This window comes from Isobaculum melis, assembly GCF_900111355.1.
GTDB classification, from domain to species: Bacteria; Bacillota; Bacilli; order Lactobacillales; family Carnobacteriaceae; genus Isobaculum; species Isobaculum melis.
Genome location: NZ_FOHA01000003.1, coordinates 57,672 through 115,342 on the forward strand (window position 1 = coordinate 57,672; position 57,671 = coordinate 115,342).

Sequence of the window (57,671 nt, forward strand, 5' to 3'; positions counted from 1 at the left end):
ATTACTATTTAATTGAAATGGATCCAGTTTTTCGTTTATTAACAGATGAAACAGAAATGCTATTGCTAAAAGAAGATGTCTGGCAGGATGTTCGTGAAAATTTATATGGAGCAGAAAATCCTGCTTTTTATCAATTAACAGCTAGCTTTTCTGGTGATAGAAGCGATGAAGGTTTAACCAAACTGATTTTTTCATTATATGATTTTGCACGCGCCAATCCAGACCCAACAGAATGGCTCACTCATTTAAGTGATTTCTACAATATTTCTGAGGATACCTTGATTGGTGACACACGCTTATATCAAGAATTGTTACGACCACAGCTCCAAATGAATCTTGAAGCCATGCTTGAAAAAGCGAAAGAGGCAATGGTTTTATCGGAGCAGGATGAAGCCTTAGCCAAGCAAAAAGTCATCATTGCAAATGAATATGCACAATTACAAGGGATGCTTGAAGCCATTCTAGCCAATCAATTTGACCAGGTTACTGAACAAGTGCAGCAAATGAGCTTTGAACGTTATCCAACCGTTAAAAAGGACACAGATGAAGCCATTAAAGAAGTAAATACGATGATTAAAAGTTATCGGGATGCGTATAAAAAAAGCTTAGAAAAGATGAAAGAACAATACTTCTATACAGCGCCAGCAAAAATGAAAGCGATGATGAATCAAGTGGTTCCATTAATTCATGAGATGGCACAAGTTACCTTACAGTTTTCCGAAGCTTATTGGAAAGAAAAGCAGGAACGAGGGGTTCTTGATTTTAATGATTTAGAGCATTTAACGCTTCAAATTTTAGCCATAAAAGAGGCGAATACTTGGTCACCTACAGAAGCTTCACTCCATTATCGCGCAAAATTTAAAGAAGTTTTGGTCGATGAATACCAGGATATTAACCAATTACAAGAAAATATTGTCAAATGGTTGGCAGCAGATGAGCAAACGGAAGCCGGCAATCTTTTCATGGTAGGGGATGTTAAACAATCAATCTACTCCTTTAGATTAGCTGATCCAAGCTTGTTTCTTGGCAAGTATGAAAGATATGAGCATCATGATGGTGGAGAGCGGATTGTGTTAGCTGAAAACTTCCGTTCAAGAGGAGAAGTCTTATTTTTTACAAACTTAATTTTTGAACAGCTAATGGATACAAGTGTCGGACAAATGGTGTATGAAGATGCAGCAAAATTAATTGATGGCTTTCCTCATTTTCCACAAAGTGACAGGCATCAACCAGAGCTTTTAATCTATGAAACAGGTATGGATGAGAAATACCTTAGTGAAGAGCAAGAGGTTGAAGGTCTTGAGTGGGATATGCAAGTAGATGATAAGACTGATGGTGAGCTGCGGATGGTGGCCTTAAAAATCAAAGAACTCATCACACAGCAGTTTCCTATTTATGATAAAAAAACAGGTCAAACTAGACCTATTCGTTACCAAGATATTGTTTTATTAACACCAACTAAAAAAAATAATCTTGTCTTATTAGATCGTTTTAAACAAATGGAGATTCCATTACAAATCAATGATACACAAAATTATTTTCAAACAACTGAAATTAAAATCATGATGGCATTGCTTCAAATTATTGATAACCCATTTCAAGATATCCCTTTAGCAGCTGTTTTACGTTCGCCAATTGTTGGGTTAGATGAAAATGAAATGGCCTTTATTCGGATTAGCAAAAAAACAGGCAACTATTACCAAGCCTTATTGTATTTCTATGAGAACTATCAAGGAGAAGCCTTAGCTGGTGAATATGCAACAACAGTTTATCAAAAAATTCACTTATTTATGCAAAGGTTATCCCATTGGCGAGAAACTGCAAGAAGAAAAAAAATTGTCGACTTGATTTGGACGATTTATCAAGAAACAGGATTTTTAGATTATGTTGGCGGTATGAGCGCAGGCAAACAGCGTCAAGCTAATTTACATGCCTTATATGACCGCGCAAGCAGCTATGAAAAAACCAGTTTTAGAGGACTTTTTCAATTTGTTCGTTTCATTGAAAAAATGCAAGAAAAAAATAAAGATTTAGCAGAACCCCAATCCCTTGCAGCAGATGAAGATGCAGTCAGAGTGATGACGATTCATGCTAGCAAAGGACTAGAGTTTCCAGTCGTATTCATTTTAGATATGACCAAAGGCTTTAATTTAACAGATGTAAGAGAACGTTATGTTTTTGATGATAAATATGGTGTTGGGCTACCCTATATCGATTTAATCAATCGTTTAACGTATCCTACACTTGTTGAAACGGCCTTAAAAACGATGAAAAAGAATAAATTACTTTCAGAAGAAATGCGAAAACTGTATGTCGCCTTAACTAGAGCTGAAGAAAAATTATTTATTGTTGGTTCTTATAAAAATGCAGAAGCAGCATGGAAAGAATGGTCAGAGCAACAATATCATGAACAGCTTGTTTTACCAGGAGAAGCGAGATTATCTGCTAAGCATATGATGAAGTGGATAGGCATGACCTTGATACGTCATCCGCAGATAGATTCATTTGCACCTGAAGGCTTTACCCAATTACCTGCTTTAAAAAATCATCCAGCTCAATTTTCTATTTCTTTTTATGATACAGAGGCACTAAAAGATTCGTTTGTGACTGCTCAGCCACAGGTACTAGACTTGGAGTGGCTAAAGCAAGTCCAATCCTTAAAGCCGATTGCGATAAAGGAAGAACAGCAGTCGCTCTCAATGGCTGAAGTGACGCGCTTAATGAACTATCAATATACGCATCAAAATGCGACGAGAACCACAAGTTATCAATCTGTTTCAGAAATTAAACGTTTATTTGAAGAGCCAGAAGATACGCGAATGGTTAAAATTGATATCAATGAACCGAGAAATCAAAATCGTTATGTACAAGATACCTTGAATCGACCAAAATTTTTACAAGAAGTTTTACCCCCAACAGGAGCTGAAATTGGTAGTGCAACTCATTTAGTGATGCAAGAAATGGATTTAACACAAGCAATTTCTGTTACTTCTGTTCAAGCCCAAATTGCACAATTGGTGTCCAAAAATATTCTCTTAGAAAATGTTGCAAAACAAATTGATCCTCAGCAAATTGTGGCTTTTTTCCAAACAGAACTTGGTCAATTACTTTGTAAATACCCAACAGCTGTCAAACGTGAAATGCCTTTTTCATTATTAATGGGCGCAGGTGAAATTTTCACAGATATTGGAGAGGATGGGACAGATAAGATTTTAGTCCATGGGATTATTGATGGTTATCTAGCCTTAGAAGATGAGCTCATTCTGTTTGATTTTAAAACTGATTATGTGCCACAAGGAAATGAAGAGGCCAAACAAAAAATTGTGCAAAAATATAAAGGTCAATTACATCTCTATCAACGTGCTCTTTCACAAGCCTTGGATCGGGAAGTGACAGCGAGTTATCTTTATTTATTTGCTTTAAACGAAACAATCTTGATTGAATAATCAATAAAAATCCATCCGTCAAAACGGATGGATTTTTAGATTGCTACTTAACGATAGTTTGTAAACTGTAAATCAATTGGAAGATTCGCTTCTCGTAATAAAGCAATCACTTTTTGCAAATCATCACGATTTTTGCCAGTCACACGAATTTGATCATCTTGATTTTGCATTTTAACTTTAATCCCAGACTTTTTAATCATATCATTAATTGTTTTAGCATGTTCTTTAGAAATGCCACTTACCAAATCAGCATATTGACGGACATTTCCACCAAAAGCATGCTCACTTTCTGAATAATGAAGATTTTTAGTAGGAACCCCACGTTTAATCAACTTGCTTGCTAAAATATCTTTCACTTGACCAATTTTATAATCATCTTCAGAAATTAAAACCAAACGATCATTTTCCATTTTAATATCACTAATTGAACCTTTAAAATCAAACCGATTCACAATTTCTTTTTTAGCGATTTGAATGGCATTTTTTACTTCTTCTTTATTCATTTCTGAGACAATATCAAAACTTGCTTCTTTTGCCAAAAGATCACTCCTTTTCTTTATCAAAAAATGATGCTTGAATATCTCCATTTTAGCATATGTTGGATGGAAAGAACATATTCCTAACATGATTATGTAAGCCTTTTAGGCTGCTGAAAAAATATTTCTTTAAATTCGTATCTTTTGCTTTCATTATTTGAGAAAAGTTGTTATTCTATAGTCTGTGAAGAAAAGTAAAATATGGATCAAAGTCGAACCGAGTTCGATTTGTATCATGACTCTAAGAGTTAAAAACTCTAAGAGGCATGAGAAAAGTAAAATATGGATCAAAGTCGAACCGAGTTCGATTTGTATCATGTCTCTAAGAGTTAAAAACTCTAAGAGGCATAAGAAAAAAATATGGATCAAAGTCGAACCGAGTTCGATTTGTATCATGTCTCTAAGAGTTGAAAACTCTAAGAGGCAAGAGAAAAGTAAAATATGGATCAAAGTCGAACCGAGTTCGATTTGTATCATGCCTCTAAGAGTTAAAAACTCTAAGAGGCAAGAGAAAAGTAAAATATGGATCAAAGTCGAACCGAGTTCGATTTGTATCATGACTCTAAGAGTTAAAAACTCTAAGAGGCATGATAATAAAGGAGGGGAAAAAATGGCACAAATTAAAACGTCTACTTTCTGGGTGGAAATGATAAAGAAGTTACTGGTTGTGTTGATTGCCTCGGTGTTAAACGCACTTGCACTCAATAAATTTTTGATTCCTGCTAATATTTATGCGGCTGGAATAAATGGGATTTCTCAATTGATGTCCTCGATGTTAGGCGATTTTGTGAATATTCATGTGTCAACAGGATTACTCATTCTTTTGTTTAATATACCAATTGCTTTACTTGGCTGGTACAAAATTGGCCGAGATTTTACTTTTTATAGCTTTTTAACTGTAGCAGTTACATCCATGTTTTTAGCAATCGTGCCAATTGGTGCGCTGACAGATGACTTTGTCATGAATGCCGTTGCAGGTGGTGCCTTAACCGGTGCTGCTGTGGGAATTTCAATGAAATATGGTTTTTCTACTGGTGGAATGGATATTGTTTCCTTGGTTCTGTCAAAAACAACAGGGCGCTCAGTAGGGAATTTAATGCTGATGATGAATGCGATTATTATTGGAACAGCTGGTATTGTTTATGGCTGGGAATATGCTTTATATACATTATTATCTTTGTTTGTTACTGCGCGTGTCTTAGATGCGATTCATACCAGTCATCAAAAGGTTACTGCCATGATTGTGACCAGACATTCAACTGATGTGGTGAAATCAATTCATAGTAAATTAATTCGTGGTTTAACAGTCTTACCATCAAAGGGTGGTTACACTGGAGATGATAGTGCTATTTTAATGATTGTGATTACCCGTTATGAAATGTATGATTTGGAGCAAGCGGTAAGAGAATCTGATCCAAATGCATTTGTGAATATTATTGAAACAAGCCGTGTACTAGGCGAGTTTTGGGATGTCGATCAACAGAAAAAAAGTAAATCCTTATAATAAAAAGCATGTGAGCAATTGCCCACATGCTTTTTCATTTAAACTAAAGCTAAATATTCATCTAAGAAGTGGGCTAAGCCATCTTCATGGTTTGGTTTCTCCGTTACTAAATCTGCCACTTTTTTCAATTCAGGAATCGCATTTTGCATAGCTACACCCACACCAGCATATTGAATCATTTCCATATCATTATCCTCATCACCTAGGGAAATAATATCTTTTTGATCAATGTCATAAAATTCTGCTAATTTTTGTACACCTAGGGCTTTTTGCACACCAGGCTGAACCAGTTCAAGACAAGCGACAGCCCCACCCCAAGTACGGGCTTCAAAGGTATTACCACAGCGTTTACTTAATTCATCACGAATTAAAATTAATTCTTCTGGCTCTGCAAAAATACAAATTGACGTTGGATCTTCAGTTAAACTATTTGAAGTTAAGCTAGCAACATCTTTTTTTACTGGGAAAAAGTAAGGGTGATCCATGATTTTATCAGATAAAACATTGTTATGAACCTCAGCACAAACCATCTCAATGTTGATTTCTTTTTTGAGTTTCATTGCTTCAAATGCAATCTCCTTAGAAACGGTTAAATGATATTCTGGCGCCCATTTTTCTTGACCAGGAAAATGGCAAAAAGCACCATTAAAATTTGTAATAGGGGTTTGAATCCCAAGTTCATGATAAATATCCTTACTTAAACGATAAGGTCTACCAGTAGCAATTGAGACAATATGTCCAGCTCGATCAGCATTGCGTAAAGTTTGTTTGGTTTTTTCAGTTAGTTCTGAATTGTTTCCAAGTGTTGTACCATCTAAATCAATTGTAATTAATTTTTTATTCATTAGGATAGGACCTCCAATAGTCATTTTATTTATTTAAACGCCATTTTTATGTTAAAATGAAGTATTGATGCTTCTATACAGTGTAACAGATGAAAGAAGTTTTGTGAATATGAAGAAGGTAGGAGTGAAGAGCAGATGATTTCAATTCAACATGAAGTAGTATCAGGTATTCCAGTATTAAATGTTGCACCAGCAGATAAAATGAATGAAAAACTACCAACAGTGATTTTTTATCATGGCTGGACAAATTATAAAGAAAGTGTACTGGTGAATGGTTATGAGCTAGCCAAACGTGGTTTTCGAGCAATCCTGCCAGAAGCTTATTTACACGGTGAACGAAAAGAGTCTGAGTTAGTTGAAGAAAAATATATGGAGTTTTGGGAAGTTGTCTTAGCCAACATCAAAGAATTGCCTCTTTTACATCAGCATTATCTTGAAAAAGGCTTGTTAGATGCTGAACGTTTTGGGGTAACAGGCTTATCAATGGGAGGCATTACAACTTGTGCGATGCTGACACAGTTTGATTTTATTAAAGCCGCAGTTTGTTTAATGGGAAGTCCAGCACCAATGGAATTTTCTAAATGGCTTTTACAATCTTCTTGGGCAACAGGTACCAAAATTCCAGCAGATACAGTGGAACAGATTGGTCAGTTAGCGCCAATTGATTTAAGTGTGCAACCAGAAAAAATTAATGGACGACCTGTTCATTTTTGGCATGGTACTGCAGATGAATTGGTTCCTTATAAACCAACTAAAGACTTCTATGAGCATATCAAAAATGAACCTTATGCAAAAAATGTTAGCTTTACAACTTCAAAAGGTGTGGGGCATAGAGTCCCATATTTAACCTCAGTCGAGATGGCAGAATTTTTTGAAAAAGTGTTATAATGATAGCTGACTAAGAATTATTCTCATTTACAGAGGAAAGAAAAAAGTGTATGATATTTTTATTAAGTAGTTAGAGGTGAAATACATGTCGGAAGAAACTTGGACACAAGAAGAAATAGATGAAATTAAAGAACGTATTTTAGAAGCATTAGAGCAAGTTATTGATCCAGAATTAGGGATTGATATTGTGAATCTAGGTTTAATTTATGAAGTGGAACTTTTCAATGGTGGACATTGTTTGGTTCAAATGACCTTAACCACAATGGGCTGCCCCTTAGCAGATGTGATTACAGAGCAGATTCATGCTGCCTTAAAAGAAGTCCCAGAAGTGAGTGAAACTGAAGTGAAATTAGTTTGGTATCCAGCTTGGAGTACGGACAGAATGTCACGTTATGCTAGAATTGCTTTAGGGATTAGATAGGTTATTGGGTGATTCACTAGTTGCATGACCTTTAGCCTTGCTACTTTATAAAAAATTGAAACTCTTTTACCAGTAATCAGATTGTTGATGGTAAAAGAGTTTTTTTTAGGTCATAAAGCAATTAGAACGATTCCTTATTCTTATAGAAGCTAGCAGAAAAAAGAATTTAAAAGCTTAAGTATGATTGACTTACTCCTGTAGAAAAGTGATGACAGTGACTGCTTCTTAATTAGGTGTTTTTTTATTCTTTATTTTGCTGTATGATAAATAAAAACAGTTAAGTATCTATTTGGAGGAAATCGCTATGCAACCACAATTAGTCGTTATTGGCTTTATTTTATTGATTATCTTAATCTTAGTTGTCATTGAAATATATGGTCGGATTAAATTAAAGAAACTCGTTCAGGACAAATGGGGAAAGCTCCCTCGTTCACAAAAACTGGATCAAGAAGCTAGCTTAAATGATGCAAGAAATAAAGCTAAAGCCTATCGCACCTACGATAGTGAAATAGATGATATAACTTGGTATGATTTAGATGGAATCGCGGTGTTTGATCAAATCAATGCAACCTATTCAAGTGTTGGTTCTGAAGCGCTGTATCAAAGATTAAGAAATTTTAATTTGACCAATGAAAATCAAGATCGCCTAGAAAGCTTGATTCAATACTATCAAGAAAACCCAACTAGCAGAGAAGAAATCCAATATCAATTTGCTTACTTAGGAAAAAAAGATCACAATCATGTTGAAAGCTATTTAAATGAAACCAAAAATCAAGAGCTTGGCAATACCTCCTTTTTTGTGTTTTTAGGCATCTTACCAATCCTTTTACTGCTCACATTATTTATCCTACCAAAGGCTATAACCGTCTTACTATTGATTGGTTCTATGCTGTTTAATGTGATTTATTATCGGGCAAAAAAAGAGGCATTAGAGCGAGAACTTGCATGCATGAGCTATTTGGTCAGATCAATTGCAACCGCAAAAAAAATCGCCAAAGTAGCCACACCTTTTCAAAGTGAATTAAAAACAAATTTAAAAAAAATCGTTAGCATTACTAAGTTTGGTATTTCCTTTAGAATCAAATCTGATAGTGAAGCAGAGCTCTTTTTTGATTATATTTCAATGATGTTTATGCTGCCTTTTATTTCATATCATGTTGTGCTAGATAAAATTATTCATTATGAGCATGAGGCAAAAGAGGTTTGGCGTTTATTAGGGGAGTTGGAAGTTGCAGCAGCTGTTTTAAACTATCGCATCTATATGCCAGATACCTGCCAACCTATTTTTACAGAGGAGATAGCTGTTGATGGAACAGAAGTTTATCATCCATTACTAGCCACTCCTGTGCCAAATGATGTGGCATGGACTAAAAATACTTTAGTAACGGGCTCAAATGCTTCTGGAAAATCAACCTATGTGAAAAGTATTGCCATTAGTTGTATGCTAGCATCAACAATCAATACAGCATTAGCCTTAACCTTTAGTTTGCCACGTGGTCATATTTTAACCTCAATGGCAGTAGAAGATGATATTTTTGAAGGAGATAGCTATTTTATTGCAGAAATCAAATCAGTTAAACGCATTCTAGATTTAGTAGAAAAAGGGGAACCTTGCTTATGCTTTATCGATGAAATTTTAAAAGGAACCAATACCATTGAACGGATTGCTGCATCTAGTGGGATGATTTCTTGGTTACAGCCCTATCAAGCGTTAGCTTTTGTTGCCACCCATGATATTGAACTAACAGAAATTTTAAAAGAATATTGCACAAATGTTCATTTTGAAGAGCAAGTAACCAAAGAAAAAGGTGTTACCTTTGATTATTTATTAAGGCAAGGACCTTCAACCTCAAGAAATGCGATTCAATTGTTACAGGTCTTAAATTATCCTCATGAAGTGGTAAACAGAGCAAAAGCTGAAGCGCATTATTTTGATGCCCATCGAACCTGGCAAGTCATCAATGGAAAAAATCAACCCGATTAAGTGGTTGATTTTTTTTAATTGTTATTTATTCACTTTTTATGCAAAAAAATGCTATATTAGAAGACGAAGAAAAAGGGGGAGCTTAACATGAATTTTTATACGTATGATAACTTAAACAACCAGACCCATGCGATTAATTTTATTCAAGTAACGATTATCGCAATTTTGGCAATTATTTTACTTGTTTTAATTATTCAGTGGATGCGTAAAAAATTAGATTATAAATACAAAGAAATAGGTCTTTTATTTTTTGTTTTATTTATTTTACTTTGTGGGCTGCAAGTAAATGACTTAATGAATAAGGAAAATACGGAAAATCAGTATCGTCAAATGGTTAATTTAATGGATCGTGTGGCAGATGATTTTAAGATAGATAAGCATTCCTTATTGTCTAATCAAAATGTCTTACAAGGAAATCCTATTTTCAAGATTGAAGATGAATTTTACCGCATTCATATGACAAATGATAATAGCAATCTGAACTATTTAGTTGAAAAAATGGAGATTGTATTTCCTGATAAAATTCAAATCATCAAGTAAAGGGGTAAAAAGATGTTTTCATATATGGATATTGCAATCAAGTTAACATTAGGGTTTATTTGTTTCATTTTATTTATTAATTTTTCAGGAAAAGGGAATCTTGCGCCAATGTCGGCCGCGGATCAAATTCAAAATTATGTATTGGGTGGTATTATTGGTGGGGTGATTTATAATCCAGACATTACCATTCTACAGTTTATGATTGTGCTATTAATTTGGGCGACGCTTGTAACCGTTACAAGAATGCTCAAATTAAGCAGTCCAGAAGTAAAGAAAATGATTGATGGGAATCCAATCGTGATTGTTGAAAGAGGAAAGCTTATTCCTGAAAATTTTAAAAAAGCAAATTTATCAGCACAAGATTTTGCAACCAGATTAAGAATGAATAGTATTACAGATATTGGGATGATTAAAAAGGCAACAATTGAACAAAATGGTCAATTAAGTCTTGTCAAAAAAGGGGATCAAAGCACGGGGCTAATGCTAATTGTGGATGGTCATATTGATGATGATGCGCTGGATGATGCGGGGCAAGATCGTGCTTGGCTAGCAGCAGAAATCAACAAGCAGGGCTATCAAAATCAAGATGAGCTTTTTGTTGCAGAGTATTTTCAAGGCACATTAAAATGTTTTCCTTATGAATAAAAAGTAAGATAGAAGAAACCTCCCAACCCAAGTGGCTGAGAGGTTTTTCATTTATCTAATGATTCATATGACGCTTTGCAAATGCCTGATAAGGAATCCCACGACTTTCACACCATTGAATGATTTCCCCTCCAAAAATCAGATCTGTTGTTGTCAGTTCCTCAGTGGTTCGTTTTCCTAGCAAAGTATAAAGTAGCTTAAGCTCATCTTGCCACTGTAAAATCAGCTCAATTGTAGAATCTAAGCCATGAGACATCAGACTATTTAAAACAGTCCCAGCTATTCCCACACTTTTAGCACCTAAGCTTAATGCTTTCACAATATCAAAAGCATTGCGAATGCCACCAGAGGCGAGTAGCATCAATTGATTTTCCATAGTAGATGCTTCCAACAAGGAAAGCACCGTTGATTGCCCCCAATCCGTTAAAAAGCCTAATTCACGTTTTTTACGACGGGCATTTTCAATTTGTGTAAAGCTGGTGCCACCCTGACCACTCACATCCACAGCTTTGACACCAACTGCACCAAGCTGGGTGATTGTTTCATAACTCATACCAAATCCAACCTCTTTCACAATGACTGGAACAGGGAGCTGATGCACAATCTGTTCAATCTGCTCTAGCCAAGGAGAAAAATCACGATCTCCTTCTGGCATGACTAACTCTTGAGGTCGATTCAAATGAATTTGCAAACCATCAGCTTGAAACAAATCAATGGCTCGTTTGGCATCCTCTATGGATAAGCCGGCCCCAATATTAGCAAAAATAATGCCATTAGGATTTTCTTGACGCATGATTTGATAGGTATCACTTAAGGCTGGATTCTTTAAAGCCGCATTGACAGAGCCTGTTGCCACCATGACACCAGTTTCTCTCGCAATGATCCCAATTTGCTGATTGATTGTTTTAGCGCGTTCACTGCCACCTGTCATGGCATTAATATAGAAAGGCTGTTTGAATGTAAAATCAAAAATTGATGTCGCAATATCTACTTCATTCATCGCTAACTTAGCAAGAGAATGATGGACAAAACGAATCTGATCAAAGTCATTGCTTTTTTCTTTATGAAAAGCTTTAGCTAAGGATAAGTGTTCATCTTTTCGATTCATTTTTATCACTTCCTCCATAAGAATAGACATGTAATGGTAAAGGCGTAATGCCTTGCTTTTTCCAAGCACTCATTAATGGTAAGATTCCTGATTTTTGTCTAAATAAAACAATGCCACAATCGCCCCCACCAGCACCAGAGGATTTAGCAGCACCACCATAAGATTCAGCTAAATCACATAAATGCTTTAAATCTGCTGTTTCGATGGGTACACCAGTCATACTGGTTAAGTGATGCAGCAATTGTCGGTTTTTTCTTAATTCCTGTTGAATCAAAGCGACATCATTCTGTTTAAAGCCTAAAATCATTTTTTCAACACAAGCTTTACTATCGGCTAAAAAAGTTGCATAAGCTTTTTCTTGTTGTTCCTTTGAAGCCTTGACTTGTTCCACTAAATCAGCCGTAGAAGCAGGATGACCTGTCCAACCAATGACCAAACGAAGATTACTCGGAACGGTTAACCGCTCAATTCTTAATTGTGGCCAGTTACTTGCAAGCAGTTCAGTTAAAGATAGGGTGGTTGCTTGTGTTTGAACCCAAGCATGATCAAAGGTGGAAAATGCAATCCAGCCACCATAACAGCTTGCGGCAATATCGCCACAAGAGCCATTGCCTTGTACTTCTAAATGGGCTAAAGCAGCCAACTTAAAAACTTCTTCTTCTGTTAAATCAAGCTGATAAAAAAGATTCAAAGCTTGAACCGTTGCAACCGTTACAGCACCACTTGAGCCAAGTCCATATTTTCGACCATTAGAATTATCGAGTTCGCTCATCACTTTTAAATGGTAAAAAGAAAGCGTCTTTTGCTGCTCCTGTGCATATTTTTCTGTCAAACGAATCGCTGCTAAAAGATAGTGAAAAGGATTCTCACGAATATCTAGTACTAATTCATTATTCCGCCGTGTCCAACGAACAGGAAGACTATGATACTGCTCTGATTGAATACTGCCAACCTTTGTTGCCTTTTCTAATGTAACTGTTATAAACTGATCAATTGCTGTAATAATAGCAGGGTGTCCAGCTTCAACCACTGCATATTCTCCAGCAATAAATAATTTACCAGGTGTTGTGACCTCAATCATCTGACATCAACCTTTCTACTGGAAGAGTGCTTAGCCCTGGTCCAGCATTTGCTGTAATCAATTGGTTTTCTGAAAAATCATTTAGTAGTAAGGCTTTCAATTGCGAGATATTTTTCTTTTCAACTAAGATTTTAACATTGGGGCCAGCATCCATTGTAAAATAGCAAGGCAAGCCTTGTGCACGAATTTGGCGCACGCATGTCATGACTTTTAAACTTTCAGGTGACCAATAGGAAAAAGGAGGGACAGCGCCAAGTGTTGTACCATGCATTCTGAGTCCATTTGCTTCAGTGACTTCGCCTAATGCTTTAAAATCTTTTGCAGCAATCGCTGCTTTAGCTGTTTGTAAGTCAGCTGGGGCAGTTTCTAACCAGCCTTGATAAAAGCTTGAGGTTTGAACTGTTCGCTTCATCCCATCACGGCTAGAAACATCTTTGATACGATCATCAACTAACACAAAAAGCATGGCTAACTCATTCTCCCAATCATCAGAAGGAATTTTCTTAGCAAAAGAAGAGGCATCATCTGCTCCTTTTTCCCATTCTGCAAAGCCGCCAAAAATACTACGACAAGCAGAGCCAGAACCACGTCTCGCTAAACGAGATAAATCCGCATCTGCTAGTCCTAGCTGCAAGGCCTGATTACAAGCACCTGCTAGAGCCGCAAAGCCACTTGCTGAGGAAGCCAGTCCAGCAGCAGTAGGAACAAAATTTGTACTCTCAACCTTTGCAAATAAATCTAATTGATATTGCTGACGAATCATTGTTAAAAAAGCTGCAATTTTAGCAGTTTGTTGAACAGATTGTTCTTCTCCATTTAAGCTAAAATAATCTCTAGTTAAATTTTTATCAAAACAGACACTTGTTTCTGTATAAAAAGCATCTAATGTTAATGAAAGACTACTATTCATTGGTAAAATGCAAGTTTCATCCTTTTTTCCCCAATATTTAATCAAGGCAATATTGGTATATGCACGTGCTTTTCCTAAAAACATTTAATCATTCTCCTCTAACGATTGAATCCATGTTGCGACAGCGCCAGCTTCTTCTAGTGCAGTCGCAATTTTATCCGCTGTTTCTAGCTGATCAGTCAAAGCAATCAGACAGCCACCACGTCCACCACCAGTTAATTTTGCACCAAGTGCTTGCTGGTCATTTGCCACTTGAATCAATTGATCTAATCGCTCATTACTAACCGTCAATGTAGCCAATTCAAGCTGTGCCGCATTCATTAATTTCCCAAGCTCTTTCACACAATTTTCCAAAATAGCTACCTTAGCTTTTCGAGACAATAAGCCTAAATGAGCGATGCTATCAGCTACTTTTGGATCTTGTTTATATAATTGCGCCACATCACCCACAGCTTCTCGGGTCTGCCCCTTCATTCCAGTATCCGCCACAATTAAATAAGCATTTTCCAACTTCATTTCAAAAGCTTCAATGGATTGCCCTTTGATAAAAAATAACGGAGAGTTGCCACTCGTTGCGGCTGCATCAATGCCACTAGGATTTCCATGAGCAATTTTTTCAGCAGTTGCGACTAAATCTAACAGCTCTGTATGAGAGAGAGGGGTATCAAAATAATCGAATAAGCCCCGAACAATAGCAGCTGCAACCGCTGCACTAGAGCCCATTCCTCTTTCAGCAGGAATCGTACTATCAATCTGGATTGAAAAGGTAGCATGTTCCTGTTTTAAAACAAATAACGTCTGCGCAATCACTTCTTGAATACTTTTTAGGGTTTGAGGGGCTTGCGCTAACGCTCCTGTATAATAAGAACATGCCAACGATAACTGTTCAGCAGGTGTAATCGTTGCAGTAACTGCTGTTTTCTGGAAAGGAAAAGCAATAGCAGGTTCACCATAAACCACGGAATGCTCGCCCATTAAAATAATTTTTCCAGTAGCGCGGCCAACACCTAGTTGTTTCTTTTTCATATCTATCCATCCATTCTTTTAATTCAATAGTAAATGTGTTGCTAACCAAGGTGCAGCATAAAGAATCATAAATTGAACGCCATAATTGACGCCCATCTTGTTTAGGGTACCACAGACAATTCCGACAAGCAAAACCCCAAAAATATTGATGAAGCCAGCATCTAAATAAGCAAGTAAAAGAATAAAGCTGATGAACAATCCTAAGATGGCTTCATGAGGAATTCTTTTTAACACAAAAGCCGTCATCTTTCTCGCATATTTCACTGCAATAAAGTAAGTAATGACAGAAGCGATGACTGCCGCAAAAATAATCGCAAAAATAAATTCATTGGTAGACAAGATATGATGTAAATTATGATCAATCGTCAAAACAGGAGGTGCATTAAATAAAGCATTTGCTGGTCCAACTGCCACAGGGGATAAAGGAATACCCAGCGCAATTAAAGGAATAATGATACCAGACAAATAGGTAGCATGGGATAAGGCACTCATAGAAGTGATGGCCATGCTTGCTTTTTTCTCAGGGTCTTTTTCCTTATTAGAAACAGCTTCTCCAAAGAGAATCGTCAAGCCAACTGGACTTAAAAAGAAAAGAAAGTTAGAAAGTAATGAAACAATGCCACTTGTTGCAGCTTCTTTTTTGCTAATCGTCCGAAGCGGATGCCGCAAAGCACCTTTTTCTTCAGTCGTATCTAAAATAATGTCCTTTTGTTCATGTCGTGGTAGCTGATCTCTTGCTTGCTTATTTAACAAGCCCAATAGAGAAACAATTAATGGACCAATGGTAATCCCTAAGAAAAAGGAAGTAGTGACCGATTTATCTTGTGGTACGGCTCCAATTCCCCAATATAGATAGCGTAAACCTTGAAACAGTAAAGCTAAGGGGATAATACTCATTAATGCTAAGATTTTATTTTTTCCAATTAAAGCTAAGAAAATCGCACCAAAAACAAATAATAAGGGCGCATATTCTTTGACAGATTCAGAAAAGGGGGCTAAGACATTTGCTAGTAGCAAGCTAACTGGCACTGCAATAGCAGTCCCAATAATGGAGCCAGTCGCCATTTTTTTGATACTTGTTGCAGCAAGCCCGCGATCTTTTAAGTAAAGTGCATGTTCAATCATGGGGGTAGACATGACCCCACCAGGTAACCCAACTAAAGCTGTTGGAATAGCATTCATTAAATTTAACGTAATAATCGCTGCAATAAAAAAGGTCAGTACAACAATTGGTTGCACACCTGCTAAAACAATTGCTAAGGTAACCGGCATTAAAACAGAGGTTTCATCGGTGCCAGGGACAAAGCCAATAAAAGTATAAAGTACAACTGCACCAATTGTAGCAAGAGTCATTTGTAAGATTAAGGAAGCATCCATTATTTTTCCTCCTCAGTCACAGTACGTTTAGGTTTAATTAAAATCGAACTGAGGATAAAACCAATCACAGCACCTGCTAACCCAAAGAAGAGCTGCTTTGTGGCATCAGTTGAAGGCGCTAAAAAAAAGCCACCCATCGTTGTTACACTGCAAATTGCAATGGCAATGAGTAAATCCTTGAGTGCCACTAGGTCACCCCATATTTCAATTAAATTCTTTTTCATTCTTTCTGATTCCTCCTATATGAAAAGTCTGATCCAGCTGAATGGAGCAGCTTTTGCTTGTGTTGCTAATTGTCAAACTAAAAATTGAGAATGATTCTCAACTTAATCTAGTTTAACCAAAAATATGGAGCAAGTAAAATTATTCAGCCCTATTTTAAGGAAATATTAATATATCAGTGAACCCAATCTAGAATGATTCGGAACTTGTAATTAATAAACACGAACTTTATTGACAGTAATTTGTTTTAATGTTAATATTCTAACATAATACCACTTATATAATAGTCGAATAGGGCGACAAGTTTCTACCTAGCACCGTAAATGCTGGACTATAAGTGAAGAATACAAGGACTCTTTTCAACTAGTTCTTTTTCTTTGCTTTTGTCTAGGCATTGAAAAAGAACTATTTTTTTTGGTATCAAGACATCAAATAAAGGAGCCTGAATAAAGAAATGAAGGAATTGAAAGAAAGAATTTTAATAGATGGTGAGATTTTAGGTGATGATGTCTTAAAAGTTGATCGTTTTTTGAATCATCAAATTGATCCTCAGCTAATGCAAGCCATTGGTAACGAGTTTGCCACACGATTTAAAGCGGAGCCTATTACAAAAATAGTCACAATCGAGTCTTCAGGAATAGCGCCTGCTGTCTTTGCTGGTCTAAAACTGAATGTACCAGTTGTCTTTGCTAGAAAACATAAAAGTGTTACTTTAGGAGACAACCTTTATTGTGCAAGTGTCTATTCTTTTACAAAAGGCGTCACCAATAATATTGTGGTTGCTAAAAATTTTATTGAAGCAAATGATCATATCTTATTAATTGATGATTTTTTAGCAAATGGGGAAGCAGCTATGGGGCTGATGGAGATCTGTTATCAAGCGGGTGCAAGTATTGCAGGAATTGGGATTGTGATTGAAAAATCCTTTCAACCTGGTCGAGAAAAAATTGAAAAAACAGGGATTCAGGTTGAATCTTTGGCAAGAATAAAAGCATTTGAAAATGGAACCGTGACTTTTGTAAATGGGGAGGAAAAATAAAAATGTTATCAAATGGTAAATCAGCAGTTTTAGGGTTACAACATGTTTTAGCAATGTATGCAGGTGCAGTGATTGTGCCTCTTTTAATTGGTGGTGCTCTGGGTTTTGATGAGGCACAAATGACGTATTTGGTCTCAATTGATATCTTTATGTGTGGTGTTGCAACTTTATTACAATTAACGGTTAATAAGTTTTTTGGGATTGGTTTACCAGTTGTATTAGGCTGTGCGATTCAAGCGGTTTCGCCATTAATTTTAATTGGACAAACGCAAGGAATTACTGCCATCTACGGTTCAATTATTGTCGCTGGTATTTTTGTAGTTGTGATTTCTGGTATCTTTTCTAAAGTTAAACGCTTCTTTCCACCAGTTGTAACAGGAACGGTGATTACAGTTATTGGGCTAACGTTAGTTCCTGTAGCCCTTGAAAAAATGGGTGGCGGATTAAAAACAGCTGCTGATTTTGGCGGCACGGATTATTTGATTTTATCCTTCTTAACTGTTGCAATTATTTTAGTGGTTCAAATTTTTGGGATTGGTTTTATGCGCTCAATCGCTGTGTTAATTGGTTTGCTTGCTGGAACTGTGATTGCAGCAATGATGGGCATGGTTGATTTAAGTCCTGTAACACATGCCACTTGGTTCCATATGCCACAACCATTTTACTTTGGCACACCAACTTTTGAATGGTCTTCTATTTTAACCATGATTTTAATTTCGCTTGTCAGTATGGTGGAATCTACTGGTGTTTATTTTGCGCTTGGTGAAATTACAGGGAAGAAAATTGATGAGGATGATTTAAAACGTGGTTACCGAGCTGAAGGGTTAGCAGTTGTGTTAGGCGGTATTTTCAACACCTTCCCTTATACAGGCTTTTCTCAAAATGTGGGCTTGGTTCAATTATCTGGGATTAAAAACCGTAAACCAATTTATTATTCAGCAGGCTTTTTAGTGTTACTTGGTTTGTTACCAAAAGTTGGTGCGATTGCAACGATTATTCCTGAGCCTGTGCTAGGTGGCGCAATGCTTGTGATGTTTGGGATGGTGGCGATTCAAGGAATTCGTATGTTAACCAAAGTTGATTTTAATCAAGAAAGTAACTTATTAGTTGCTGCGATTTCAATTGCTTTGGGATTAGGTGTAACGGTTGTACCTGAGATTTTCCAAAACTTACCTGAAACAGTGCAATTATTTACTGGTAATGGGATTGTTGTTTCTAGTTTAACAGCCATTATTTTAAACATTTTGTTCAATAGTAAAAAAACAGTTGCGCAAGAGCCAGCAGAACATGCAGCTCATGAGGAAGTCATAGAAGCGCATTCTTAATCAATTGATGCCTCATCAATTAAAGTAGCTGAGCTTAAAAAGCTAAACTTGCTACGATTTCACAAATTGATTTGACGTTTTATGCAAAATCCTGTAGAATATACAACATAATTGAATATAAAACCTTACGTTTTTGTGAGGTAGAGGTGCGATATTTAACAGTCTATAGTGGAGCTTGAAGGAGCGATGAAGCATAGAGAAGGAAATATTGCCGAAATGAAGCTTATCCTTTAGTAAGCTTTGTTGGGTCTGTGGTGAATAATTACAGGACTGTCTTGACAGATTCCCAATCTGCCAGGTTGTGCTATCTCGGATGAGAAAACGGGTATTTATAAATGTGAATTTATGCGACCTAAAAGCCAATTTTAGGTCGCTTTTTGTTTTTATAAAATAGCTGAATTAAGTATCTGAGGCAATCAAATGGGAAAGAAAAAAGAAGGAGTGTTTGATGTGAGGAAAAAGATTGGCTATTTATTCAGTATGTTTGCAGTGATTGTCGTCCTAATCTCAGGCTGTGGAGGCGCTGGAGATTCAAAAGATGATACCTTTGTTGTTGGAATGGAGGCCGGTTATGCACCGTTTAACTGGACCCAATCCACAGATGCTAATGGCGCAGTTAAAATTGATGGTTCAGCAGATTATGCTGGAGGCTATGATGTTGCCTTAGCTCAAAAAGTCGCAGATGGCTTAGGAAAGAAATTAGTGATTGTTAAAACAGAATGGGATGGCTTAATTCCTGCTTTAACATCTGGGAAAATTGATGCAGTTATGGCAGGAATGTCACCTACAGATGAGCGCAGACAATCAATTGATTTTTCAGAGAATTATTATAAATCTCATTTAGTACTTGTGGTAAAAAAAGGTGGCGCTTATGATCAAGCAACCTCTCTTCAAGATTTTTCAGGTGCTAAAATTACAGCACAATTAAATACCTTCCATTATTCGGTCATTGATCAAATGCCAGGTGTCGTTAAAGAAACCGCTATGGATAACTTTTCTTCAATGCGGGTTGCGCTACAATCTGGTGTGATTGATGGTTATATTTCAGAATTGCCAGAAGGCATCACAGCAGAAGCAGCAAATAATAGCTTTAAAATGATTGAATTAGAAGATGGCTTTCAAACTGCAGAAGAAGATACAGATACTGCGGTAGGACTTGTTAAAAATAGTGCACTTAAAGCAGATGTAAATCAAATTTTAGCAGAAATCAGTGAGGAAGAACGCGCTGATTTAATGGAAGCAGCGATTAAAAATCAACCTGCTGAAACAGATACAGAGGATGATGCAGACTCAGGAACAGTCATTGATGCCAAAGATAGTAGCTTAAGCTTTGCTTGGATTGTTAAAATTGTTTCTGAAAATGGCCCCATGTTCTTACGTGGTGCTGGTGTAACCTTATTGATTGCCTTAGTTGGAACCATTATTGGGACGTTAATTGGCTTGTTAATTGGTGTGATTCGTACCATTCCAAAGCCAGATTCAAAAGTCAAACGAACTTTACTAAAAATTATCAATAGCTTGCTTTCAATTTATATTGAAATTTTCAGAGGCACACCGATGATTGTGCAAGCCATGGTGATTTATTATGGTTCAGCTTTAGCCTTTGGTGTAGATATGAACCGACTGTTTGCGGCCATCTTTATTGTTTCAATCAATACAGGTGCTTATATGTCTGAAATCGTTCGAGGTGGGATTTTATCTATTGATAAAGGACAATTTGAAGCTGCTCATGCCATTGGAATGAATCATCTTCAAACGATGAAAAATGTTGTGTTACCACAAGTGATGCGAAATATTTTGCCAGCAACTGGTAATGAATTTGTGATTAATATTAAAGATACTTCTGTTTTAAATGTCATTTCAGTGACAGAATTATACTTCCAAACAAAATCAGTCGCAGGAAACAATTTCCGTTACTTTGAATCTTTCTTTGTTGCTTGTGTGATTTACTTCATTATGACTTTCACAGTGACACGAATTCTGCGTGCAATCGAAAAACGTTTAGATGGACCAGAAAATTATGTTGTGATTCAAAATCAAATGCAAGTCCAGGCTGTTGAAAATACTGTGAAACGTGAGGAGGATTAATTCATGGAAAAAATTATTGAAGTGAAGCATTTAAGTAAAAAGTTTGGCACACATGAAGTGTTAAAGGATATTGATTTCACAGTCAATAAAGGAGAAGTCGTCTGTGTGATTGGTTCTTCTGGCTCAGGCAAATCAACGCTCTTAAGATGTGTGAATTTATTAGAAAAATTAACAGGTGGCACGATTTTATATCAAGGCGATGACATTATGAAAGATACCCATAATGTTGAAGAGTACCGCAAACATTTAGGGATGGTCTTTCAGCAGTTTAATTTATTTAATAATCATGATGTGCTAAGTAACTGTATGGTTGGTCAAATAAAAGTCTTAAAGCGTACTAAAGAAGAAGCCGAGCAAACGGCTTTAGAGTATTTAAACTTAGTCGGAATGGCGCAATATATTCATGCAAAACCGAGTCAATTGTCTGGTGGGCAAAAGCAACGGGTTGCGATAGCAAGAGCTTTATCAATGAACCCTGATGTGATGCTCTTTGATGAACCGACTTCTGCCTTAGATCCTGAAATGGTTGGAGAAGTGCTAAAAGTAATGAAGGATTTAGCGAACTTAGGCTTAACCATGCTTGTGGTTACTCATGAAATGGGCTTTGCAAAAGAAGTCGCCAATCGAGTGGTCTTTATGGATCAAGGCGTGATTGTTGAAGAGGGAACACCAGAGGAAATTTTCAATCACCCTAAAGAAGAACGAACAAAAGCGTTTTTAAAACGTACATTAGATTAGAGGAATTGTATCAATGAAAGGCATGGACAACTAACTGTTCCATGCCTTTTTTATCTGTGCTTAGCTCAGTTTTTTAGAGGAGAAACAGGAACTTTTATCTAATGAATAAAAAATTCAAAAAAATACATTAAATTTCTTGAAAGTCACTAAATTGTCACGATCATCTTTTAAGCTAATGATAAGTGAACATGCAAACAAGCTAGAGTTGATTAAAAACATCCTGTGAACGTTTACAACAAAAGGAATAAATTTCTTAAATATTGAAGATTTGATTGACTTTCACATGAGTTTTTAATAGATTTATAATATGAAGTTAATTGCATTGATTGCTTTCATTAACAAAAAATATGAGGAGGTTGAAGATGAATTTTATTAAGCGTGGTTTATTGAGTGTGGTAAGGAAGAAAGGAAAGTCAATCATTTTATTTGCCGTTATTTTTGTATTAGGTAATTTGATTGCAGGGGCTATTTCCATTCAGCAAGCAACAAAATCGGTAGAGAATACAATTAAAACCAAATTAGGTAGTGTTGCAACTGTTGAATTTGATTATGAGTCAGCAGATAAAACTGGTGAATTTGATTTTTCTAATATGACATTCTTATCAGTTGATCAAATTAAAAAAATTGGTGAGCAACCAGCTGTTAAGTACTATGATTACAGTACGACTGCGTATAGCTCTTCCAAAACTGTTAAACGATATGAAGTGGAAGATGCAGCGATTATGGGTGGAATGAATCAATTCCAAGTGAAGGGAATTCATTATGCCCCAGTACTTGATTTTGCAGAAGGAAAAGGAAAAATTGTTGATGGACGTATTTTTAATCAAGAAGAAATTGATAAAGATCAAAATGTAGCTATTATATCAGATAAGTTAGCTGAAAAAAACAATTTACACGTGGGAGACACCATGGTGTTTCAAACAGAAGTATATGCTGCAGAGTTTTCTGAAAATGGTCAATTAGAAGTGACAGATACAAGGGATTTTGTTTTAGAAATTGTAGGGATTTTTGAGCAGACTGCAGCAAAAAAAGAGGATAATAAGGATAATAAAAAAGAAAAAGATGTCCAAAAGATGTTTATGGATACTGAATACCTAAATACAATTTATACATCAGCCGGGGTTGTCAATGCAGAAAATGACTTTTCAAGTGAAGCGTTTTTGAAAGCCAATCCTGAACTTAGTGAAAAGGATGTTCCAAATGATCCTATGTATACGCCAATTTATGTATTAAAATCTCCAGAAGATATTGAGACATTTAAAACGGATATTAAAGACTTAATGCCTAAAAATTATATTGTAAAAACGACTGCTGATGAATATGACAGTATCGCAGCACCTATTAAATCAATGTCAAAACTCTCAAGTTATGTCTTAATTGTTTCAGTAATTGCAGCCGTTTTAATTATTGGATTAGTCGTGTTACTCTTCTTACGTGATCGTAAACATGAGCTTGGTATTTACCTTTCATTAGGAGAACGTAAAGGGAAAGTTTTAGGTCAAGTTATGCTGGAAGTTTTAATCGTAAGTATTGTTGGAATTACCTTATCTGTCTTTAGTGGAAACTATTTAGCAAGAGGTGTTTCTGATACATTACTTCAAAGCCAAACAGAAGAAACATCAACAAATGAGCAAATGTTTAGCTCAATGGGTTCATATGCGTTGCAAACAGATGTAACAACTGAAGATGTAGCGGAAGCTTATCAAGTGAAGTTAGATAGCAATTATGTGTTACTATTCTATGGTATTGGATTGGGCGCGATTTTCTTATCAACTGCCATTCCATTGATTTATATTGTCCGCTTGAATCCTAAAAAAATAATGATGTAGAAAGAGGCGAATAGAATGGCGATTTTAGAAACAAAAAATGTAAATTATTATTACCAGGATGGGGATCAACGTCGCTATATTTTAAAAGATACTAGCGTTTCTTTTGAAAAAGGCAAATTCTATACCATTCTTGGTCAATCAGGATCAGGAAAAACCACTTTCTTATCTTTAATTAGTGCCTTAGATCAACCTAAAGAAGGCGAAATTCTTTATAATAATGAAAATATCAAGCAAATTGGCTATGAAAAATATCGTCGGAATGATATTGGAATTATTTTCCAAAGCTACAATTTAGTTCCTTATTTAACTGCTGTTGAAAATGTATTAGTGCCAATGTCTATTACAGATAATTCATTGCCAACAGATGTAAAAACAGTTGCCTATAATTTACTTGATTACATTGGACTAGGCAAGAGTAAAGCAGATCGCTTAGTTACAATGCTTTCTGGTGGTGAGCAACAAAGAGTTGCCATTGCACGCGCACTTGCAACGAACGTAGAAATTATTCTAGCGGATGAGCCAACTGGAAATTTAGATGAGGAAATGGAGCAAGAAATTGTGACCATTTTTAAAAAGCTAGCCCATGAACATGATAAATGTGTGATTGTTGTTACCCACTCAAATGAAATTGCACAACAATCAGATCAAACTTTTTACCTTTCAAAAGGAAGTTTAGTGCCGCATGAGTGATTTTTTATCAAAATTTAATGGTGAGAACTATCAAGAGTGGGTAGATGAAAAAGATCAAAAAAAAGAACCAAAAAATCCACCTCAGAAAGAAACGGCTACTACGGAGAAAGAAGTAGTAGAGACACCAAAGAAAGAACAAGCTGAACCAAAGAACGAAGCAGCAAAAGCAACTAAAAAGGATGTAGCTAAAAAAACAGCAGATGCGTCTCAAACGACAAAGTCAAAGCAAGAGCAGAAACCTGCAGTGCCTGATACAGCGCCTAAAAAAAATGCATCTGTTCATCCAACAAATAGAGCTCAAGTAAAACAAGAGCAAAAAACAGCCACACCTGTTACTGCAACCAAAAGAGCTAGTACGGAAGAAACTGAAATTGATCCAACCTATCAAAAAAAGAAAAAAAGAAAAAGAATATTAATTGGCGCAGGAACGGCACTCCTATGTATCATTCTTTATGTTATTTATTATAATAGTGTTCATGTTGCGATGCCTGATTTTACAGATAAACCTGTAACGGATGTGACAAAATGGGCAACTAAAAATAAGATAGAATTGGATTTAAAACAAGAATTCAGTACAGAGACAGATGAGAATGTGGTGATTTCTCAAGAAGTTGCTAAAAATAAAAAAGTAAAAAAAGGCAAAACAGTCTCATTTACAGTCAGTAAAGGAGCAGATCCAGAAGAAATTCTCAAGCTTCCCGATTTTTCAAAAATGGATAAAGGCAGTGTTGAGAAATGGATTGACGAAAACAAAGCGAATGGCATGAAAGTTGTGCTTGAATTTAATGATGAAATTGCTAAAAATAAAGTCATTAAATTTGAAATCAAAGACCCTAATATTGTTGCTGCAGAATATAAACGAAAAGATTATGCAACGGTTTATGTTTCAAAAGGCAAAGAAGTCTTTGAAAAAGATATTTCAGTTCCTGATTTTAATGGTAAAACCAAAGCTGAGGTTGAAACCTGGGCCAAAACCAATGACATTAAAATGACTTATGAAGAAGCGGATTCTAATGAAGTAGAAGTGGATAAAATTATCAGTCAAAGTATTGCTGCAAATGAAAAAGTAGCGAAACATGATGAAATGTCCGTCACTGTTTCTTTAGGGAAAGCAATCGTTGTTCCTAATTTTGCTAATTTTACACCTGATGAAGCAGCAAGTGTGCCAAATTTAACGGTACGCGTTCGCAAACAATTTCATGGCAGTGTGCCATTTGGTGGGTTAATTGCACAAACAATTGAGCCTGGTGCAAGACTGACAGGAAAAGATGAAACTGAAGTGATTGTGACTTACTCTGAGGGTGCACCTTTCCTAAAAGATTATAAAGGCCAAGTGGTTGGTGATTTACCGCGCTTATTCTATGAGGATTACCACTCTAAAGGAGCCGATATCAACTATACATTAGCTTATGTAGATTCCTATGAAACAAAAGGAACCGTTGTCAGTATGAGTAATTTTAATGAATATGTGGGGATGTCCTATCTAGTGACGATTTCAATTAGTAAAGGAAATCTTGACCAGCCAGCAGGATATTCTCCAAAAGGAAAAGAGTCACTTGGAGACTTAGAAGAAGAATAAGAACCTGACTTTTGGTCACCGTTTACGGAGGAAATTTATGGGTTTTTAGAAGCAATTTAAGAGGGCGTGATAAAACTGAAAAATTTTATCACGCCCTCTTTTTGGTTATTTAGTTACTTTATTTTCTCTTTTCAAAATGGCGCGATTTAAAAGGAAGAAAGCAAGATAACCAACTAAATAAGTACCAACAAGTAGAAATATACCATTTGTGCTCTTAAGCAGAGCCTGGCCAAAAGGTAATTTTATACAAATACCAATCAAAGCAAAAATAAAAATCATTGGGAGAAAAGGATAAAATTCCTCTTGTCTTTTCAAAAGAACATAGCCAAATACAGCAAGTACAAGTAATCCAATAATGAATAAGTCAAAAGGTGCAGGAATTGTAATAATCAATATTTTAGGTGAGAATAAACCAATTAAAATGAAAGCACCAAGGACGAAACAAGACATCAACCATAAATAAAAATAATTCAGGAAACGCCTCGCTTTAGTTGCTGATTTAGTTGAATAGACTGTTTTATGAATACAAATAAAAACAACATAAACCATGATGATACTCAAGAGACCGTTCAATAAGAAGACAATTGGATTCACTTTAAATTCTGCTGCAGAAAACTCTCCAATCAAACTGAAAAATGAACTAATACCAAAGATATAGCTTGCTAATTTTAATTTTTGTTTCAACTTAGGCTTCTCCAATTTTGAAATTAAAGTATCGGCCATTTCTTTAGGATCTTTTCCTAAATAATCAGCGGCTGTTTCACCGTGTTCCTGTGCTGACACTACATCACTTAATATTCCATACAACAAACTTTCAATTTCAGCTTCATCATAGAAAATACCAACGGTTCGAATATAAAGTAATAATTTTTCATAATAGACTTTGTTCTCATTTGTTAATTGATTTCGCAATAAATTATTTTTTTCAATGCGTTGCTTTATTTCCTGATTTTGTTTATTCATCTGTATTCATCCTTTCTGATACTAGTAAATGATTGACTTTTTTAACGAGGCCATGCCATTGTTTTTCAAATGCTTGCAGATATACCCGGCCTGCTTCCGTTAAGAAAAAATATTTGCGATCAGGTCCATCTTGAGAGGGAAGTATCTTACTTTCTATGTATTGCTGCTTCTCAAGCTTTTGCAAAAGTGGGTATACTGTTCCAGCAACAATCGTAGTGAAACCATAACCTTTTAAAATTTGAACTAGTTCATAGCCGTAAACTTCTCGGTCTGCAATAATTGATAGCACACAACCTTCTAAAACACCTTTTAGTAACTGGGTTTCTTTCAAGCGATATCCTTCCTTTCTAGCTATTAGGTTTTACCTACTAGTTGGTTATAGTATAAAATAAAATCACTAGTATGTAAAGCATAATAGTAGGATTGATAAATAGAAAAAAAGATGCCTAATTTAGGCACCTTTTTTTAATAGTCTGTACTAAAAGTTAATTCCTTCCCCATCTCATAATCAGTTGCTAATGAAGCAATCTTATCATTGGCATACTGATAAGCATCTGTTCCAAGCAATAAACGAAGTGGGTGCTTTAAGGGACTTTCATACATCTGAATGATGGCTTCAGCAGCTAAAGTTGGATTGCCAGGCTGATGACCACTTAACTTTCTAATTCCTTGAATATTTTTTCCAGCAGTTGTACCATATTCAGCAATGACTGTTGTATTTTCCTTAGCAGAACGTCCGGCAAAATCAGTTGTAAAATCACCAGGCTCAATCAATGTTACATGAATACCAAGAGGTAAAACCTCTTGATATAAGCTTTCAGAATAGCCCTCAAGTGCAAATTTTGTCGCATGATAGTAACCAAAACCAGCAAAAGCTTTAATCCCGCCAACTGAGGAAATATTGATGATATGTCCCGTTCTACTGGTTCTCATGAAAGGAAGCACCACATCGATCATATTTTTAACGCCCCAAAAATTGACTTCAAAAAGCTGGCGAACAGCTTGTTCATCAGCCTCTTCAATAGAAGAAAAGTAACCGATTCCTGCATTATTTACTAACACATCAATTTGCCCAAAATGAGCCATTGCCAGTGCAACCGTTTCTTTCACTTGTTCCTTATTTGTGACATCCAAAGGTAAAATCAACACCTCTTCATTTGCTGTCAGATACTGTGTGATATCATCAGGATTTCGAGCCGTTGCAATCACACGATACCCATAAGCAACTAATTTTAAGGTGAGCTCCTTGCCAAAACCACTTGAAGCACCAGTGATCAACCAAACCATTCTTTTATTTCTCATTATCAAAGACCCCTTTCATTAACAACCTTGTCCAGTGCGAATTTGTTCTATTATTTTTGGGGAAATCATGCATTTACGGCAACAAACTTTTCCTTTCCTATCACGATTTATGGTATATTACAACCATAGTATATTGGTTTAGAGTTACTCTCAGTCAAGAACTTTTACTAAAAAAATGAGGTGATGCGTTGTATACAGTCAAAGAAGTAGCTGAAAAAATGTCCATTTCTACTCATACACTAAGATTCTATGAAAACCAAGGCTTCTTTCCATATGTGATACGAGATAAAAATAACGTCCGTCAATTTTCAACAGATGATTTAAACTGGGTCCAAATTGTTCAAGCTTTGCGTACAACAGGAATGCCCTTAGTAGAAGTCAAGCGCTATATTGAGCTTTGTCAAAAAGGAGATATCACTATTCATGAAAGATTTTCAATGATTTTAGCCCAATGCCAAAAAACACAAGAAGACATTGAAAAGCTCAACCAACAAATGTCCATTCTAAAAAGCAAAGCAACTTATTACCAAGAGTTAGTGCTACATAATCAAGTAGATAACAGAAATCCAGAAATTTAAGGATAAACTAAAGGAGCGATTAGTATGACGAAAAAAAATTCTATTTTAATTGAACAATTAGGTTTAAAGCCTCATCCAGAAGGTGGCTGGTATCGAGAAATTTGGCATTCAGATGTCGTTATTCCTCAAACAATTTTAGGTGACAGCTATCAAGGAAATCGCTATGCTGCTTCCTCTATCTATTTTCTCTTACAAGAAGGGGAAGAAAGTGCTTGGCATAAGGTGATGAGTGATGAAATCTGGTTAAGTCATTCAGGCTCCCCAGTAGCAATTACAATCGCACCTACTAAAGAGCAGTTGGCAGAAGGAAAAACATATCTGTTAGGTGCCAATATTGCAAATGGAGAAATGCCCCAAGTTTTGGTTAAAAAAGGTGAATGGCAAATGTCCAAACCAATAGGCTCAGAACCCGCATTAGTTAGTTGTATTGTTTCGCCAGCTTTCACCTTTGATGATTTTGAATTGATTGATGGCCCCTTGTAAAAGCAAAGCAACTTTTTTGACAATTGTGTTGATTTTGGTTACAATAATTTTGTAACTTACAAATAGTAAGTAATGAAGAATGGAGAGAATCAAATGAAAATAGAAATATGGTCAGATTTTGCTTGCCCATTTTGTTATATTGGTAAACATCATTTAGAACAAGCCATTGGTAGTCGAACAGATATTGAGGTTGAATTTAAAAGTTTTGAGCTAGATCCACAAACAGCCATTCACCATGATGAAAATATCCATGAACTGATTGCCAAAAAATATGGGATGTCATATGAGCAAGCTTATGAAAATAATCAACGCATTATCCAAATGGCTGCGGAAGCAGGGTTAACCTTTAACTTTGATCAAATGAAAACAACCAATACATTTAATGCACATCGTCTGACTCAATTTGCTAAAACAAAAGGAAAAGGCAATGAATTTGCAGAAGCAGCTTTACATGAATACTTTTCAAATGGTGCCTTTTTAAATGATGAAACAACTTTATTAAGCATTGCAACCAGTGTTGGTCTAGCTGAACAAGAAGTTTTAGAGGTGATTCGTTCAGAGACTTATGATACAGAAGTAAGAAATGATGAAGAGCAAGCAAGACAACTCGACATTACAAGTGTGCCTTTTTTCTTGATTGATGGAAAATATGCAGTGAGTGGTGCACAACCCGTTACCGCATTCCAAAGTGTTTTAGCACAAGTGGATGAAAAAAATCAAAGGGAAAAACCAATCATTCTAAATACAGATGAATCCGTTCCTCATTGTGATGATGATCACTGTGCGATTCTTTAAAATAAACGAGTAAATAGCTGATTAAATCCGGCTATTTGCTCTTTTTTTATTGTCTAAAAATGTCAATGTATATTGTTTGACTAATTTTGACCAAAGGAGTAAAATAAAAGCATAGTTAGAAAAGGGGGAATTTTGATGGAACTTGAAAAAATGACAACAACGATGCAGCAGGCTTTGGGAGATGCTCAACAAATTGCTGTAACAAGACATCATCAAACAATTGACATTGCCCATTTATGGAAAATATTTATGACGCCAGATCATTTCACTAGAAACCTCTATCAAGACGTAGGACTGGATATAGCTGGATTTGAACAGCTGATTGACCAAGAATTAGAGCAATATCCTGTCATCGAAGGAAGTTCAGTTGCTTATGGCCAAAATCTTAGCCAAAACCTGTTTCAATTACTAACAGAAGCAGATAAAATAAGAGGTCAATTTGAAGATGAATATTTAGCAACAGAAATTGTTGTATTAGCCTTAATGAAATTAAAAAATCACCCATTAACAAAGTATCTTGTTAGCCAAGGTGTAACTGAAAAAGAATTAAAAAAAGCAATAGAAGAGATTCGAGGTGGAGAAAAAGTGACATCCCTTAATCAAGAAGAACAATATAAAGCATTAGAAAAATACGGTACTGATTTAGTTCAAGCCGTTAAAAGTGGCAAACAAGATCCAGTGATTGGACGTGACGAAGAGATTCGTGATGTGATTCGGATTTTATCCAGAAAAACAAAAAATAATCCCGTTTTAATTGGAGAGCCTGGGGTTGGTAAAACAGCCATCGTTGAAGGCTTAGCTCAAAGAATTGTTCGTAAGGACGTACCTGAAAACCTAAAAGACAAAACCATTTTCTCTTTAGATATGGGGGCGTTAATTGCAGGTGCGAAATTCCGTGGCGAATTTGAAGAACGTTTAAAAGCTGTCCTAAAAGAAGTGAAGAAAAGTGATGGACGGATTATTCTATTCATTGATGAAATTCACACCATTGTTGGTGCTGGTAAAACAGAAGGTAGCATGGATGCAGGAAACTTACTCAAACCAATGCTAGCTCGTGGTGAGCTACACTGTATTGGCGCAACAACCTTAGATGAATACCGTCAATACATGGAAACCGATAAAGCCCTAGAACGTCGTTTCCAAAAAGTATTGGTTAATGAACCGACTGTGGAGGATACTATTAGTATTTTACGTGGGTTAAAAGAACGTTTTGAAATCCATCACAGTGTCAATATTCATGACAATGCTTTAGTCGCAGCGGCAACGCTATCAAATCGTTATATTACAGACCGTTTCTTACCTGATAAAGCCATTGATCTAGTGGACGAGGCCTGTGCAACTATTCGTGTAGAAATGAACTCTATGCCTAATGAGTTGGATCAAGTGACGCGTAGATTGATGCAATTAGAGATTGAAGAAGCAGCACTAAAAAAAGAAAAAGATGATGCTAGTAAAAAACGTTTAGAAACCATTCAACAAGAATTGGCTGATTTAAGAGAAAGTGCCAATAACATGAAAATGAAATGGGAGACTGAGAAAGAAGAAGTTTCAAAAGTCAGAGACAAACGTGCAATACTAGAACAATTAAGACGTGAATTAGAAGATGCAGAATCCAATTACAATTTGGAACGTGCAGCAGAATTAAGACATGGTACCATTCCACAAGTTGAAAAAGAATTGCATGTATTAGAACAAGAAAATGAAGAGAAACAAAAAGGTAGCAGTCGTTTGGTTCAAGAATCAGTCACAGAAAATGAAATTGCAGAAGTGATTGCCAGAATGACAGGTATACCAGTGACGCGTTTAGTTGAAGGAGAAAGAGAAAAACTCTTAAAATTAGGCGAAACTCTTCATAAACGTGTAATTGGTCAAGATGAAGCTGTGCAAATGGTGACAGATGCTGTTATTCGTGCCCGTGCTGGCTTACAAGATCCAACAAGACCACTTGGTTCATTTCTATTCTTAGGCCCAACAGGTGTTGGTAAAACCGAACTTGCAAAAGCCTTAGCAGAGAACCTCTTTGATTCTGAAGAGCACATGGTTAGAATTGACATGAGTGAGTATATGGAAAAACACAGTGTCTCAAGATTAGTCGGTGCACCTCCAGGCTATGTGGGCTATGAAGAGGGTGGTCAATTAACCGAAGCTGTACGTAGAAGTCCCTATACCATTGTCTTATTAGATGAAATTGAAAAAGCCCATCCAGATGTTTTTAATATTTTATTACAAGTTTTGGATGATGGCCGTTTAACAGATTCTAAAGGACGTGTCGTAGACTTTAAAAATACTGTGCTGATTATGACCAGTAACATTGGCTCACACTTATTATTAGAGGGATTAGATGTTTTAACAGGAGAGTTGAAACCAGAAGTAGAAGATGGGGTTTACAACCTATTAAAATCCTCATTTAAACCTGAGTTCTTAAACAGAATTGATGATACCGTTTTATTCAAACCACTTACTTTAGACAATGTTAAAGGAATAGTGGAGAAAATGACCGTTTCGCTTACTCAGAGATTAGCTGAGCAAGAAATTACCTTAAGTTTATCTGATGAGGCGCTAGCCTTTGTTGCGGAAAATGCTTATGATCCAGTTTATGGGGCAAGACCTTTAAAACGTTATCTAACCAAAGAGGTAGAAACACCACTGGCAAGAGAGATTATTGCTGGCAAAATTTTACCTAAAACAAAAGTACTTGTGACGGTAAAAGAAGATCAATTAGCTTTTGAGTATTTAAATGAAACCCTATAAATAAGAAAAATCCTAGCTATTGTTAGCTAGGATTTTTTTGACTATTATTGCTCTTCTTTTGGTTCTTTAGGCATGGCTAATGGAATCACTGAAACAATAAATCCAGCGATTAAACTTACAATGGTTGCATCTAAAAAATTATATGGAGCACCGACTAAAGATGCACCGATATAGGCAACTGCTTGTCCAATCAAGAACGCCCAAAAAATAACGACAAGATTTTTCATCACACGCACCTCTTTTCATTCGCATTTATTCTATCACAATTTACTGAATTGTAAAGGGAAAACAACTATTTATGAGTGCTCTCTCATGGAATAAAAGGCTTGACAAAAGCGATGAATCACTTTAAATTAGTAGTAGGTAATAAAAATAGCTACTAAATAGATGACTAAGGTGATGAAACATGACAATAAATGTAGGCATTATAGGTGTTGGAAAGTATGTACCAGAAGAGGTACTGACAAATTTTGACTTAGAAAAAAGAATGGATACAAATGACGAATGGATTAGGACACGCACAGGAATTGAGCGTCGTCATATCGCACCAGATGGTATTGAAACAGCAGATATGGCTTATTTTTCTGCAAAAGAAGCGTTAGCAGATGCACAGCTAGATGCAACTGAAATTGATTTGATTATTGTGGCCACAGTGAGTCAAGCTTTTCATTTTCCATCTGTAGCCAATCAAATCCAAGCACGCTTAGGCGCAACAAAAGCAGCAGCAATGGATATTGGTGCTGCTTGTTCAGGCTTTGTATATGGACTCATTACAGGTGCACAATTTATCCAATCAGGTGCTTATCAAAACATATTGGTTGTAGGTGCTGAAAAATTATCACAAATGATTGATTGGGAAGACCGCGGCACAGCCATTTTATTTGGTGATGGTGCAGGAGCAGCAGTAATTGGACCAGTTCCAGAAAATCAAGGCATTCTCTCCTTTGAATTAGGAAGTGATGGTAGTGGTGCAGGTCACCTTTATGAAAATGAAAAAGGGCATATTGTGATGCAAGGCAATGAAGTCTTTAAATTTGCTGTCAGAAAAATGGGAGATGCGTCAGTGAATGTCCTTGAAAAAGCGGGTATTGCTAAAGAAGAGCTAGATGTTTTGATTCCCCATCAAGCAAATATTCGCATTATGAAATCAGCAGCAAATCGTTTAAGCTTACCAGAAGAAAAAATGGTTTCAGTTGTACATGAATATGGGAATACCAGCTCAGCAAGTATCCCAATTGCTTTATATGATGCAGTTAAAACAGGAAGAATCAAAACCAATGATTCAGTTCTCCTAGTTGGCTTTGGTGCAGGCTTAACCTGGGCTGCATGCGTTATAAAATGGCATCAATAAACTGTAAAGAAAGTAGGAATAATTTGATGAAAACTAGAGTTGTAATTACAGGGTTAGGAACCGTTTCTCCAATTGGTAATACTGTGCCTGAAATGTGGGACAATGCGATTGCAGGAAAAAATGGTGTAGGTCTCATGACAAAAATTGATAATAGCGAGATGCCTGTGAAAGTTGCAGCAGAGCTAAAAGATTTTGATATTTCTCCCTATCTTGAAAAACGTGATGCCCGTAAAATGGCTACCTTTACACACTATGCTATTGCTGCAGCCCAAGAAGCAGTGGATGATGCTGGTTTAGTTATGGAACAAGAAGAGGCTAGTCGTGTGGGAGTTTGGGTTGGATCAGGGATTGGCGGAATGGATGTTATGGAAGATAATATCCGTACCTTTATGGAAAAAGGGTATCGACGTGTGAGCCCCTTCTTTATTCCAATGATGATTCCAGATATGGCAGCAGGACAAATCTCCATTCGTTTTGGGGCTAAAGGACCAAATGGCTGTACGATTACTGCCTGTGCAACAGGAACTAACTGTATTGGTGAAGCGATGAAATTTATTGAACGTGGCGATGCTGATGTGATGATTGCCGGCGGAACCGAAGCACCTATTACAAATATGGGGGTATCAGGATTTATTGCCAATAAGGCGTTAACGACAAATCCGGATCCTGAAACAGCATGTCGTCCTTTTGATACCAATCGTGATGGCTTTGTGATTGGCGAAGGGGCAGGGATTTTAGTCTTAGAATCATTAGAGCATGCCTTAGCTCGTGGTGCAAAGATTTATGCAGAGCTTGTTGGTTATGGCTCATCAGGCGATGCACACCATATTACAGCGCCAGCTCCAGAAGGGGCAGGGGCACAACAAGCAATGACAGCAGCCATTAAAGATGCAGGTTTAGCCCTTGAAGATGTTGGCTATATTAATGCCCATGGAACAAGTACGCCAATGAATGATAAATTTGAAACAATGGCGATTAAAGGTGTCTTTAAAGAACATGCTCAGAATGGTTTATTAGTTAGCTCAACAAAATCAATGACAGGCCATACATTAGGCGCCTCTGGTGGAATTGAAGCGATTTTAACGACTTTAGCGATTTACAATGATGAAGTCCCACCGACGATTCATTTAGAAGAAGCAGATGAAGAATGTGACTTGGATTATGTAGCAAATAAAAGTCGTAAGCAAGCATTAACAGCTGCTTTATCGAATTCATTTGGATTTGGTGGACATAATGCAGTCTTAGCCTTTAAAAAATATACAAAATAAGGAAAAATAAAAATACCACTAAATTTAGAGGAGTAATGCTCTAAATTTAGTGGTATTTTGCCTATTTCATTAAATAATCCATTGCCAATTTTTTAGCATGCAGGGTATTTCCATGCTGTACGACATCATTAAAACAAGCGGTTGCTTCTTCAAAACGTTTTAAATGAAAGAAACAAATTCCTTTTTTCATCTCTTTGTTTACACGAGCTGATTCATTACGAGAAACTGTTTTTTCAAATGCATCTAATGCAGCTTCATAATTTTCATGCATCATATAATGGATCGCAACATATAACTGCTGTAAGTTCTTTTTATCCTTACTAAAGAATAACGGCTTTTGAATATTTTTTAGGAGGTCTTCATAAGCTTGGTTGAATAAGGTTAAATTATTTTCTTCAAGGGCGATGTTGATTCTTAATGTCGGGATTAAAGCCTTACATGATGCTTCATGAGAAGCAAGGAAGGTTTTGGCTTCCTGTAGCTCACCACAAGCCATTAAAGCAATTAAATAATGCGCTTCATAGTAATTGCGTAGATTTTTTTCAAAGCCTTTTGTAATATTCTTCCCATAAGTTACCCCTGTGGCCATATATTGACGAAAAGCAACTGCATCACATTGATCAAGTAATACGAAATCAAATTGCTTCGCTATTTTGTTGTAGCGTTTAAGCATAATTGTCATACTCAGAATGAGTGAAGGGACGATAATGAGTACCGTCTTAGGGATATTAAGCCAGCCTTTAGTTGACGTAGCATAAATAGTGCCTACATTTAGGGAGGTATCAAAAGGGGTACCCCAGAAAAAACTACCAATGAGTACTAATAAGAATACGAATCCTACAAAATAAAAGCCAACTGCTTTGCCCAGTTTATTCGCTTTTTGATAACTTGCTACGATTTTATCTTCCATTCTTTTCATATGTAACTTACTCCTTTAAAGGTTTCTATCTAGTCATTTAACAAAAAATAAATTTGATGAAAATAATGGACTTCAGACAATTGAAAAAGGAGTCGAAAATCGACTCCCTTTAACGCCATTTAATTTTCATCATATGGACGATATTTTTTGCGTAGTTCTACTTGTTGCATTTTGCGTTCTTCAATTTCTGGCTTGAAGTACAAAGTAGCGCCATTTTTTTTGATTTGGTCAATTTTGCCTCTTGTTACAAGTGATTGAAAAGCACGTCTAGATATGCCTAAGATTTCAACCGCTTCCATAGTAGAAACAAACTGATCATTCAACATTTTAATGGCCTTCTTCTTTTGTCGTTGAAATTCTTTAGGTGTGAGTTCTTTAGAAAGCAGATTTGAAGATGAAGTCGTTTTTTTCACCATCATACATACACTCCTTTTCTCATAATTCCTTTTAAATATACTAGAATAGTCCGCAACAAACAACTATTCTTTTGAAAATAATGAAAATTCTTTCCTTTTTTTAACAAAATCCAACAAATTTATGACAGATTTAGTAAAAAAAGAGAGAAATTTGCAAGAAACTAAAAAAAAACGGTATAATATAGATATTATAAAAAAGGACTGGAGAGAAGGATATGTCATTTGTACATTTACAGGTCATTAGCGCCTATAGTTTGCTACAAAGCACGACCTCAATTGAAAAATTAGTAGCAAAAGCTAAAGAAGATGGCTATCAGGCAATTGCTTTAACAGACATCAATGTATTATATGGCATCATAGATTTTTATAAAGCTTGTAAAAAAGCTGATATTAAGCCAATTCTCGGTTTAACCTTAGAGATAGCAGGGCTTATTCAAGAGAATCAAGTCTATCAAATGGTTTTTTTAGCTGAAAATTTAGCTGGCTATCAGCAATTAATGAAACTATCTTCTCTTAAAATGTTAAAAAATTCTCATGAAGTTTTAACGATGGATGACATAAATTCTCATTTAGAAAATCTGATTGTCATTACCCCTGGGGAGCAAGGTGAAATTGAACAAGCTTTACTTGGAGAACAATGGGATAAAGCACAGCAAATTGCTAAAAAATGGTTAACTTATGTAGCAAATAGTCATTTTTATTTAGGGGTACAGGTACAGTCAAATTTGGTACCCATTATAGCGCAATTGCAAACCTTGGCAGCCCAATTACAAATCAAAACAGTGGCTATGACAGATGTGCGTTATTTAGAGCCAAGTGATCATTTTAGTACGAAGGTCTTAAGAGCAATTGATGATGGCGAAAAGTTAGCACTTGAAACAGAAGCCATCACAGGGGCCTATTATTTGCCTAAGCCGGAAACTGTTGTGGCACAATTTGAGCAGTATCAATTGGAAGCTGAGATCAATGAAACACTACAGATTGCGCATCGTATTCAAGTAGAAATCCCTTTAAATCAAGCTTTATTTCCAAAGTATTTATTAGCAGCAGGAGAAACAGCGGCTGATAAATTGCGTAGCTTATGTGAAGCAGGGTTAGCTCGCAGAGTTCCTCAAGCAACAGCTGACTATCAAGAACGTTTAAATCATGAATTACAAGTCATTCACAAAATGGGCTTTGATGATTATTTCTTAATTATTTGGGATGTGATTACATTTGCCCATCAAAATGAGATTGTGACAGGAGCTGGCCGTGGTTCAGCAGCAGGATCCCTTGTTTCTTATACATTAGGCATTACAGATGTAGATCCGATTCAATATCAATTGTTGTTTGAACGTTTCTTAAATGTAGAACGTTTTACCATGCCTGATATTGATTTAGATATTCCAGATAATAAAAGAGAAGCGGTACTCAGCTATGTTCAGCAAAAATATGGTGCAAATCATGTAGCACAAATTGCGACTTTTGGTACCTTAGCCGCAAAAATGGCTTTACGAGATGTTGCCAGAGTTTTTGGCTTGAATCAAAATGAAGCCAATGTTTGGTCAAATGCGATTCCAAAACAATTAGGGATTACATTAAGTCAAGCTTATCAAGACTCAGCTAAGTTAAGACAGCTCGTTCAAGAAACAGAAAAAAATAAATTATTATTTGAAACAGCCCAAAAAATTGAAGGCTTACCTAGACATGTTTCAACTCATGCAGCTGGAGTGGTCATGACAGATCAACCCTTAGATTCCCTTGTGCCCTTACAGCATGGCGGAAATGAGATTTATTTAACGCAATTTGCAATGGGAAATGTTGAAGAAATTGGCTTACTCAAAATGGACTTTTTAGGATTAAAAAACTTATCGATTTTAGCTAATGCGATGCAATTTTTAAAAAAGGATAATCAAGTAGCAATTCAATTAAATGAGCTACCATTAGATGATGAGGCAACCTTACAATTATTCCGTCAAGGAGACACAACGGGTGTTTTTCAATTTGAATCAAGTGGGATTCGCAATGTCTTACGTAAGCTAGGTCCAACCTCAATTGAAGATGTTGCCGCAGTCAATGCGCTATACCGTCCAGGTCCAATGGAAAATATTGATTTATTTATTCGTCGTAAAAAAGGTTTGGAACCCATTGCTTATCCTCATGACAGCTTAAAAGACATTTTAGGTGTCACATATGGTGTCATGGTTTATCAGGAGCAAATTATGCAAATTGCAGCTAAAATGGCTGGCTTTACTTTGGGACAAGCAGATATTTTAAGACGTGCGATTAGTAAAAAGAAAAAAGATGTGCTAGATGAAGAGCGTAAACATTTTATTGATGGAGCACTTTCTCAAGGCTATACAGAGGAAAGCGCAAGCGAAGTATATAACTGGATTGAACGCTTTGCAAACTATGGTTTCAATCGATCCCATGCAGTTGCCTATTCCTTTATTGCTTATCAATTAGCTTATCTTAAAGCCCATTATCCAGCCGCTTTTTTTGCTGCTTTATTAAATGGCATGATTCATAATCCTACAAAAATTAAAGAATATATTTTAGAAGCAAAGAAAAAGAAAGTCGCAATTGCACCACCAGATATTAATCAAAGCTTTTATGGCTTTTCACTCAAAGACCATACCATTCAATTTGGCTTAGGCTCGATTAAAACCCTAAGAAGAGATTTTGTGATGGAAATCATTCAAAATAGAAAAACGCATGGTCCTTATAAAGACTTGATTGATTTTTCTAGAAGAATGGATCCAAAATGGATGAAGGAAGAAAATCTTCGTCCACTTATTTTTGCTGGTGTCTTTGATCATTTAAATGAAAACAGAGGCACACTCATTAGCTCATTAGAGGGGGTTCTTTCCAGTGTGAAATACAGTGGCAACAATATGGACCTTTTGGGGATTTTGGAACCTAAGTATGAGCAAATGCCTGATTTAACCTTAGAAGAAAAGCTTGAAATGGAAGAAACCTATTTAGGTGCCTATGTTTCAGGACATCCAATTGAGCAGTATCAGGATTTAATGAAACTCAAAAAAGCCAGCTTTGTAGCAGAATTGGTTACAGGTAAGAAAGCAACAATTATTGGTTTTATTCGACAAATTAAAAAAATTCGAACCAAAAAAGGCGAACAAATGGCTTTTGTGCAACTCAGTGATTCCTCAGGCGATCTCTCTTTAACGCTGTTTCCTGGAACTTATCGAAGATTTGTCAAGCTCTTAGAAAAAAATAGTATTTTACTCGTTACTGGGAAAGTGGAAGAGAATCAACAAGATGGGATGCAGCTGTTAGTTGATGAAATCGTTGATGCCATGCCATTAAATCAAGTAGTAGAAGGCAATCAATGCTTTATTAAAATTACCAAAGAAAAAGAAAATCCTAAGGTTCTTTCACAATTAAAAGAGGTGTTAACATTAGGAACAGGTGAACTGCCCGTCATTTTATTTTATGAATCAACCAATAAGAAAATTGCCTTAAATCAAGAGGATTGGATTCAGCCACTTGTGGGGGTAAAGGAGCAGCTTCAACAGTTGCTTGGAGCAGAAAATATTGTCATAAAATAATGATTAAAAAGAGAGAGAAAAGAACAGAATAACATGGATACGTTTTCTTCATAATTTTTTTCTCTTTTAAACAGACTTTTCAGTCAATAAATGATAAAATACAGAGAAGCGAGTTTTTACATCTCGTTGATAAAGCAGGAAGAAGTTGCGAAAAATGGAGGCTGAGTACCTTGCTAAATAGTATTTTTTCACAACCTAAAAAAAAGAAATATGTCACAATACCCCATACCAAAACAGAGAAAGACATACCTGATGGCTTGATGATGCGCTGTGACGCATGTCAATCCTCGTTTTTCACAACAGAATGTGAACAGAACATGATGGTTTGTCCAAACTGTGGATTTCATTTTCCAATTGGGGCATGGCAACGCATTAAATGGTTAGTTGATGCGCACTCATTCGAGGAGAGAGCGGAGCAATTAACAACTGTTAATCCATTATCTTTCCCAGATTATGAAGAAAAAATTCGTCAAGATATGGGAAAAACAGGCTTAAAAGAAGCTGTGGTTATGGGAACAGCAAAAATTGAAGATTTACCATGTGTAGTGTCCATCATGGATTGTAACTTTCGAATGGGAAGTATGGGATCTGTTGTTGGAGAAAAAATTACACAAGGCGCTGAACTTGCAAAAGAGCTAAAGATTCCGTATATTGTGTTTACTGCTTCCGGTGGTGCGCGTATGCAAGAAGGAATGCTCAGCTTGATGCAAATGGCCAAAACAGCTGCAGCATTTGAAGCTTTACATGAAGCAGGCATTTTAAGTATGATTGTGATGACCAATCCGACAACTGGAGGTGTTTCTGCGAGCTTTGCAACATTAGGAGATATTCTCATAGCAGAACCAGGTGCATTAATTGGTTTTGCAGGCCGTCGTGTGATTGAGCAAACGGTGAGAGAAGAATTACCAGAAAACTTTCAAACCTCAGAATTTTTAATGGAGCATGGACAACTAGATGCCATTGTGGCAAGAACCTCATTACCGAGATATATCGGTAAAATGTTACGTTTCCATCATCAAGGAGGAGCAGAGCATGTCTGAAACACTAGATAAGATGTTAAAAAGCTTAAGGGATCAATTGGAAGATTTACGTACTTTGCCAAAGGAAAATCGTCCTGAATTGCAAGATGAGGTGGTTCGGATTGAAGAACAACTTGTTCAGCTTGAAAAGACGGTTTACAAATCCTTAGATGCATGGGAGACTTTCCAATTAGCTAGAAAACAAGATCGACCAACGACCCTAGATTATATTCCTTTTATTTTTGATGAATTCACTTTGTTACAAGGGGACCGTCATTACGGGGAAGACAGTGCCATTATTGGTGGCTTGGCTTTCTTTGAAGGTCAACCTGTAACCGTTATTGGACATCAAAGAGGTCGTGATACAAAAGAAAATATTGAACGAAATTTTGGGATGCCGCATCCTGAAGGCTTTAGAAAAGCCCTAAGATTAATGCAGCAAGCTAATAAATTTAAACGTCCAATTATTACTTTTGTAGATACAAAGGGAGCCTATCCAGGAGCGGCTGCTGAAAGGCGCAATCAAAGTGAAGCCATTTCTAAAAATATTTTTGAGATGTTTGGATTTACCGTACCAATTATCACTGTGGTGATTGGTGAAGGTGGAAGTGGTGGTGCATTAGCCCTAAGTGTTGCCAATCGTTTACTAATGCTTGAGCATGCGGTTTATTCTGTGATTTCTCCAGAAGGTGCTGCATCTATTCTTTGGAAAGATGCTGGCAAATCAAAAGAAGCAGCAGAAAGTATGAAAATTACGGCAAAAGATTTATACCAATTGGACATTATTGATGAGGTCATTCCGGAAGTTTTAGGAGGCGCACATCAAGATACAGAGCATCAAGCCATTATGATTAAAAATCATTTATCTCAACAGCTAAAAGAGCTATCCAAGCTATCTTTTGAGGAATTAAAAGAAGATCGTTATAAAAAATATAGACAAATTGGTACTTTTGGGCAATAATAGAGGATGTCAAATGTAGTAGGCAAAGCTTTTTTTTGAAAATGACAAAAGGTTTTCATAATATAGGAGTTCTCCTATATTTAAAAATATAAAACATGCATGAGGTGGTTTAAAAATGAAACGCATCGGTATTTTAACCAGTGGTGGAGATGCACCAGGGATGAACGCAGCGATTCGCGCTGTTGTACGTAAAGCCATTTTTGAGGGAATGGAAGTTTACGGAATTAATTATGGTTATGCAGGATTAGTTGCAGGCGACATTCGCAAGTTATCAGTGAGTGACGTTGGTGATAAAATTCAAAGAGGTGGAACATTCCTTTACTCTGCAAGATACCCTGAATTTGGTAGTGAGGAAGGCCAATTAAAGGGAATCGAACAATTGAAAAAATTCGGGATTGAAGGTCTTGTTGTTGTTGGTGGAGACGGTTCATATATGGGCGCACGTGCTTTAACAAAACATGGCTTCCCAGCAATCGGTTTACCAGGAACAATTGATAATGATATTCCAGGAACAGATTTTACAATTGGCTTTGATACTTCAATTAATACTGTACTTGAATCGATTGATAGAATTCGCGATACAGCAACAAGCCATGAGCGCACTTTCATTATTGAGGTAATGGGAAGAGGCGCAGGCGACATTGCTTTATGGTCAGGTATTGCTGGTGGCGCGGAGCAAGTGATTATTCCAGAAGTTGATTTTAATATGGAAGAAGTTGCTGCTAAAATTCAAGAAGGCCGCGATCGTGGTAAAAAACACAGCCTAATCGTCGTTGCTGAAGGTGTCATGAGCGGAAATGAATTTGCGGATGAATTAGCAAAATATGGTGATTTCCATGCTCGTGTTACAGTTTTAGGACACGTTCAACGTGGTGGTTCGCCAACAGCAAAAGACCGTGTGTTAGCTAGCCGTTTTGGTGTGCGCGCAGTCGAATTGTTGAAAGAAGGCAAGGGTGGCTTATGTATTGGGATTCGTGATAATAAAATTATTGCTTCTGATATTGTAGACACATTGGAAAATGGCAAACACAGAATTGATTTAGATTTATATGATTTATCTAAACAAATTTCATTTTAAGTCGTTTTTAAAATAAGGATTCAAAGGTATAAAAATAGATTGAACTAAAGTTTAGGGAGAGATAATTGGATATGAAAAAAACAAAAATTGTTTGTACCATCGGACCAGCAAGTGAAACAGTTGAAAAACTGGTTAACTTAATTGAAGCAGGAATGAACGTTGCACGCTTAAACTTCTCACATGGAGATTTTGAAGAGCATGGTGCGCGTATTAAAAATATTCGTGAAGCTTCAGCAATCACTGGTAAAATGGTAGCCATTCTTTTAGATACTAAAGGACCTGAAATTCGTACCAACAATATGAAAGATGGTATTGTTGAATTAACAACAGATGATGTTGTACGTATCAGCATGACTGAAGTAGAAGGAACAAAAGAAAAATTCTCTGTCACTTACCCAGATTTAATCAATGATGTTCAACCAGGAACGCACATTTTACTAGATGATGGTTTAATTGACTTAGTTGTAACGGATCTTGACCATGCAAATGGCGAAATCGTTACAGTTGTTAAAAACTCAGGCATCTTGAAAAATAAAAAAGGTGTAAACGTACCAAATGTATCCATTAACTTACCAGGGATTACAGAAAAAGATGCAGCTGATATCCGTTTTGGGATTGAACAAGGTGTTGACTATATTGCGCCAAGCTTTGTCCGTCGTGCAAGCGATGTGTTAGAAGTTACCAAAATTTTAGAAGAAAACAATGCGACTCATATCCAATTGATTCCTAAAATCGAAAACCAAGAAGGCGTTGATAAAATTGACGAAATCTTGAAAGTATCTGACGGTTTAATGGTTGCTCGTGGAGATTTAGGTGTTGAAATTCCAACACAAGATGTTCCGATTGTACAAAAAGCTTTAATCCGTAAATGTAATGCATTAGGTAAACCAGTGATTACTGCAACACAAATGCTTGATTCTATGCAAAAAAATCCTCGTCCAACACGTGCTGAAGCAAGTGACGTAGCGAACGCGATTTTTGATGGAACAGATGCGATTATGCTTTCAGGAGAAACTGCTGCTGGAGATTATCCAGTTGAAGCCGTTCAAACAATGACAAGCATTGCATTACGTACTGAAGAAGCATTAGTTAACCAAGATTCATTCACATTAAAAGCTTATAAAGATACAGATATGACAGAAGCTATTGGTCAATCAGTTGGTCATACAGCCCGTAACTTAGGAATTCAAACAATTGTTGCAGCGACTGAATCTGGTCATACAGCCCGTATGATTTCTAAATATCGTCCTAAATCTCATATTGTCGCTATCACATTTAGTGAACAACAAATGAGAGGGTTAGCATTATCATGGGGGGTTTACCCACAAGTTGCTGAAAAACCAGCATCAACAGATGATATGTTTAACTTAGCAACACGTGTTTCACAAGAATCAGGTTTTGCTAAAGAAGGCGATTTAATCATTATTACTGCTGGTGTTCCAGTTGGTGAGCGTGGTACAACAAACTTAATGAAGATCCAATTAATTGGTTCAAAAGCAGCAAGCGGTCATGGTATTGGCGGAAAATCTGTTGTTGGTAAAGCAGTCATTGCAAACAATGCTTCTGAAGCAAATGCTAAAATGACAGAAGGTAGTATCTTAGTTGTGAAAACAACAGATAAAGACTACTTGCCAGCGATTGAAAAAGCTTCAGCATTAGTAGTTGAAGAAGGTGGCTTAACTTCTCATGCTGCTGTTGTCGGTATTGCAATGGGGATTCCTGTTGTTGTTGGTGTTGACAATGCCACAACTGCTTTGGCTCATGATGAGTTGATTACTGTAGATTCTCGTCGTGGTGTGGTTTATCATGGTGCAACTACTGCCATTTAATTAAAAATAAAAATTGCTCCCACTTTCTATTTTAGAGAGTGGGATTTTTATGAAATGAGGGAGATAAATGGAAAGCTGGTTATTTTTATTACTTATTTTAGCAGTAGGTCTGATTGCTAAAAATACTTCATTAATTATTGCAACAGCTGCAGTGCTAGCGTTAAAGGCAGTGCCACAAGCATCAAAGCTTTTTCCAATGATCCAGTCTAAAGGGATAAATTGGGGTGTAACAATTATTACAGTGGCGATTTTAATTCCAATTGCAACAGAGCAAATTGGTTTTAAAGAGCTATTATCTGCTTTTAAATCACCAGTTGGATGGGTTGCGATTATCTGTGGTGTAGGTGTGTCTTTACTATCTAGTAGAGGTGTTGGGTTGTTAGCAGGTAGTCCAGAAGTGACTGTTGCATTGGTTTTTGGCACAATTTTAGGTGTCGTATTATTAAAGGGAGTAGCAGCAGGACCTGTAATTGCTGCTGGGATGACTTATTGTATCATGGAGCTATTTTCATTTGCGATGAAGTAAGAATAGGACTTCATTAAATATTAAAAGCTACTTAGATATTTCAGCGTAAAATGAATAATTCTTTTCACAAGAATGTTTCTGCGCTATAATGATGGAAGTGAGAAAAAAGCGGAGGTAAGATGATGAACGAGTCTTTAGGACAGGTAATAACAGGTAAAGTAATTGATCAAAATGAGAAATCATTTTTTATACAAAAGGATGGTGTCACTTATCGACTAGATAAAACACCTACAATGTCCACTTATGAAATGGGCGATGAAGTAGAAGGATTTGCGTATGTTGGTATGAATAAAGACTTTATGCTTACACAGGATATTCCAGCTGTTCAAGTTGGCCGCTATTCATGGGGGATTGTGACAGAATCTAGAAAAGATTTAGGGGTATTTGTGAACATTGGTTTACCAAAAGAAATTGTGGTTTCTTTAGATGATTTACCAACTGTGAAGCAATTATGGCCTAAAAAAGGAGATAAGCTCATGGTGGCTATTCGTGTAGATAGCAAAGACCGGATGTGGGGCACCTTAGCGGATGAAGAAATGTTTCATTCACTTGCAAGAAAAGGGGATGAAACCTTAAAAAATCAAAATATTTCTGGGGTTGCTTTTCGTTTAAAATTAATTGGTACCTATATTTTAACAGAAGACTATATGCTAGGCTTTATTCATCCTTCTGAACGCAAAGATGAACCAAGATTAGGAGAATTAGTTAATGGTCGCGTGATTGGTGTCAGACCAGATGGTATCCTCAATGTATCTCTTATGCCAAGAGCATTTGAAGCGATTGATGATGATGCAGCGATGCTTTTAGCAATCTTAGAGCGAACTAGAACTGGGAGTTTTCCTTATACAGATAAAAGTGATCCTGATGAAATTCGTGAACGCTTTGGGATTAGCAAAGGCCAATTTAAGCGCGCTTTAGGGAATTTAATGAAGCAACGGATGATTGTTCAAGAAGATGGAGAAACCAAACTTGTCGTAAAACAAGATGAGGGATAAAAGAACTCCTTGCATTTTTTTAGAGATAGGAATAAACTGAACTTAAGTCAAAGTATCAGATGAGAATAATTTAAAGGAGGATATCAGATGAATGCTACATCTCCTTTAGCAGGTATAAAAGAACAGTTACACACAGCGGGGTATAAATTAACGCCACAACGTGAAGCAACCGTTTTAGTTTTAGTCGAAAATGAAAAAGAACATTTGAGTGCTGAAGAAATTTATATGTGCGTAAAAGAAAAAAGTCCAGAAATTGGCTTAGCAACTGTTTATCGAACATTAGAATTGCTAACAGAATTACATGTTGTCAATAAAATTACCTTTAATGATGGTTTAGCAAGATATGATGTCATTAAAGAAGGCGGCGGACATTTCCATCACCACTTATTATGTACATCTTGTGGGAATATTGAAGAAGTCCAAGAAGATTTATTAGAGGAAGTTGAACAAAAGATCGAAAATCAATTTCAATTTTTAATCCAAGACCATCGCTTAACTTTTCATGGCTTGTGTAAGGATTGTCAAAAAAAAGCAAACTAACAATTTAAAGGAGCTCCCGATACATTGCTATCGTAGTTCCTTTTTATTTTTGAATCAGATGAAAGGGTGTGCAAAAAATGAAGGATGAGATACAAGATTATTTACATTTTTTATCCATTGAACGTGGCTTATCTAAGAATACCATTGAAAGCTATCAGCGTGATTTATTGCACTACCTGGCTTTTTTAGAAGAAAACCAGATTGATCATTGGGACAAGGTGGATCGTTATTTAGTCCTGAACTTTTTGCAACAACTAAAAGAAGAAGGAAAATCAACTGGCACCATTACTAGACATATTTCAAGCTTACGTAAATTACATCAATATTTATGCCAAGAAAGAAAAGCAGCAACTGATCCAATGCAATTTATTGATACACCTAAAAAAGAACAAACACTACCAAAGGTTCTTTCAATGAAAGAGGTTGAAACACTCATTGAATCCTCTAATACAGGGGATGATTTAGGTTTGCGTGACCGTGCGATGATTGAAGTAATGTATGCAACTGGTTTGCGAGTATCTGAAGTGATTAACCTAAAAATGACGGATCTTCATTTGGAATTAGGACTGTTACAAACACTTGGTAAAGGTGATAAAGAACGAATTGTTCCTTTAGGAGATACAGCGATTCATTGGATTGAAAAATATTTAAACTTATCTAGAACCCATCTTGAAAAAAGTGGCAAGCCTTCTCCTTATTTATTTTTAAACCATCATGGTAGAGGCTTAACCAGACAAGGTGTTTGGAAGCTGATTAAAAAAATGGTCAAGGAAGCTGGGATTGAAAAGGAAGTCACACCACATACCTTGCGTCATTCCTTTGCCACGCATTTACTCGAAAACGGTGCAGACTTAAGAATCGTTCAAGAGCTATTAGGACATTCGGATATTAGCACCACACAAATTTATACCCATATTACCAAGCAACGCATGACAACTGTATACAAAACCTATCATCCTAGAGCTTAGAATAGCTTTATTGATGAAAAGTTTATATAATAGAAGTGGACAATAAAAGAGGAGTGGATGAAGATGACATTTAACCGTATACATTTAATCGTGATGGATTCTGTAGGAATTGGTGAAGCAGCAGATGCCGCAAAATTTGGAGATGTTGGGAGCCATACACTAGGTCATATTGCTGAAGAAGTTGGTTTACATGTACCTCATATGGAAGCTCTAGGTTTAGGGGATATTGAACCTTTAAAAGGTGTGAAAGCGATTCAGCCTGAAAAAGGCTATGAAACAAAATTAGAAGAAGTCTCAGTCGGAAAAGATACCATGACAGGTCATTGGGAAATGATGGGCTTAAATATTCAAACCCCATTTAGAGTCTTTCCAAATGGCTTTCCAGATGCACTCCTAGAACAAATAGAAGCATTTTCTGGTCGTAAAATTGTTGGGAATAAACCAGCAAGTGGCACAGGAATTATTGATGAATACGGTGAACATCAAATGGAGACAGGCGATTTGATTATTTATACTTCTGCTGATCCAGTATTACAAATTGCGGCTCATGAGGAAATCATTCCTTTGGAAGAGCTTTATCGTATTTGCCAGTATGTTAGAGATATTACGAAAGATGATCCATATATGATTGGTCGAATTATTGCACGTCCATATTTAGGAACACCAGGTAACTTTACAAGAACAAGTAACCGTCATGATTATGCTTTAGACCCTTTTGGTAAAACCGTTTTAAATCATCTAAAAGATGGTGGAAAAGATGTGATTGCTATTGGTAAAATCAATGATATTTATAATGGTGAAGGCCCAACAGAAGCGATTCGTACGAAGAGCAATATGGATGGTGTTGATCAATTATTAAACGTGATGAAAAAAGATTTTAATGGCTTAAGCTTCTTAAACTTAGTTGATTTTGATGCACTATTTGGTCATCGTCGTGATGTTGCTGGTTATGGAAAGGCAATTGATGATTTTGATGCACGATTACCTGAAATCTTTGCTGCAATGCAGGAAGATGATTTACTACTCATTACAGCTGATCACGGAAATGACCCTACTTTCCCAGGAACAGATCATACAAGAGAATATGTGCCTTTACTTGCTTATTCACCAAAAATGACAGCGGGTGGCAAACTACCTCAAGGTCATTTTGCAGATATTGGTGCAACCATTGCAGATAATTTCAAAGTAGCAGATACAGGATTTGGCCAAAGCTTTTTAAGTTTATTAAAATAAGAACAGTTAAAGGAGAATAACATGACTACGTTACAAGAAAAAATTCAATTAGCGACAACATTTTTGCAAAATAAAGGTGTCAAGGATGTTGAGTTTGGTTTGATTTTAGGCTCAGGACTTGGTGAATTAGGAGATGAAGTGGAGGATGCGATTGCGATTCCTTATGCTGAGATTCCTCATTTCCCTGTGTCAACAGTTGAAGGGCATGCTGGACAATTGGTGTATGGTAAATTATCAGGCCGTCCAGTCTTAGCGATGCAAGGACGCTTTCATTATTATGAAGGCTATTCTTTAGAAGATGTGACTTTTCCAGTGCGAGTGATGAAAGCCATTGGTTGTCATTCAGTCATTGTTACAAATGCTGCCGGTGGTGTGAATGAAGCCTTTACACCAGGGGACTTGATGCTGATTACAGATCAAATCAATTATACTGGTGTTAATCCATTGATTGGACCAAATGATGCAGCTATGGGACCGCGTTTTGCTGATATGAGTCATGCCTATGATCTTGATTATTTAACAACAGCTAGAGAAGTGGCTGTTTCATTAAACCTTGCTTTAAAAGAAGGTGTTTATATGGGCTTTTCAGGACCAACTTATGAGACGCCAGCGGAAATTAAAATGGTGCGTCTAGTTGGTGGCGATGCAGTTGGAATGTCAACTGTACCAGAAGTGATTGTTGCTAATCATGCTGGCTTAAAAGTCTTAGGTATTTCATGTATTACCAACTTAGCAGCTGGCATGCAAGCCAATTTAAATCATGCGGAAGTAGTGGAAACAACGCAACGTGTGAAAGAAACCTTTAAAACTTATTTGAAAGAAACGATTAAAGCTTTGTAAGCGATGAATATTAAAGAAAGGGAACCACTATTTTACTAGAGGTTCTCTTTTTACTTATTAAATGTTAAAATGGGTGCAATATGACATGTATAGGTGGGAGAATGATGTTAAAAAGAATCACTCGGACAACGGTAAATGATTTAGGATGTTTGGCCTCATAATTTATTCCAATTCTATTTAGCTAAATGAGCTTGTTGATTTAGCTTTTAAATCAGGAGGAGTTAAGTTTGAAGAAAAACATCCGTAAAAATAGACCATCTTTATTATTATTGATTGTGCTTGTTGGATTCCCACAAATTAGTGAATCTATGTTTACCCCATCATTGCCAAATATTGGGCATTACTATGAAGTGAGTAGTGGTGCAGCACAATTGACGATGAGTATCTACTTTGTTTCTTTTGCTTTAGGCGTCTTTTTTTGGGGGCTTATTTCAGATTTTATTGGACGAAGAAAGGCTATGCTATATGGCTTAGTTGTTTATAGTCTGGGGAGTTTTATGTGTTTGGTAGCCTTTAATTTTGAGTGGTTACTGGCTGCACGCTTTATTCAAGCTTTTGGTGCGAGCGCTGGCTCGATTATAAGTCAGACAATGATGCGAGAGAGCTTTGAGGGAAGTGAGCGTGCCAAACTATTTAGTAAAATTAGTGCAGTTTTAGCCTTCTCACCTGCGATTGGTCCTTTTATTGGTGGGATTGTGCAGGAATACTCAGAATTTAAAATGGTCTTTATCATTTTACTTTTAATGGGTTTTGCAATTTGGTTTTATGGATTTCTAAAATTGCCAGAAACTTTAGTCGTGAGTGAACGCAAACGACAATCAATGTTAGTTACAACCATTGCATTATTGGAAAATAGAAAAGCGTTGATTTATGGTCTGTTGATAGGTGGCATCAATGGCATGCTATTTAGTTATCATGCTGAAGCGCCTTATCTTTTTATTGAGCATTTCAAAATGAGACCTTCTTATTTTGGCTTACTAGGAATCGTGATTGCACTCTCAAGTATTTTAGGTTCGTTGATTTCTAATCATTTACTTCGCAAAAAATCTCCTGATAGTATTATCCCAATTGGTTTAATTGTCACAATTGTTGGGAGTAGTTTGCTGCTTTTGATTAGTCGTATGACAGGTTTTGATCAGGATACACAGATGTTTTTCTTAGTTTGTTGTATTTTTCTTGTTTTTGTTGGAACAGGCATTACTTTACCTAACTGCTTAAGTCAGGGGCTTGCTGATTTTCAGTCTGTGATTGGGACTGCTGGAGGTATTTTTAGTCTAGGTTATTATTTAGTTGTGAGCTTATTAACTTATGGGATGAGTAGTCTGCATAATGGTAGCTTGTGGATGATGCCACTTTATTTCTTAGGTATTAGCTGTGTGATGTTTATGCTAGATTTCTTATTTGTTCACAGAAAGTAGTCGATTACAAAACAATGAGGCGGCTCATTGTTTTGTTTTTTTTTACTAAAAAAATTGCTCAACATAGTCGATTATGTTACATTTGTAATGACTGATTTTAGATTAGAGGAAGATTGGAGGCATTTTAAATGAATCATGATTTCTTGGTAGGTACAATGAAGATAAATACAGCGCATCATCTTGAAATAGGTGGAATAGATACGGTTACTTTAACCAAAGAATATGGGACACCATTATTTGTTTATGATGTGTTCCAAATAAAACAACAATGTCAAACTTTTATCCAGGCTTTTAAAGAATTGGGGGTCACTGCTCAAGTAGCCTATGCAAGTAAAGCTTTTTCTTGTCTAGCGATTTATCAATTAATGGCCAAAGAAGGGATGTCTTTGGATGTCGTTTCAGGTGGAGAGCTATACACTGCGATTCAGGCTGGATTTCCTAAAGAACGCATTCATTTTCATGGGAATAATAAGACGGAAAAAGAAATTCTTGAAGCCCTAGATTATCAAATTGGTTGTTTTGTGGTAGATAATTTTGATGAATTAGCTTTGCTTAATCGTTTAACGACAGCAAGAAAACAGGTTGTAAATATTTTATTGCGTGTTACACCAGGTGTTGAGGCACATACCCATGACTATATTATAACTGGTCAGACAGATTCAAAATTTGGCTTTGATTTGTTAAATGGTCAAGGAGAGCAAGCTGTAAAATTAGCTATGGAGATGCCTTATATTCGACTAAAAGGTTTACACTCTCATATTGGCTCACAAATTTTTGAAACCGATGGCTTTGTGATGGCCATTGAAAAACTATTGATGCAAGCTGCTGAGTGGCAACAAACATTTGGCTTTTCTTTAGAGATTCTAAATGTTGGTGGTGGTTTTGGGATTCGTTATACAGAGGAAGATCAACCATTACCGCTAGCTCATTATATTCAGCAAATTGTGTCAACAGTCAAAGAAAAAACAAAACAGTTTGCTTTAAAGCTACCAGAAATTTGGATTGAGCCAGGACGTAGTGTGGTTGGAGATGCGGGCATTACCCTTTATGAAGTAGGGTCACAAAAGGAAGTACCTAATATTCGCAACTATCTAGCTGTTGATGGAGGTATGACTGATAATATTCGTCCAGCACTTTATGATGCTAAATATACAGGTGTTTTAGCAAACAGAGCAGATGAGACAGCAGAAGAAACCTATTCGATTGCAGGTAAATGCTGTGAATCAGGAGATATGCTAATCTGGGATTTACCTTTACCAAAAGCGCATTATCAAGATATCTTAGCGGTGTTTGCAACGGGAGCTTATGGCTATGCAATGGCCAATAATTATAATCGTATACCTAGACCAGCTGTTGTATTTGTAGAAAATGGCAAAAAACAGGTCGTTATCCAAAGGGAAAGTTATGAAAATCTGATACAATTAGATCAGCCATTAGCTGATTTCTACTAAAATTGGAGGTTTTAGTATGTTACGTCAATATCGAAGTGACTACGAAAAAATAACGATGGGATTACTTTCACTAATTCCAGATTTAAAAGATATTCACCGCTTACAAGAAGAAATGGATTGGTACCAAAAGGATCCAGCTACAAGACAATTGTTTGTTTGTGAATCAGATGAAGATCAACAAATGATTGGTGTTGTAGGCATCGAAATCAACCAAGATTTTATTTTATTGAGACATATTGCGATTAATCCGTCTTATCGTAATGAAGGACTGAGTCTGAAATTTATTGACTCATTAAATGAACGTTATCCAGATAAAAAAATGATGGGAACTTTAGATACAGCAGGAATTGTTACAAAGTGGGAGCAAGGAAAAAACTAAGAAAGTAGGTGTCATAAATGGCAGAAATTCATTTAAAAATGGACGCTTTTGAAGGTCCATTGGATTTGTTGCTTCATTTGATTCAAAAATTAGAACTAGATATTTATGACATTCCTGTTGCTGAAGTGACAGAGCAGTATATGGCTTATATTCATGCAATGAAGGAGCTACAATTAGATATTGCAAGTGATTATTTAGTCATGGCTGCCACTTTGCTTGCAATTAAAAGTAAAATGTTATTACCTAAACAAGAATTAGCCATTGATGAAGAGGATGAGGGCTATTTTGAAACAGGAGATGACCCAAGAGAAGCATTGGTTGAGCAATTACTAGAGTACCGCAAATACAAATATGCTGCAGATGAATTAAAAGAGAGAGAAGAAACAAGAAGCCAATATTATACGAAGGCTCCTGCTGACTTACATGAATGGCAACAAAATGTTCCTTTAAATCCATTACAATTAACCACATCAGATATTTTTCTAGCTTTCTCACAAATGCTGCATCGCAAAAAGCTAAATCAACCACTGCAAACTAAAATCGCATTACAAGAAGTAACAATTGAAGAAAAAATGGCAGATATTTTAGCGATTATTAGGAAAAAAAATGGTGAAAAGATTGATTTTCAGACATTTTTTGAAGTAGCAACCAAGTCAGAAATGGTCACGACTTTTTTAGCTGTACTTGAATTAATGAAAGCAAAATCCATTTGGATTGAACAGAAAGAAGTATTTGGAGAACTTTGGGTTTATGAAGGGGCCATGCATGTGGTAGAATAGTAGTAATGTCTGATGAGGAGCGTAGAAAGATGAATGAATTAGCAACAATTGAAACCTTGCTTTTTGTTGCAGGTGATGATGGCTTGTCTTTAAAACAAATTTCTAGCGTGTTAGAAATTACAACACAGCATGCTTATCAATTATTAATGACCCTCCAAAAGGAATATGAGTTAGCTCAAGACCGTGGTTTAATGATTATGGAAGTAGGAGATACCTATCAGTTAGCAACAAAAAAAGAATATGCAGAAATCATTAAGAAATTTGCTGTTTCGCCATTAACAACTAGTTTATCTCAAGCCTCATTAGAAACCTTGGCGATTATTGCCTATAAGCAACCCATTACCAGAATGGAAATTGATGAAATTAGAGGGGTTCAAACCACTGGAGCGCTACAAAAGATTTTAATGCGTGGCTTAATAGAAGAAAAAGGACGCGTTGATGGACCCGGACGTGCGATTTTATATGGTACAACAAAGTATTTTATGGACTATTTTGGCTTAAAAGATATGGCTGAGTTACCATCAATTGCTGAGATTGAATTACCAGAAGAAGAAATGACATCCGATTTATTTTATGATCGTTTTCAACAATTAGAAGAAGTTGAAGCAGTAGACGAGCAGGAAGAACCATCAGATGATATCAATTTATTTAATATAGAGGAATAGGTGTAGCAATGGAAAGATTACAGAAAGTTTTAGCCCACGCAGGAATCGCTTCAAGAAGAAAAGCAGAAGAATTAATTGCAACAGGACATGTGAAAGTCAATGGTAAAAAAGTCACAGAAATGGGTTGCCAAGTAGAACACTCAGATCAAATTGAAGTAGATGGGGTACCGATTTACCGAGAAGAGCCTGTTTATTTCTTATTTTATAAACCAAGAGGTGTGATTTCAGCGGTTTCAGATGATAAGGATCGTAAAGTGGTAACAGACTTTTTCCCACACATTAAACAACGCATTTATCCAGTTGGTCGTTTAGATTATGATACAACAGGATTATTATTGTTAACGAATGATGGGGAATTAGCCCAATTATTAATGCATCCAAAACATCAAATTGAAAAAACATATGTGGCTAAAATTAAAGGGATGCTCATCCCACCAGAAATTAGAAAGCTAGAACGCGGCATAATGATTGAAGATCGAAAAACAGCACCAGCTAAAGTGACTATCATTTCAACTGATCGCGTAAAAGACAATTCAATTGTACAATTAACGATTCATGAAGGTCGCAATCATCAAGTGAAAAAAATGTTCCAAGCCGTACAACATCCTGTTCAAAAACTCAAACGTGAAACATATGGCTTCTTAACATTACAAGGCTTAACACCGGGGGAATGGCGTGAACTTGTTCCTCATGAGGTGAAAAAATTACGTCATATGGCCATGGAAAAATGAGGCTGAGACAAAAGTCGTTAAGGCTTGAGAAATTGGAGTAAAAGACGAAGAATTGTCATGCCTCTTAGGATGTTAATCCTTAGAGACATGATACAAATCGAACTCAGTTCGACTTTGTTCCTTGTTAAATGTTTTGTGAACCAAGTAGGTATCAATCAGCATCTGTTCACTACGTTTACAGTGATTCTTGACAATTGCAGACCGAGCCTGACTTTTGGCCACCGTTTATGGAAGTAATATATGTGGTTGGGATGAAACTTTTGAGTTTTGTCTCAACTAGCCATGTAAGATTAGGAGAGAAAAAGAATGGAAAATCGCCACCAAAATATTTTAGTTGTAGACGATGAGGATAGAATCCGTCGTTTACTTAAAATGTATTTAGAAAGAGAAGACTATAACATTTTTGAAGCAGATAATGGAGAAGATGCTCTAGAGATGCTTTTAGAGGGCAATTATGATTTAGTTTTATTAGACTTAATGATTCCTAAAATGGATGGCATCGAAGTTGCAAGAAAATTAAGAGAAGTGAAAGATACACCCATTATCATGTTAACAGCAAAAGGCGAGGAAGCGAATCGCGTTTTAGGCTTTGAAGTAGGGGCAGATGATTATATTGTGAAGCCATTTAGCCCAAGAGAAGTTTTACTTCGTGTGAAAGCACTATTAAGACGCTATGAAGCTGCTAAACCAGTTGTAGAAGTAAATGAGCATGTTATTGAGTTCCCTTATTTAAAAATTGATAATGATGCACATCGCATTTTAGTTGAAGGAAAAGAGATTGGTTTAACGCCTAAAGAATATGATTTACTCCTTTATTTAGCACAAACACCAAGTAAAATTTATGGACGTGAACAGTTGCTGCGTGAAGTTTGGAAATATGAATTTTTTGGAGATTTAAGAACTGTTGATACACACATTAAACGTTTAAGAGAAAAATTGGCACAGGCCTCTGAAAATGCTGCGAAATTAATCGTCACAGTTTGGGGACTTGGATACAAATTTGAACCAGACTTCGAGGAGAAAGTGAAGCCAAATGAGACTAAGAATAACTAGCGTTGTTTTGAAAATATGGTTAGCGACAATTTTAGTTGTCGCTTTTTGTTTAACTGTCACATCTTTAATTTTTTTAGATGTCTATAAAAATTATGCTTATACAAAAGGAATGAATGAATTTGATCATACGGTCACAGTCATTAATGATTTGTTAGAAGATGATCCTATCGAGGTTGCAGAGCATAAAGAGGTCTTTAATTTGTTGGATACAAGAATGGTTGCACTGGTTCAATTTGATGGTGAAAACTATTCTTTAAGAAATAAAACCGGTCCTCAAATTAGTGACAAAACGATTCGCGCTTTGACCAAATTAGAGGGTGTCAGAGAAGCAATCAATGCGACTGATACAAATCAAATAACAGATACTTATCAATATAAAAGTGATAGTAGTAAGCATATTAACAAAGAAGAATTTGTGATTACAGTTCATCATTTTAGTTATGAAGGAAAAAAAGGTCTTGTAATCTATGCTTTTTCTATGCTCTCTTATCAAGAGGCCTTAGCTGAATTAAGAGAATTAATTATTCTGCTTGTGGTTATTATGGTTATTATTTCCTTTATTTATATGTTCTTTTTACATTTATATCTTGGAAAGCCATTAAATGATATGACGAATATTGCCTTTGAATATGCCAAAAATGATTTTACACATCGAGCACCTGTAACTTCTAGAGATGAAATGTCTCAGCTAGCACTGGCGATGAATAAAATGGGAAAATCACTCGAAACAATTGGGACCATGACTAGACAAGAAAAAGAGCTCTTAACAAATATTTTATCTACTATGGTAACAGGTGTGATTGTCTTTAATAATGATGGGACAGTGTTACTAGCCAATCCAGCAGGAGAGCACTTCTTGCAAAAATGGATTGCAGTCAGCCACCGTTTAAATGGTGACTCCTTACCAGAAGAAATGTCCATTGCTATTCAGCAAATTGTCGCCTATACAGAACGCAAAGAATTGAATTGTCTTTAGATGAAACCTATTTCCAACTTGTTTTTGATCCTTTG

General features: G+C 36.3%; 54 protein-coding genes and 2 riboswitches (2 of these 56 cut by a window edge). Of the genes, 40 read left to right on the forward strand and 14 right to left on the reverse strand.

What is annotated here, in order from left to right; all coding sequences use genetic code 11:
- On the forward strand, positions 1-3,446 hold the 3' portion of the coding sequence (gene addA, locus BMW29_RS03725) for a helicase-exonuclease AddAB subunit AddA (protein ID WP_092650474.1). It extends 364 nt beyond the left edge of the window; 3,446 of the gene's 3,810 nt are visible here — the last part of the coding sequence; the start codon falls outside the window, past its left edge; the stop codon is at positions 3,444-3,446.
- A 47-nt stretch (positions 3,447-3,493) separates the two neighbouring features.
- Here addA and BMW29_RS03730 read toward each other — a convergent pair whose 3' ends face one another.
- Entirely contained in the window at positions 3,494-4,033 is a 540-nt protein-coding gene (locus tag BMW29_RS03730) for a YajQ family cyclic di-GMP-binding protein (protein WP_177165668.1), read from the reverse strand.
- 559 nt (positions 4,034-4,592) lie between these two features.
- Here BMW29_RS03730 and BMW29_RS03735 point away from each other — a divergent pair.
- A complete protein-coding gene (locus tag BMW29_RS03735; RefSeq protein ID WP_092650478.1) occupies positions 4,593-5,486 on the forward strand; it encodes a YitT family protein in 894 nt (297 codons plus the stop codon).
- 38 nt (positions 5,487-5,524) lie between these two features.
- On the opposite strand, the gene BMW29_RS03740 is transcribed toward BMW29_RS03735, so the two are convergent.
- Entirely contained in the window at positions 5,525-6,331 is an 807-nt protein-coding gene (locus BMW29_RS03740) for a Cof-type HAD-IIB family hydrolase (RefSeq protein WP_092650480.1), read from the reverse strand.
- 135 nt (positions 6,332-6,466) lie between these two features.
- Between BMW29_RS03740 and BMW29_RS03745 the strand changes: the two genes are divergently transcribed.
- The 5 genes from BMW29_RS03745 to BMW29_RS03765 all read left to right on the forward strand — a co-directional run bounded on the left by BMW29_RS03745 (position 6,467) and on the right by BMW29_RS03765 (position 10,809).
- On the forward strand, positions 6,467-7,219 hold the full coding sequence (locus BMW29_RS03745) for a dienelactone hydrolase family protein (protein WP_092650482.1): 753 nt from the start codon (positions 6,467-6,469) through the stop codon (positions 7,217-7,219).
- Between the two features lie 85 nt (positions 7,220-7,304).
- Positions 7,305-7,640: a metal-sulfur cluster assembly factor gene (locus BMW29_RS03750; RefSeq protein ID WP_092650484.1), complete on the forward strand. Its 336-nt coding sequence runs from the start codon at positions 7,305-7,307 to the stop codon at positions 7,638-7,640.
- 304 nt (positions 7,641-7,944) lie between these two features.
- The gene (locus tag BMW29_RS03755) at positions 7,945-9,624 is read left to right on the forward strand and encodes a MutS-related protein (RefSeq protein ID WP_092650486.1); all 1,680 of its coding nucleotides are present in this window, start codon (positions 7,945-7,947) and stop codon (positions 9,622-9,624) included.
- 87 nt (positions 9,625-9,711) lie between these two features.
- Positions 9,712-10,164 (forward strand): DUF3290 family protein, encoded by a 453-nt coding sequence (locus BMW29_RS03760; RefSeq protein WP_092650488.1) that lies wholly within the window; start codon positions 9,712-9,714, stop codon positions 10,162-10,164.
- A gap of 12 nt (positions 10,165-10,176) precedes the next feature.
- Positions 10,177-10,809 (forward strand): DUF421 domain-containing protein, encoded by a 633-nt coding sequence (locus tag BMW29_RS03765; protein ID WP_092650490.1) that lies wholly within the window; start codon positions 10,177-10,179, stop codon positions 10,807-10,809.
- A gap of 55 nt (positions 10,810-10,864) precedes the next feature.
- Here BMW29_RS03765 and fni read toward each other — a convergent pair whose 3' ends face one another.
- The 6 genes from fni to BMW29_RS03795 are packed head-to-tail and all read right to left on the reverse strand — an operon-like array spanning position 10,865 to position 16,535.
- Positions 10,865-11,917 carry a type 2 isopentenyl-diphosphate Delta-isomerase gene (fni, locus tag BMW29_RS03770; protein WP_092650492.1) on the reverse strand — a complete coding sequence of 351 codons (1,053 nt, stop codon included), beginning with the start codon at positions 11,915-11,917 and terminating at the stop codon, positions 10,865-10,867.
- A complete protein-coding gene (locus BMW29_RS03775) occupies positions 11,901-12,998 on the reverse strand; it encodes a phosphomevalonate kinase (RefSeq protein ID WP_092650494.1) in 1,098 nt (365 codons plus the stop codon). The genes fni and BMW29_RS03775 overlap by 17 nt, the downstream gene beginning before the upstream one ends.
- Entirely contained in the window at positions 12,991-13,992 is a 1,002-nt protein-coding gene (gene mvaD, locus BMW29_RS03780; protein ID WP_092650496.1) for a diphosphomevalonate decarboxylase, read from the reverse strand. The genes BMW29_RS03775 and mvaD overlap by 8 nt, the downstream gene beginning before the upstream one ends.
- On the reverse strand, positions 13,993-14,934 hold the full coding sequence (mvk, locus tag BMW29_RS03785) for a mevalonate kinase (protein WP_092650498.1): 942 nt from the start codon (positions 14,932-14,934) through the stop codon (positions 13,993-13,995).
- Positions 14,935-14,952: 18 nt separating this feature from the next.
- Positions 14,953-16,311, reverse strand: coding sequence for a tripartite tricarboxylate transporter permease (locus BMW29_RS03790; RefSeq protein ID WP_092650500.1), 1,359 nt, complete (start codon positions 16,309-16,311; stop codon positions 14,953-14,955).
- The gene (locus BMW29_RS03795) at positions 16,311-16,535 is read right to left on the reverse strand and encodes a hypothetical protein (RefSeq protein WP_092650502.1); all 225 of its coding nucleotides are present in this window, start codon (positions 16,533-16,535) and stop codon (positions 16,311-16,313) included. Before BMW29_RS03795 ends, BMW29_RS03790 begins: the two co-directional genes overlap by 1 nt.
- A gap of 254 nt (positions 16,536-16,789) precedes the next feature.
- A riboswitch (purine riboswitch) is annotated at positions 16,790-16,887 on the forward strand.
- Between the two features lie 100 nt (positions 16,888-16,987).
- Here BMW29_RS03795 and BMW29_RS03800 point away from each other — a divergent pair.
- From BMW29_RS03800 to BMW29_RS03830, 7 genes are all read left to right on the forward strand, one after another.
- A complete protein-coding gene (locus BMW29_RS03800) occupies positions 16,988-17,572 on the forward strand; it encodes a xanthine phosphoribosyltransferase (protein ID WP_092650504.1) in 585 nt (194 codons plus the stop codon).
- 2 nt (positions 17,573-17,574) lie between these two features.
- Positions 17,575-18,897 carry a nucleobase:cation symporter-2 family protein gene (locus BMW29_RS03805; protein ID WP_092650506.1) on the forward strand — a complete coding sequence of 441 codons (1,323 nt, stop codon included), beginning with the start codon at positions 17,575-17,577 and terminating at the stop codon, positions 18,895-18,897.
- A 133-nt stretch (positions 18,898-19,030) separates the two neighbouring features.
- Positions 19,031-19,212: riboswitch (Lysine riboswitch) on the forward strand.
- Positions 19,213-19,317: 105 nt separating this feature from the next.
- Complete coding sequence (locus tag BMW29_RS03810) at positions 19,318-20,985, forward strand: ABC transporter permease subunit (protein ID WP_425431584.1); 1,668 nt, start codon at positions 19,318-19,320, stop codon at positions 20,983-20,985.
- 3 nt (positions 20,986-20,988) lie between these two features.
- On the forward strand, positions 20,989-21,723 hold the full coding sequence (locus BMW29_RS03815) for an amino acid ABC transporter ATP-binding protein (protein ID WP_092650508.1): 735 nt from the start codon (positions 20,989-20,991) through the stop codon (positions 21,721-21,723).
- Between the two features lie 362 nt (positions 21,724-22,085).
- Positions 22,086-23,552 carry an ABC transporter permease gene (locus BMW29_RS03820; RefSeq protein WP_092650510.1) on the forward strand — a complete coding sequence of 489 codons (1,467 nt, stop codon included), beginning with the start codon at positions 22,086-22,088 and terminating at the stop codon, positions 23,550-23,552.
- A 15-nt stretch (positions 23,553-23,567) separates the two neighbouring features.
- A complete protein-coding gene (locus tag BMW29_RS03825) occupies positions 23,568-24,242 on the forward strand; it encodes an ABC transporter ATP-binding protein (RefSeq protein ID WP_092650512.1) in 675 nt (224 codons plus the stop codon).
- On the forward strand, positions 24,235-25,821 hold the full coding sequence (locus tag BMW29_RS03830) for a PASTA domain-containing protein (protein ID WP_092650514.1): 1,587 nt from the start codon (positions 24,235-24,237) through the stop codon (positions 25,819-25,821). Before BMW29_RS03825 ends, BMW29_RS03830 begins: the two co-directional genes overlap by 8 nt.
- A gap of 105 nt (positions 25,822-25,926) precedes the next feature.
- Here the strand turns inward: BMW29_RS03830 and BMW29_RS03835 are convergent, their stop codons facing one another.
- The 3 genes from BMW29_RS03835 to BMW29_RS03845 all read right to left on the reverse strand — a co-directional run bounded on the left by BMW29_RS03835 (position 25,927) and on the right by BMW29_RS03845 (position 28,086).
- Positions 25,927-26,784 (reverse strand): DUF1129 family protein, encoded by an 858-nt coding sequence (locus BMW29_RS03835; RefSeq protein ID WP_092650516.1) that lies wholly within the window; start codon positions 26,782-26,784, stop codon positions 25,927-25,929.
- Positions 26,777-27,115 carry a PadR family transcriptional regulator gene (locus BMW29_RS03840; protein ID WP_092650518.1) on the reverse strand — a complete coding sequence of 113 codons (339 nt, stop codon included), beginning with the start codon at positions 27,113-27,115 and terminating at the stop codon, positions 26,777-26,779. Before BMW29_RS03840 ends, BMW29_RS03835 begins: the two co-directional genes overlap by 8 nt.
- A gap of 134 nt (positions 27,116-27,249) precedes the next feature.
- Positions 27,250-28,086, reverse strand: a complete 837-nt coding sequence (locus BMW29_RS03845) for an oxidoreductase (protein ID WP_092650520.1) — start codon at positions 28,084-28,086, stop codon at positions 27,250-27,252.
- 188 nt (positions 28,087-28,274) lie between these two features.
- Between BMW29_RS03845 and BMW29_RS03850 the strand changes: the two genes are divergently transcribed.
- The 4 genes from BMW29_RS03850 (at position 28,275) to clpB (ending at position 32,693) form a co-directional block, all read left to right on the forward strand.
- Positions 28,275-28,664, forward strand: a complete 390-nt coding sequence (locus BMW29_RS03850) for a MerR family transcriptional regulator (protein ID WP_092650522.1) — start codon at positions 28,275-28,277, stop codon at positions 28,662-28,664.
- A gap of 24 nt (positions 28,665-28,688) precedes the next feature.
- Positions 28,689-29,147, forward strand: coding sequence for a cupin domain-containing protein (locus BMW29_RS03855; protein WP_092650524.1), 459 nt, complete (start codon positions 28,689-28,691; stop codon positions 29,145-29,147).
- A 93-nt stretch (positions 29,148-29,240) separates the two neighbouring features.
- Entirely contained in the window at positions 29,241-29,942 is a 702-nt protein-coding gene (locus tag BMW29_RS03860) for a DsbA family oxidoreductase (RefSeq protein WP_092650526.1), read from the forward strand.
- Between the two features lie 135 nt (positions 29,943-30,077).
- The gene (clpB, locus tag BMW29_RS03865; RefSeq protein ID WP_092650528.1) at positions 30,078-32,693 is read left to right on the forward strand and encodes an ATP-dependent chaperone ClpB; all 2,616 of its coding nucleotides are present in this window, start codon (positions 30,078-30,080) and stop codon (positions 32,691-32,693) included.
- 44 nt (positions 32,694-32,737) lie between these two features.
- Here the strand turns inward: clpB and BMW29_RS03870 are convergent, their stop codons facing one another.
- Positions 32,738-32,920, reverse strand: coding sequence for a YjzD family protein (locus BMW29_RS03870; protein WP_092650530.1), 183 nt, complete (start codon positions 32,918-32,920; stop codon positions 32,738-32,740).
- A 179-nt stretch (positions 32,921-33,099) separates the two neighbouring features.
- Between BMW29_RS03870 and BMW29_RS03875 the strand changes: the two genes are divergently transcribed.
- Entirely contained in the window at positions 33,100-34,044 is a 945-nt protein-coding gene (locus BMW29_RS03875; RefSeq protein WP_281241491.1) for a beta-ketoacyl-ACP synthase III, read from the forward strand.
- Positions 34,045-34,070: 26 nt separating this feature from the next.
- The gene (gene fabF, locus BMW29_RS03880; RefSeq protein ID WP_218139637.1) at positions 34,071-35,312 is read left to right on the forward strand and encodes a beta-ketoacyl-ACP synthase II; all 1,242 of its coding nucleotides are present in this window, start codon (positions 34,071-34,073) and stop codon (positions 35,310-35,312) included.
- Positions 35,313-35,373: 61 nt separating this feature from the next.
- On the opposite strand, the gene BMW29_RS03885 is transcribed toward fabF, so the two are convergent.
- Together BMW29_RS03885 and BMW29_RS03890 are read right to left on the reverse strand one after the other, a co-directional pair.
- Positions 35,374-36,231 (reverse strand): hypothetical protein, encoded by an 858-nt coding sequence (locus BMW29_RS03885; protein WP_092650534.1) that lies wholly within the window; start codon positions 36,229-36,231, stop codon positions 35,374-35,376.
- Between the two features lie 119 nt (positions 36,232-36,350).
- Entirely contained in the window at positions 36,351-36,650 is a 300-nt protein-coding gene (locus BMW29_RS03890) for a MerR family transcriptional regulator (protein WP_218139638.1), read from the reverse strand.
- A gap of 212 nt (positions 36,651-36,862) precedes the next feature.
- On the opposite strand from BMW29_RS03890, the gene dnaE reads away from it, so the two are divergent.
- The 20 genes from dnaE to BMW29_RS03990 all read left to right on the forward strand — a co-directional run.
- The gene (gene dnaE / locus BMW29_RS03895; protein WP_092650536.1) at positions 36,863-40,195 is read left to right on the forward strand and encodes a DNA polymerase III subunit alpha; all 3,333 of its coding nucleotides are present in this window, start codon (positions 36,863-36,865) and stop codon (positions 40,193-40,195) included.
- A 170-nt stretch (positions 40,196-40,365) separates the two neighbouring features.
- Positions 40,366-41,235, forward strand: a complete 870-nt coding sequence (gene accD, locus BMW29_RS03900) for an acetyl-CoA carboxylase, carboxyltransferase subunit beta (protein ID WP_092650538.1) — start codon at positions 40,366-40,368, stop codon at positions 41,233-41,235.
- Positions 41,228-42,175 (forward strand): acetyl-CoA carboxylase carboxyltransferase subunit alpha, encoded by a 948-nt coding sequence (locus BMW29_RS03905; protein ID WP_092650540.1) that lies wholly within the window; start codon positions 41,228-41,230, stop codon positions 42,173-42,175. The genes accD and BMW29_RS03905 overlap by 8 nt, the downstream gene beginning before the upstream one ends.
- A 115-nt stretch (positions 42,176-42,290) precedes the next feature.
- Positions 42,291-43,253 carry a 6-phosphofructokinase gene (pfkA, locus tag BMW29_RS03910; RefSeq protein ID WP_092650542.1) on the forward strand — a complete coding sequence of 321 codons (963 nt, stop codon included), beginning with the start codon at positions 42,291-42,293 and terminating at the stop codon, positions 43,251-43,253.
- A 71-nt stretch (positions 43,254-43,324) separates the two neighbouring features.
- Positions 43,325-45,082, forward strand: a complete 1,758-nt coding sequence (gene pyk / locus BMW29_RS03915) for a pyruvate kinase (protein WP_092650544.1) — start codon at positions 43,325-43,327, stop codon at positions 45,080-45,082.
- Positions 45,083-45,149: 67 nt separating this feature from the next.
- Positions 45,150-45,608, forward strand: a complete 459-nt coding sequence (locus tag BMW29_RS03920; RefSeq protein ID WP_092650546.1) for a DUF441 domain-containing protein — start codon at positions 45,150-45,152, stop codon at positions 45,606-45,608.
- A gap of 122 nt (positions 45,609-45,730) precedes the next feature.
- Positions 45,731-46,603, forward strand: a complete 873-nt coding sequence (locus tag BMW29_RS03925) for a CvfB family protein (protein WP_092650548.1) — start codon at positions 45,731-45,733, stop codon at positions 46,601-46,603.
- 87 nt (positions 46,604-46,690) lie between these two features.
- Positions 46,691-47,143 (forward strand): ferric iron uptake transcriptional regulator, encoded by a 453-nt coding sequence (fur, locus tag BMW29_RS03930; protein WP_092650550.1) that lies wholly within the window; start codon positions 46,691-46,693, stop codon positions 47,141-47,143.
- Between the two features lie 77 nt (positions 47,144-47,220).
- Positions 47,221-48,111, forward strand: a complete 891-nt coding sequence (gene xerD, locus BMW29_RS03935; protein ID WP_092650552.1) for a site-specific tyrosine recombinase XerD — start codon at positions 47,221-47,223, stop codon at positions 48,109-48,111.
- A 63-nt stretch (positions 48,112-48,174) separates the two neighbouring features.
- On the forward strand, positions 48,175-49,344 hold the full coding sequence (gene deoB / locus BMW29_RS03940; protein WP_092650554.1) for a phosphopentomutase: 1,170 nt from the start codon (positions 48,175-48,177) through the stop codon (positions 49,342-49,344).
- 21 nt (positions 49,345-49,365) lie between these two features.
- On the forward strand, positions 49,366-50,184 hold the full coding sequence (locus BMW29_RS03945; protein ID WP_092650556.1) for a purine-nucleoside phosphorylase: 819 nt from the start codon (positions 49,366-49,368) through the stop codon (positions 50,182-50,184).
- Positions 50,185-50,411: 227 nt separating this feature from the next.
- Entirely contained in the window at positions 50,412-51,602 is a 1,191-nt protein-coding gene (locus BMW29_RS03950; protein ID WP_092650558.1) for a multidrug effflux MFS transporter, read from the forward strand.
- Positions 51,603-51,730: 128 nt separating this feature from the next.
- The gene (gene lysA, locus BMW29_RS03955) at positions 51,731-53,053 is read left to right on the forward strand and encodes a diaminopimelate decarboxylase (RefSeq protein WP_092650560.1); all 1,323 of its coding nucleotides are present in this window, start codon (positions 51,731-51,733) and stop codon (positions 53,051-53,053) included.
- A gap of 16 nt (positions 53,054-53,069) precedes the next feature.
- Entirely contained in the window at positions 53,070-53,432 is a 363-nt protein-coding gene (locus BMW29_RS03960) for a GNAT family N-acetyltransferase (RefSeq protein ID WP_092650562.1), read from the forward strand.
- A 17-nt stretch (positions 53,433-53,449) separates the two neighbouring features.
- The gene (locus BMW29_RS03965; protein ID WP_092650564.1) at positions 53,450-54,211 is read left to right on the forward strand and encodes a segregation/condensation protein A; all 762 of its coding nucleotides are present in this window, start codon (positions 53,450-53,452) and stop codon (positions 54,209-54,211) included.
- Between the two features lie 29 nt (positions 54,212-54,240).
- Positions 54,241-54,876, forward strand: a complete 636-nt coding sequence (gene scpB, locus BMW29_RS03970) for an SMC-Scp complex subunit ScpB (RefSeq protein ID WP_092650566.1) — start codon at positions 54,241-54,243, stop codon at positions 54,874-54,876.
- Positions 54,877-54,884: 8 nt separating this feature from the next.
- Positions 54,885-55,607: a pseudouridine synthase gene (locus BMW29_RS03975; protein ID WP_092650568.1), complete on the forward strand. Its 723-nt coding sequence runs from the start codon at positions 54,885-54,887 to the stop codon at positions 55,605-55,607.
- 306 nt (positions 55,608-55,913) lie between these two features.
- Positions 55,914-56,660 (forward strand): response regulator transcription factor, encoded by a 747-nt coding sequence (locus BMW29_RS03980; RefSeq protein ID WP_092650570.1) that lies wholly within the window; start codon positions 55,914-55,916, stop codon positions 56,658-56,660.
- Positions 56,641-57,636 carry a HAMP domain-containing protein gene (locus tag BMW29_RS03985; RefSeq protein WP_092650572.1) on the forward strand — a complete coding sequence of 332 codons (996 nt, stop codon included), beginning with the start codon at positions 56,641-56,643 and terminating at the stop codon, positions 57,634-57,636. The genes BMW29_RS03980 and BMW29_RS03985 overlap by 20 nt, the downstream gene beginning before the upstream one ends.
- Positions 57,627-57,671, forward strand: partial view of a sensor histidine kinase gene (locus BMW29_RS03990; RefSeq protein WP_092650574.1) — the 5' portion only. It continues 771 nt past the right edge of the window; only the first 45 of its 816 coding nucleotides appear in the window; the start codon lies at positions 57,627-57,629; its stop codon lies beyond the right edge, outside the window. The genes BMW29_RS03985 and BMW29_RS03990 overlap by 10 nt, the downstream gene beginning before the upstream one ends.

Excerpts from the sequence above, each read along its gene's own strand:
- BMW29_RS03925 (WP_092650548.1), top strand. The coding sequence starts at position 45,731 with ATGAACGAGTCTTTAGGACAGGTAATAACAGGTAAAGTAATTGATCAA.
- BMW29_RS03960 (WP_092650562.1), top strand. The coding sequence starts at position 53,070 with ATGTTACGTCAATATCGAAGTGACTACGAAAAAATAACGATGGGATTA.
- BMW29_RS03945 (WP_092650556.1), top strand. The coding sequence starts at position 49,366 with ATGACTACGTTACAAGAAAAAATTCAATTAGCGACAACATTTTTGCAA.
- BMW29_RS03765 (WP_092650490.1), top strand. The coding sequence starts at position 10,177 with ATGTTTTCATATATGGATATTGCAATCAAGTTAACATTAGGGTTTATT.
- pfkA (WP_092650542.1), top strand. The coding sequence starts at position 42,291 with ATGAAACGCATCGGTATTTTAACCAGTGGTGGAGATGCACCAGGGATG.
- scpB (WP_092650566.1), top strand. The coding sequence starts at position 54,241 with ATGAATGAATTAGCAACAATTGAAACCTTGCTTTTTGTTGCAGGTGAT.
- BMW29_RS03730 (WP_177165668.1), bottom strand. The coding sequence starts at position 4,033 with ATGGAGATATTCAAGCATCATTTTTTGATAAAGAAAAGGAGTGATCTT.
- BMW29_RS03845 (WP_092650520.1), bottom strand. The coding sequence starts at position 28,086 with ATGAGAAATAAAAGAATGGTTTGGTTGATCACTGGTGCTTCAAGTGGT.
- mvk (WP_092650498.1), bottom strand. The coding sequence starts at position 14,934 with ATGAAAAAGAAACAACTAGGTGTTGGCCGCGCTACTGGAAAAATTATT.
- BMW29_RS03740 (WP_092650480.1), bottom strand. The coding sequence starts at position 6,331 with ATGAATAAAAAATTAATTACAATTGATTTAGATGGTACAACACTTGGA.
- pyk (WP_092650544.1), top strand. The coding sequence starts at position 43,325 with ATGAAAAAAACAAAAATTGTTTGTACCATCGGACCAGCAAGTGAAACA.
- mvaD (WP_092650496.1), bottom strand. The coding sequence starts at position 13,992 with ATGTTTTTAGGAAAAGCACGTGCATATACCAATATTGCCTTGATTAAA.
- fni (WP_092650492.1), bottom strand. The coding sequence starts at position 11,917 with ATGAATCGAAAAGATGAACACTTATCCTTAGCTAAAGCTTTTCATAAA.
- BMW29_RS03775 (WP_092650494.1), bottom strand. The coding sequence starts at position 12,998 with ATGATTGAGGTCACAACACCTGGTAAATTATTTATTGCTGGAGAATAT.
- BMW29_RS03755 (WP_092650486.1), top strand. The coding sequence starts at position 7,945 with ATGCAACCACAATTAGTCGTTATTGGCTTTATTTTATTGATTATCTTA.
- BMW29_RS03855 (WP_092650524.1), top strand. The coding sequence starts at position 28,689 with ATGACGAAAAAAAATTCTATTTTAATTGAACAATTAGGTTTAAAGCCT.
- BMW29_RS03920 (WP_092650546.1), top strand. The coding sequence starts at position 45,150 with ATGGAAAGCTGGTTATTTTTATTACTTATTTTAGCAGTAGGTCTGATT.
- BMW29_RS03805 (WP_092650506.1), top strand. The coding sequence starts at position 17,575 with ATGTTATCAAATGGTAAATCAGCAGTTTTAGGGTTACAACATGTTTTA.
- BMW29_RS03830 (WP_092650514.1), top strand. The coding sequence starts at position 24,235 with ATGAGTGATTTTTTATCAAAATTTAATGGTGAGAACTATCAAGAGTGG.
- BMW29_RS03760 (WP_092650488.1), top strand. The coding sequence starts at position 9,712 with ATGAATTTTTATACGTATGATAACTTAAACAACCAGACCCATGCGATT.
- BMW29_RS03790 (WP_092650500.1), bottom strand. The coding sequence starts at position 16,311 with ATGGATGCTTCCTTAATCTTACAAATGACTCTTGCTACAATTGGTGCA.
- BMW29_RS03820 (WP_092650510.1), top strand. The coding sequence starts at position 22,086 with ATGAATTTTATTAAGCGTGGTTTATTGAGTGTGGTAAGGAAGAAAGGA.
- BMW29_RS03885 (WP_092650534.1), bottom strand. The coding sequence starts at position 36,231 with ATGAAAAGAATGGAAGATAAAATCGTAGCAAGTTATCAAAAAGCGAAT.
- BMW29_RS03745 (WP_092650482.1), top strand. The coding sequence starts at position 6,467 with ATGATTTCAATTCAACATGAAGTAGTATCAGGTATTCCAGTATTAAAT.
- BMW29_RS03795 (WP_092650502.1), bottom strand. The coding sequence starts at position 16,535 with ATGAAAAAGAATTTAATTGAAATATGGGGTGACCTAGTGGCACTCAAG.
- BMW29_RS03975 (WP_092650568.1), top strand. The coding sequence starts at position 54,885 with ATGGAAAGATTACAGAAAGTTTTAGCCCACGCAGGAATCGCTTCAAGA.
- lysA (WP_092650560.1), top strand. The coding sequence starts at position 51,731 with ATGAATCATGATTTCTTGGTAGGTACAATGAAGATAAATACAGCGCAT.
- clpB (WP_092650528.1), top strand. The coding sequence starts at position 30,078 with ATGGAACTTGAAAAAATGACAACAACGATGCAGCAGGCTTTGGGAGAT.
- fur (WP_092650550.1), top strand. The coding sequence starts at position 46,691 with ATGAATGCTACATCTCCTTTAGCAGGTATAAAAGAACAGTTACACACA.
- BMW29_RS03875 (WP_281241491.1), top strand. The coding sequence starts at position 33,100 with ATGACAATAAATGTAGGCATTATAGGTGTTGGAAAGTATGTACCAGAA.
- BMW29_RS03750 (WP_092650484.1), top strand. The coding sequence starts at position 7,305 with ATGTCGGAAGAAACTTGGACACAAGAAGAAATAGATGAAATTAAAGAA.
- BMW29_RS03800 (WP_092650504.1), top strand. The coding sequence starts at position 16,988 with ATGAAGGAATTGAAAGAAAGAATTTTAATAGATGGTGAGATTTTAGGT.
- BMW29_RS03965 (WP_092650564.1), top strand. The coding sequence starts at position 53,450 with ATGGCAGAAATTCATTTAAAAATGGACGCTTTTGAAGGTCCATTGGAT.
- BMW29_RS03825 (WP_092650512.1), top strand. The coding sequence starts at position 23,568 with ATGGCGATTTTAGAAACAAAAAATGTAAATTATTATTACCAGGATGGG.
- dnaE (WP_092650536.1), top strand. The coding sequence starts at position 36,863 with ATGTCATTTGTACATTTACAGGTCATTAGCGCCTATAGTTTGCTACAA.
- BMW29_RS03860 (WP_092650526.1), top strand. The coding sequence starts at position 29,241 with ATGAAAATAGAAATATGGTCAGATTTTGCTTGCCCATTTTGTTATATT.
- BMW29_RS03735 (WP_092650478.1), top strand. The coding sequence starts at position 4,593 with ATGGCACAAATTAAAACGTCTACTTTCTGGGTGGAAATGATAAAGAAG.
- BMW29_RS03815 (WP_092650508.1), top strand. The coding sequence starts at position 20,989 with ATGGAAAAAATTATTGAAGTGAAGCATTTAAGTAAAAAGTTTGGCACA.
- BMW29_RS03835 (WP_092650516.1), bottom strand. The coding sequence starts at position 26,784 with ATGAATAAACAAAATCAGGAAATAAAGCAACGCATTGAAAAAAATAAT.
- BMW29_RS03870 (WP_092650530.1), bottom strand. The coding sequence starts at position 32,920 with ATGAAAAATCTTGTCGTTATTTTTTGGGCGTTCTTGATTGGACAAGCA.
- BMW29_RS03980 (WP_092650570.1), top strand. The coding sequence starts at position 55,914 with ATGGAAAATCGCCACCAAAATATTTTAGTTGTAGACGATGAGGATAGA.
- BMW29_RS03905 (WP_092650540.1), top strand. The coding sequence starts at position 41,228 with ATGTCTGAAACACTAGATAAGATGTTAAAAAGCTTAAGGGATCAATTG.
- BMW29_RS03890 (WP_218139638.1), bottom strand. The coding sequence starts at position 36,650 with ATGATGGTGAAAAAAACGACTTCATCTTCAAATCTGCTTTCTAAAGAA.
- BMW29_RS03985 (WP_092650572.1), top strand. The coding sequence starts at position 56,641 with ATGAGACTAAGAATAACTAGCGTTGTTTTGAAAATATGGTTAGCGACA.
- deoB (WP_092650554.1), top strand. The coding sequence starts at position 48,175 with ATGACATTTAACCGTATACATTTAATCGTGATGGATTCTGTAGGAATT.
- xerD (WP_092650552.1), top strand. The coding sequence starts at position 47,221 with ATGAAGGATGAGATACAAGATTATTTACATTTTTTATCCATTGAACGT.
- BMW29_RS03810 (WP_425431584.1), top strand. The coding sequence starts at position 19,318 with ATGGGAAAGAAAAAAGAAGGAGTGTTTGATGTGAGGAAAAAGATTGGC.
- fabF (WP_218139637.1), top strand. The coding sequence starts at position 34,071 with ATGAAAACTAGAGTTGTAATTACAGGGTTAGGAACCGTTTCTCCAATT.